This is a genomic window from Streptomyces sp. NPDC053431, from assembly GCF_044544925.1.
GTDB lineage: Bacteria > Actinomycetota > Actinomycetes > Streptomycetales > Streptomycetaceae > Streptomyces.
On record NZ_JBITXX010000025.1, the window covers coordinates 1 to 45,476 of the forward strand.

Below are 45,476 nucleotides of genomic sequence, written 5' to 3' on the forward strand. Positions count from 1 at the left end.
GGCTCAAGCCGGGCCCACTGGCCATTCGTCAGATCTCCACGTCCCACGAGACGTGATCATGAACGAACAAGATCCACTTTCGCAACAGACCCTAGTGGCGACTCGTCCAAGTCGGCTGTCAATGCCGCCACAGCGGACTGATTGCGCGTGACAATCATCCCGGTCCCGCGCTGGCCGGTCTCCTCACGGACCCAGTCTTGTACGAGAGTGAACTTCGGCCGTTCCTGGGCGGCTTCGTAGATGTCGGCGAACCCGTCGGCGACCATCGCCCAGGCATCCCGTATGGGCCCCGCACTCTGGCTGGATACTGCCCGCGCGTGGCTGGTGGCATCCCCTAGCAAGACGGAGAACGGTCCTCGTCGGACATGCGCGTCGTATGAGGCGGGAGAGGTGACTGACAGACTGAATGTGGACAGCACACCCCACGCCCAGCGAACCGCATGCGTCATCGCGAGGTTCGGCGACCCTCCGGTCACGGCGGCGAGCCGCCCTAGAGCCTTCCACGTGCCGCTCAACGCTTGATCCAGTGACGTCGCGGCCTCTGGTGCTCGCACGACACGCTCGGCCATAGCGGCGGCACGTAGCAACTTAGAGGAAGCAGCGAACTCGCCTGTCGCCTCACCAGGACTGAAGGGTGCCGCCAGGACCCCGAGCGATGGCGAGTCGAATGCCCATACGACGCCGCCCGCCTTGTGGATGGCGTCCAGATTCGAATCGAACGGCGTGTCGGTGATGTAGACCAAGGCATGGTCCTGTTCCCGGTGCAGACGCGGCCCTAGATCGCCTACATCAGTAGCCGTCCCGTCGATTACCAGCGCGCCACGACCGCTCACCCGTCCCAGTTCCGACGTGAGAATCAGCCGGCCGGACCGGTCGCGAACGGGGCCGCCGATCACCTCGACCTTGTCGTCCGTCGTAAGGCGCGCCCGAGGGATGAAATCGGCCAGCCTCTGGCTCTCGATGTACAGATGGTCATAGGCGGCACGTTGCGACAGCCGCTTGGAGACCACTGTGGCGGTCACGTCGAGACTGCCGGTTCGGATGATCTGTGCCACCAGGCTGGCGGCACCAAGCGCGATTGGGGTGTCGGCGGCTGGAAGGGGAATGACCAAGGCCAGCGGCACCTTTCGAGCACTGGCGGCGTCGACGGCCTCTAGCAGTTCCATGTCGAATCGGGTGGCCCCGAACTTGCGGACACCCACGCCGGAGACCCTGCGCCGCAGCTTGCCGCGCCGGACCACATCCGAAAGGCCACTCCAGCCCCTCGTGGCCATCTACGCCCCAACCTTCCCCCGTTGCGGAATCTTCACTTATTACCATAGAGGTGCGCACTGACAAGAGTCGGAGGCCCTGCGGGCCAGCGGGCGAAGACCAGCCGCGATGTTCCTCGCTCCGACTGCCCGGAGGGGCTCCGATGGCGAGGTTGCGCCAGGTGCTCATCGCGCCGGGCGCGTTGCCGGTGCGCGGCCGTGAGGCGTCCTCGGTGAGGGCGGTGACGTGGTTCCACCATCTGGTGCCGGGTGACCACCGTTGGGAGTGTGGAGGCGCTGAGACCGTTGCCTCGCTTTGTCCGACGCCGACAAAAAATGCCGCAGGCAGAGTCGGGGCCCGCTGTCCGGGATTGGAGCGTTACGGGCGGCGAGCAGGGGAAGCGGGGACGCCTTTGGGGCGGTGTGTCACCGGGCATGAGCAGTGGGATGACATAGGTCTGACCTGCGAAACGGGATATCGCGTGATGGCGTGACACCGGGCGTCATGATCCCTAGTGAGCTCGCAATGCCCAGGTCTCACTACCCGACCACGTGCACCGACTGCACTCCATAGTCTGAGTCATCTTCCAGGGGCTGTCCCGGGGGGATTCCGGGGACTTTCCGCCGTGCAAGCAGGGAAGGTCCTGACAGTGCTGAAAGAAGGAAAAGTGCTGCTCAGGGCCTAGAACCTCAGCCCTCGCCTCAGCGCTCGATGCTTTCATCGCGCGACTGCCGCGCGCGGTCTCCATGGGCTCCAGGTTCATGCGGCCATTCGGCATCGCTCTTCCAGCCATTGTCGAATCTCCGGCGGAGAGAATCGAAGCTGCTGCTGGCCTACGCGGAAGCTTGGTAGTTCCTCCTTGAGGAGGTTGTCGCACACCCAAGAAGTGGGCTTCCCTAGAAAGGCGGCAAGCGCCTTGACGTCCCACATTGGCTCACTCACAGACGATTCCTCTACGCTTGCTTCAGCTGCTCGCGAGGACGGCAGTGAGGAATGGCGGCCGCACCAAGCGGGTGGAGGTCTGGCGGGCGACGGGGGCTCTGAAGCCAGCACCGATCCAGCACGACGGACCCGGACGGGCCGGAACGGACGCCAGCGGAAGTCAGCACCAGGTCAGCACCAGCGCGTCCGCGCTCGGTTTGCCTCGCGCGGCCCGTGCCTCTGACCTGCATGTTTGTGCGGGAGGGTGCCGCGTGGTAAGCGGCGCCCTCCCATTTGGAGAACATCTGGCTGCGCACCAAGCGCTACAACGCGAGCGGGAAGGTGGTCTCCGGCACGGGAGGGGTCTGCTACCTCTACTTCCCGGACCGCCCGACTCCCGCACAGCGCAAGGCGCTGGAGGCGGTGGGGGTTCTCTGAGCGGGGCCGAGCAGGGCCGATCCGGACTGCCCGCTCATCCTGCCCTGATACGCGCTGCTCCGGGCCGGCCAACCCGGAGCGGAGCAGCGGGGGCCCGTCCCGACCGGTCCCTCCCGGGCCGGGGCCCCGGGGAACGTGACCTGCGTCGCTGACCCCGGACCCGGCCCCTGGCACCCTGAGCCGCATGAGCGCGACCTCTCACGCCGCCGCCCGCGTCCGCGCGCGTACCGGCGGACCGAAGCACGACGGACCGAAGCTCCTGGAGCACCTGCTGGGCTGGACCCTGGTGGTGCTCCTCGCGGTGCTCGTCACCCGGGCCGGCCTGATGTGAGCCCGGCGACCACGCCGAGGACACCCAGCACCACGCCGGCCGAACAGCTCCCGAGCACGGTTGCGAGAGCCGAAAGCCCGGCGAGCACACCGGCCTGTCCGGGTGAGGGCGGCCGGCGCCACAGCACTCCCGCGGCGACGAGCAGCACGACCCCGACCGCGACGGAGCCGATCCCCGCGATCCCGACCGCCACCAGCCCGGCCGGCGGCGCGACGGCCGCGAGCACCATCGCCCCGCCCACGCCCCCGAGCGGCACGACGACCCACCGAGGTGCGCAGGACCTCATCGACGGCCTCCCCGAGGAGCGACGGCGGAGCGGGGAGCATAGGGGCGGCACCCGCGGGAGTCAAGGGCGGCAGGGCCCGAAGCCTTCCAGTGGATTCCGCGTATCGCGGGCGTATCGGGAAACGCATACGCCGCCGCAACGGTCCTCCGGCTCTCATGGGGGCATGAAGCACAACGCATCCCTCCCGGCACCGCGCGGCCGTACGCGCAGGTTCGTGTTCCTCGGCCTGGCGATCCTGGGGTTGGCGGGTGCCCTGTTCGTGGTGCGGAGGCCGCTGATGATGTCCGCCCCGACGTGCATGGCCGGGCGGTGGCACGGCTGCTTCGACACCTTCAACGGCGTGGTCCTGATGACGTTCGTGACGATGCCGCTGTCCGCGCTGGTGGTGTGGGCGCTGGCCCGCCGCCGGCGGGCCGCCGGGGTCCCGGCGGCGTGGCGGGTGTCGTTGGCCGAGGTGGGCATGGTCCACGGGACGGTTCCGTTCCTCTGGATGACCATGATGCCGGGCGGCGGAGCCGGCGTCGTCCCCGCCCGGGTGAGCCTGGTGCCGCTGCGGGACCTGGTCACGATGGGACCGCTCGGGATCGCCGGCAACCTGCTGGTCCTCGCGGCGGTGGGGTTCTTCGCCCCGATGCGGTTCGCGGCGGTGGCGTCCGTACCGCGGATCCTGGCGCTCGGGGCGGGCTGCTCGGCCTTGGTGGAGACCGCGCAGTACGTCCTGCGGCTGGACCGGGTGTCCTCCGTGGACGACGTACTGGTCAACACGGCCGGCGCCGTCCTGGCCGCGCTGGCGTCGCGCCGCTGGTGGCGCACCACGGCCGTGGCGCGGGAGGAGAGCCCGCGTCCGCTGCCGGCAGAGGTGGGCTGAGCCCAGGCCGGCGGTGGTCGGCTCCGCGTACGTCGGATCGCATACGACGCCGATAGGTCGCCTTGCCTAGGCTTCGGGCATGCGCGTACTGATCGTGGAGGACGAGCCCTACCTGGCCGAGGCCGTCCGTGACGGTCTGCGGCTGGAGGCGATCGCCGCCGACATCGCCGGCGACGGCGACGCCGCCCTGGAGCTGCTGAGCGTCCACTCCTACGACCTCGCGGTCCTCGACCGCGACATCCCCGGCCCCTCCGGCGACGAGGTCGCCCGCAGCATCGTCGCCTCCGGCAGCGGCATCCCGATCCTCATGCTCACCGCCGCCGACCGGATCGACGACAAGGCGTCCGGTTTCGAACTCGGTGCGGACGACTACCTCACCAAGCCGTTCGAGCTGCGGGAGCTCGTCCTTCGGCTGCGGGCGCTCGACCGCAGGCGCGCGTACGCCCGGCCCCCGGTCCGCGAGATCGCGGGGCTGCGCCTCGACCCCTTCCGCCGGGAGGTCTTCCGCGACGGGCGACACGTCCCGCTCACCCGCAAGCAGTTCGCCGTCCTCGAAGTCCTCGTCGCGGCCGAAGGCGGGGTCGTCAGCGCCGAAGAGCTGCTGGAGCGGGCGTGGGACGGGAACGCCGACCCCTTCACCAACGCCGTCCGGATCACCGTCTCCGCCCTGCGGAAACGGCTCGGCGAACCGTGGATCATCGCCACGGTCCCAGGCGTGGGCTACCGCATCGACGCCGGCCCCGACACCGTCCGCCCCGGCGGTGCGCATGCCTAGACGCCCCGGGCTCAGTGCCCGGCTGAGACTCACCCTCAGCTATGCGGGATTCCTGCTCGTGGCCGGCGCCCTGCTGCTCGCCGTGGTGTGGACGTACCTGCTGCGCTACGTGCCCGACAACGACCAGGGACTGCTCGGCGTCTCGCCCAACCGCTACCTCCTGGTGCACACCTTCGCCCCCGCCGCGGCCGCGGCCATGGCCTTTCTGCTCGTGTTCGGCCTGGCCGGGGGATGGGTCCTCGCCGGCCGGATGCTCGCACCCCTCAGACAGCTCACGGCCACGGCACGGACGGTCGGGGACGGGGCGCTGTCCCACCGAATCCGCATGAAGGGCCGCCGGGACGAGTTCCGTGAGCTCTCCGACGCGTTCGACTCGATGCTCGAACGACTCGAGTCGCACGTCGCCGCACAGGAGAGGTTCGCCGCGAACGCCTCCCACGAACTGCGCACCCCGCTGGCCGTCTCGCAGGCGCTGCTCGACGTCGCTCGCCGGGACCCCACACGGGACCGGAACGAGCTCCTCGGACGCCTGCGGGCCGTCAACGTGCGCGCGATCGATCTCACCGAGGCGCTGCTGCTGCTCAGCCGCAGCGACCGCGGGAACTTCGACCGGGAGACCGTCGACCTCGGCCTCGTCGCCGAGGAGGCCGCCGAGAACCTCCTCCCCTTCGCCGAACGGCGCGGGATCACGCTCGACGTCACCGGCGGCGCGGCGCGGACCAGCGGCTCCGCGGAGCTCCTGCTGCGGATGGTGACGAACCTCGTCCAGAACGCCGTCGTCCACAACCTCCCGGCCGGAGGCGGCGTGACGGTCCACACGGAGGACCGGGGCACCGCGTGCGTGCTGCGGGTCGAGAACACCGGGCAGCCCGTGCCGTCGGCCCTGGTACCGACCCTCACCGAACCCTTCCGGCGCGGCACGGATCGCGTACGCACCGAGGAGCACGCGGGGGTCGGGCTCGGCCTCGCGCTCGTGCACAGCATCGTCCGCGCCCACGACGGGACCCTCGACCTCGTTCCCCGCCCCGCCGGCGGCCTCGTCGTGACGGTCCGGCTTCCCGGGGCGGCAGAGGACGTCCTCGCGGCCACGGCGTCCTAGGGACGCGCGCGGCGGCGGGGGCGGCCCTGCCGTGGGCGGGCGGGTGCGCCCCTGCCGTGCGCGGGCGGCGGCGCTCCCTGCCGTGCGCCCCCGCCGCCGCGCGCGGACGCCCGTGTGAGGGGGTGCCGCCGAACGGGCATACTCCCCGCGCCACGCCCGCCCGCCGCCCCCACTCCGAGGCGGCATCGGCGCAGTGTCGAAGCCCGAGAGGGAGGAGTGCGCCGCCATGCCCGTGGAACGCCGGCTGCCCACCGAGGAGGCCAGGGAGCTGTTCGCCCTCGTCCGGGAGATCACGGCGCGCGAGATCGCGCCACGCGCCGCCGAGGAGGAGGCCGCCGGGCGGTTCCCCAGGGAGCTCTTCACGCTGCTCTCCGGCTCCGGGCTGCTCGGGCTCCCGTACGACTCCGCGTACGGCGGCGGCGACCAGCCGTACACCGTCTACCTCCAGGTCCTGGAGGAACTGGCCGCCGCCCGCCTCACCGTGGCCCTCGGGGTGAGCGTGCACAGCCTCTCCTGCCACGCCCTGGCCGCCTTCGGCACCGACGAGCAGCGGGCCGCCCACCTGCCCGGGATGCTCGGCGGCGGTCTCCTCGGCGCGTACTGCCTCTCCGAGCCGTCCTCGGGCTCCGACGCGGCCGCCCTGCGCACCCGCGCGGTCAGGGAGGGCGGCGACTGGGTCCTGGACGGTACGAAGGCGTGGATCACGCACGGGGGGATCGCCGACTTCTACACCGTCATGGCCCGCACCGGAGGCGAGGGGCCGAAGGGGATCACGGCGTTCCTGGTGCCCGGCGACGCGCCGGGGCTCGGCGCCGCCGCGCCCGAGCGCAAGATGGGGATGAAGGGCTCGCCCACGGCCCAGGTGCACCTCGACGGCGTGCGCGTGCCGGACGCGCGGCGGATCGGCGCGGAGGGCCAGGGCTTCACGATCGCCCTCGCCGCCCTGGACTCGGGGCGGCTCGGCATCGCGGCCTGTGCGGTGGGCCTGGCGCAGGCCGCACTGGACACCGCCCTCGGGTACGCGCGGGAGCGACGCCAGTTCGGTCGGCCCATCGCGGACTTCCAGGGCCTGCGCTTCCTGCTCGCCGACATGGCCACGCAGGTGGAGGCCGGCCGGGCCCTGTACCTGGAGGCGGCGCGGCTGCGCGACGAGGGCCGGCCGTTCGGCCGGCAGGCGGCGATGGCGAAGCTGTTCTGCTCGGACGCGGCGATGCGGGTGACGACGGACGCCGTGCAGGTGCTCGGCGGCTACGGCTACACCGCGGACTTCCCCGTCGAACGGTTTCTGCGCGAGGCGAAGATGCTGCAGATCGTCGAGGGCACCAATCAGATCCAGCGGGTGGTCATCGCACGTCACCTTGCCGGACCAGAGTCCCGCTGACCCGTACGGTCCGGTCGGCCCAGACCGGGCCGGCCGCGAGCCGGCTCCACTCCTGGTCGCGGTGGCCCGGCAGGGTCTTGCCGCGGCTGGCCCAGAGCCGGAGCACCGCCGAGTAGATGGGCGGGTCCGCCGGGTGGTGCGGCGCGGGAGCGGGCGTCGGCGTCGACACGGGGGACGGTACCGACGCGGGCGCCGGTACCGGGGCGGGGGTCGGAACCGCGGCCGGGACGGGGGTCGGCGCGGGGGACCGGACGCCCTGCTGAACCGATTCTTCAAAGTACGGCCCGGACTGCCTGTGCCGGCCGTATCCGCTGGGTGACGTATACAGCGTGGTCATGCCCGGCCCAACGCTCCGGCCCCGCCCCCGGTCACCGCCGAAGGGCGTCGAGCGGCAGTTCGACGCGTCCCCGGGGGCCGGCGACCGCCCCGGACCACTGCCTGTCCGCACCCCCCGTACTGCACGACTCTGGCCCCCGGCGCGGTTTCTGACGTACCGTCAACTCTCGCTCGCCGACCAGGAGGTCACACGTGTCAGACGACCGGCCCGTCCCGCTCGACGAATACCCGGTGCACCAGGCGCCGTTGTCCATGAAGCACCACGTCAGCGGCGACCGGAACGCCTACGACCGGTGCATCTTCCACGTCTTCGACCACCACGGGCGCGCCCTGCTCATCGCCGGACTCGGCGTCTATCCCAACGCCGGGGTGATCGACGCCTACGCGACCCTGCGCACCGGCGACCGGCTGCACGCCGTCCGCGCCTCCGACGCCCTCGGCGACGACCGCATGAACCTCTCCGTCGGCCCCCTGCGCATCACCGTCGACGAGCCCCTCCGACGGCTCGGCCTGCACTGCGCGCCCGACCCGGACGACCCCGACGGGCTGTCCTTCGACCTCGTCTGGACCGGGGACTTCCCCGCCGTCTGGGAGCCGCACCACACCCAGCGCCGCGGCGACCGGCTCACCCTGGAGGGCCGCCGCTTCGTGCAGGCCGGCCACGCCACCGGCACCATCCGGGCCGGCGGCGAGGAGTTCGCCGTCACCGCGGGGGAGTGGACCGGCACCCGCGACCGCAGCTGGGGAGTACGCCCGCTCCCGGGCGAAGAGCCGGGCCGTGCCGAGGAGTTCCGCCCCGAGGGCTTCCACTGGCTCTGGATCCCCATGCGCTTCGAGGACCGCTTCCTCATGGTGATCGCCCAGGAGGACGCCGACGGCTACCGCACCCTCAACGAGGCCCTGCTCGTACGGAACGGGCGGCGCGACACCCAGCTCGGCTGGCCCCGTACCGACATCACCTACCGCTCGGGCACCCGCGACCCCGAACGAGCCGTCGTGCACGTCACCGACCCGGCCGGCAAGCCCCTGGAGATCGGCGTCGAGATCCTCGCCTCCTCCCCGCTCGCCGTCGGCGCCGGATACCCGCCCGCCCCCGACTGGCAGCACGGCAGCTGGCAGGGCCGGAACTGGACCGACCGTCGCGTCCACGAGCTCTCCGACCCGGCCGCCCACCCCATGGTCGCCTACGGCGTCACCGACCACGCCGCCCGCTTCACCCTCGAAGGCCGCACCGGCTACGGCATCTTCGAGCACGGCTCCTTCGGCCGGCACGACCCCAGCGGCTTCGCCGACTACGCCGCCACCGCCCCCTGACCCGTCCCGAAGGCCAGGGCTCGGCCCGTCCGAGGAACCGAGTCCCGAGTGAAGAGGAGCGCCTCCATGGCCACCGCGCCCAGACCCCGCACCACCACCCGGGATCCCGAGGAGCTGGGCCGCCGGCTCACCGCCTGGCTCGACCGGCGGCTTCCCGGCGCCCGCGTCACCGGTCTCTCCGTCCCCGGCTCCAACGGCATGTCCAGCGAGACGCTGCTCTTCGACCTGGAGCACCCCGACGCCCCGGTCCGTGGCTGCGCGCTCCGGCTCGCCGCCGACCCCGCCGCGTACACCGTCTTCCCCGACTACGACATGGCGCGCCAGCACCGGGTGATGCGCCTGGTCGGCGAGCACACCGACGTCCCCGTGCCCCGGGTGCTCTGGCTGGAAGAGGACCCCGGGCCGCTCGGAGCGCCGTTCTTCGTGATGGCCCGGGCCGAGGGCCGGGTCCCGCCGGACGTCATGCCCTACACGTACGAGGGGAACTGGCTGCACGCCGCCGGCGACGCGGAACGGGCCGAACTGGAGGCCGCGTCCGTGGCCGTGCTCGCCCGGCTGCACGACCAGTTCCCCGCGAAGGAGGCGGAGTTCCTGATGCCGGCCGGCGTGGGCAGCCCGCTGCGCCGCCACGTCGACGCCCAACGCGCCTACTACGCCTGGGTGGTGGACGGGCTCGCCCCGTCACCGCTCATCGAGTCGGCCTTCGACTGGCTGGAGGCGCACTGGCCCGACGACGAGGGCCCGGCCGTCCTCAGCTGGGGCGACGCCCGAATCGGAAACATCGTCTACGAGGGATTCCGTCCCGTGGCCGTCCTCGACTGGGAGATGGCGTCCTTCGCCCCGCGCGAGGTCGACCTCGGCTGGACGGTCTATCTGCACCGCTTCTTCCAGGACCTCACGGTCGGCTTCGGCCAGCCCGGCCTGCCGGACTTCCTGCGCCGGGACGCCGTCGAGCGGCGCTACGCCGAACTCACCGGGCACACGCCCCGCGCCATGGAGTTCCACACCCTGTACGCGGCGCTGCGGCACGCGATCGTGATGCTCAGGATCGCGTACCGCCAGGCGTACTTCGGAGAGGTCCGGGTGCCGGCGAACGCCGAGGACGTCGACAGCCTGATCCTGCACCACGCCAGCCTCGCGGCGATGGTGCGCGGACGCTACTGGTGAACGGAGCCGGGTCGCGCGGCCCGAGGCCGCGCGACCTCAGGCCGCGCGGCGCAGCTGGGCCGGCTTGATGGGCCGCGAACCCGGGCCGCCCACGTGCGAGAAGGGCTGCGTACGCCAGTCCAGGCCCTGCGGGAGCGTCAGGAGCAGGGCCGTGTCCTGCTCCTGGGCCGCCAGGGTCTCGTCCGCCGGACGGGTCTCGGCGGCGGACCGGCCGGTGCCGGTGCAGACCGTCAGGACGAAGGGGTTCCACGGCGTCGGGCAGAGCGCGTGCTCCGGCAGGACGTCCTCGTCCGCCAGCAGTGCGATCGGCTGCTCGCAGTCCGGGCAGATCACCCGGTACATCTCAAAGGTGTCGTACGCGTCGAGCTCGTCGGACGTGTCGACGGAATCAACAGGCTCCTGCATGGAGATCTCCCCCTCGGACGGGTCGGCCGGATCTGAGTGGCCTCGACCACAGCAAGCAATTCCCATACGGCCCCCCGCATAACCGTGAGGTCCGGCCCGAGGCCTCGCAAAACCTGTGGCGTTCGTCACATGCCCGGCGCAGGTGCCCCGCAACTGCCCAAAGAGTGGGATAGGAGCCGGTCCTGACTGTGCCGCGGCCCCTCCGGGGCAATAGGGTCACCGCATGGAGGAGCTGGATCGTCAGATCGTCGAGTTGCTCGTCAAGGACGGGCGCATGAGCTACACCGACCTGGGCAAGGCCACCGGCCTGTCCACCTCGGCCGTGCATCAGCGCGTCCGCCGGCTCGAGCAGCGCGGCGTCATCCGCGGCTATGCCGCCGTCGTCGACCCGGAAGCCGTGGGCCTGCCGCTCACCGCCTTCATCTCGGTCAAACCCTTCGATCCCAGCGCCCCCGACGACACCCCCGACCGGCTCGCCGACATCCCCGAGATCGAGGCCTGCCACAGCGTCGCGGGCGAGGAGAACTACATCCTCAAGGTGCGCGTCGCCACCCCGCTCGAGCTGGAGCACCTGCTCAGCCGCATCCGCTCGCAGGCCCACGTCTCCAGCCGCACCACCGTCGTCCTGTCCACCCCGTACGAGGCCAGGCCCCCGCGCATCTAGGGGCGCGTCTTTCGGATCATGCCCCGCCCCGGCGCACGTCTCCGGTCCCACCACGCCCTAGCCTGGTGGGATGAGCGCGTACGAACACCGCACCGTGCTGCTGCGCGGTGGAGAAGTCCACAGCCCCGCCGACCCCTTCGCCACCGCCATGGTGGTGGAGCGCGGGCACGTCGCCTGGGTGGGCTCCGAGGGCGCGGCCGACGCCTTCGCCTCCGGCGTGGACGAGGTGGTGGACCTGGAGGGTGCGCTCGTCACCCCCGCGTTCGTCGACGCCCATGTGCACACCACCGCGACCGGGCTCGCACTGACCGGCCTCGACCTGTCGGCCGCCGCCTCGCTCGCCGAGGCGGCGGACCGGATCCGCGCGTACGCCGCCGCCCGGCCCGCCGACCGGATCCTCGTCGGTCACGGCTGGGACGCCGCCCGCTGGCCCGAGCGCCGCCCGCTGACCCGCGCCGAGCTCGACGAACTCACCGGCGGCCGCCCTCTCTACCTCACCCGGATCGACGTCCACTCGGCCGTCGTCACCACCGCGATGCTCGACCTCGTGCCGGGCATCCGCGAGCGCGACGGTTTCCACGACGGACAGCAGCCGCTCACCGGCGACGCCCACCACGCCGTCCGCGCCGCCGCCTACGCCGCGCTCTCCCCGCAGCAGCGCACCGAGGCCCAGCGCGCCGCCCGGCAGCACGCCGCCTCCCTCGGCATCGGCACCCTGCACGAGTGCGGCGGCCCCGAGATCTCCTCGGAGGACGACTTCACCGGTCTGCTGGACCTGGCCCGCAGCGAGCCCGGGCCCCGCGTCGTCGGCTACTGGGCCGATCTCGACATCGAACGGGCCCGCGCGCTCGGCGCCCTCGGCGCGGCCGGTGACCTGTTCGCCGACGGCTCGCTCGGCTCGCACACCGCCTGCCTCCACGAGCCGTACGCCGACCACTCCGGCGCAGGGGTCGCCCACCTCGACGCGGACGCCGTCGCCGCGCACGTGGTGGCCTGTACCGAGGCGGGCCTCCAGGCCGGTTTCCACGCCATCGGCGACGCCGCCGTCGACGCGGTCGTCGAGGGTGTCAGGACCGCCGCCGACAAGCTGGGCCTGGCCCGGATCCGGGCCGCCCGGCACCGGGTCGAGCACGCCGAGATGCTCAGCCCCGAGTCGATCGCCGCCTTCGCCGAGCTGGGCCTCACCGCCTCCGTGCAGCCGGCCTTCGACGCGTACTGGGGCGGCGAGGACGGCATGTACGCCGACCGCCTCGGTGCCGAGCGGGCGCGCGCCCTCAACCCGTACGCCGCCCTGCTGCGCGCGGGTGTGCCGCTCGCCTTCGGCTCCGACAGCCCCGTCACCCCCCTCGACCCCTGGGGGACCGTCCGCGCCGCCGCCTTCCACCGGACGCCCGAGCACCGGATCTCGGTCCGCGCCGCCTTCACCGCGCACACCCGGGGCGGCTGGCGCGCGGTCGGCCGCGACGACGCCGGCACCCTCGTGCCCGGCGCGCCGGCCGACTACGCGATCTGGCGCACCGGCGAACTGGTGGTCCAGGCGCCGGACGACCGGGTGGCCCGCTGGTCGACCGACCCCCGCTCCGGGACGCCCGGTCTGCCCGATCTGTCCCCCGGTAGCGAGCTTCCCGTATGCCTGCGGACCGTCGTCTTCGGACAAACGGTCTTCGTACGGCCGAACGAGTGACGTAGGACATTTCGCACCATCGCTTGATCCCGGTCCGGTTCCCCCGCGACCTGCGGATCTTCCCGGGTGACCTGGTGGAACGGTTCATCGCCGCAGGTCAAACGGGTGTTGACAGCGGACCGTCGGCGGCCGGTAGGTTCGGCGCGTCCACCAAGGACGTCCGACCGGTCGCAAACCTCCACGCAGGCACCGAACGCCGCCCGCGCCTCGGGGGCGAGGGAAGGTTTTTCCGGCGGAGGGTGCGACCCGGGTGGGGTCCCGGCGTTCAGTAGACAACGGCCTCGGTCGATCCGCAGCCAGCGGATCCCGGGTCGGCCCGAAGGACGCCGGGCCCCGATCCCGCACCTCGTGCGCGGGGCTCGCTATGGTGGGGGCTCGCGTATGTATCCGAAGGGGCAGTAGTGAACGACGGTGGCCAGAGGCGTTACGGCCCGCTCGGCAAGGCCTTGGTGATCATCCCGACCTACAACGAGGCGGAGAACATCAAGCCGATCGTCTCGCGCGTACGGGAGGCGGTGCCCGAGGCGCACGTTCTCGTCGCCGACGACAACAGCCCCGACGGCACGGGGAAGTTCGCCGACGAGATCGCCGCAGAGGACGATCACGTCCACGTGCTGCATCGCAAGGGCAAGGAAGGGCTCGGCGCCGCCTACCTGGCCGGCTTCCGATGGGGCATGGACCACGGCTACGGCGTCCTCGTCGAGATGGACGCCGACGGCTCCCACCAGCCCGAGGAGCTGCCCCGGCTGCTCACCGCCCTCAAGGGCGCGGACCTGGTGCTCGGCTCCCGCTGGGTGCCCGGCGGCCGGATCGTGAACTGGCCCAAGTCCCGCGAGTTCATCTCCCGCGGCGGCAGCCTGTACTCGCGCCTCATGCTCGACGTCCCGATCCGTGACGTCACCGGCGGCTACCGGGCCTTCCGCAAGGAGACCCTGGAGGGGCTCGGCCTCGACGAGGTCGCCTCCGCCGGCTACTGCTTCCAGGTCGACCTGGCCCGTCGGGCCGTCGCCGCCGGCTTCCACGTCGTCGAGGTGCCCATCACCTTCGTCGAGCGCGAGATCGGCGACTCCAAGATGAGCCGCGACATCCTCGTCGAGGCGCTGTGGCGGGTCACCGGCTGGGGCCTCTCCGCGCGTGCCCGGAAGGTCGGCAAGCTGCTCGGCCGCACGTCCGCCTGACCCCCCGCGCACGTCCGCCTGACCCCCGGCCCGCGGGCCCGTCGTACTGATGTCTCCTTTACGACGTTCCTGCGGGCCGCCAGGCACACTGGGGTGCATGACGACCGGCGCATCGCCCTCCCTCGCCCCTCGGCGCTCCCGCGCGCGAACGCTTCTGCCGCTGGGCCTCGCCGCCTGGCTGGTCCTAGAGATCTGGCTGCTCACCGTCGTGGCGAACGCGGTGGGCGGTTTCACCGTGTTCCTGCTGCTGCTCGCCGGCGCCGTGCTCGGCGCCGGCGTGATCAAGCGCGCCGGCCGCCGGGCCTTCGCCAACCTCACCGGAACGTTCCAGCGCGCCCAGGAGGCCGCCCGGCGCGGCGAGGCGCCCACGGCGGCCGACCGGGCCGGCGCGGAGGACCGCAACGGCTTTCTGATGCTCGGCGGCCTCCTCCTGATGCTCCCCGGTCTGCTCTCCGACGCGGCCGGTCTCCTGCTGCTGATCCCGCGGGTCCGCACGCTCGCCGGGACGTACGCGGAGCGGGCGATGGAGCGCCGGATGAACGCCGCGCGGCCCGGAAGCCTCCAGGACGCCTTCCAGCAGGCCCGCATCTACCGCCCGGACGGGAAGGTCGTCCAGGGCGAGGTCATCCGCGAGGACGCCCCCCAGGGCCCGCGACACCCCGACGCGCCCCGCCCGCCCCTGACCCCCTGAACCACCACCGCCCCGAAAACGCCCTCCGGCGCGGCCGCCATGGCCGCGCCGGAGGGCGTTTTCGGGGCGGCTGCCGTGCCGGGAGGGAGTGACCTGGGGAGCCGTCGAAGCCGCGCGGGAACGGCACGCGTGACCGCCGGGGCGGCCGGGTGCAGTCCGTCCGTCCCGCCCGTCCCGTCCGGCGGGGCGCCGGCATCGCGGACGCCTCGGCCCCCGGCCGCGCGCGACCGCGGGGTCGCCGAGCACGTGCGAACGCCGCGGGGCCCGGTACACGACGTCGTGTACCGGGCCCCGCGGCGTTGCTCGCTCAGGCCGTGCGGCCGTCCGTCAGGCGGACTTGCGGCTGTCGCGCGGATGCACGGCGATGTTCATGGCGCCGGAGCGCAGGACGGCCAGCCGCTCGGCCAGCACCTCCTCCAGCTCCTCGCGGGTACGCCGCTCCATGAGCATGTCCCAGTGCGTACGCGCAGGCTTGCCCTTCTTCTCCTCGGGGCCGTCCCCGTCCACCAGGAGTGCCTGGCTTCCGCAGACCTTGCACTCCCACTCCGGCGGAATCTCCGCCTCGACCGAGAAGGGCATCTCGAAACGATGCCCCTTCTCGCATGCGTACTCCACCGCCTGGCGCGGGGCCAGATCGATGCCGCGGTCGGTCTCGTAGCTGGTCACCACGAGGCGCGTGCCGCGAAGAGCTCGCTCACTCATGAATCGTGCCTCCCGGGCTTGTCGCCCACAGGACAGGTGTCGCTGTCGTCGTCATCCGGTCAACGTCCGGTCGGCGGTAAAGATTCCCGTTCCGGGTCATGCGTCGCCCGTCGTGCCGCCCCTTGTTCTACCCACCAGTGCCCGTTTTGTCACATCTGGCAGTAGATGTCACTCAACGTTTTCACCAAGTCAGCACGCAGTAACGGTCCGCCTGGCAGGCCAAACGCGTACACTACCGCCCTTTCACTCCCGCGTCTAAATTCGGTCGGGCACGGGGTTGCCCGCCGCGGCCACGGCCCGGCGTACCGGGACCCTGGCGAGCAGGACGAATCCGACAGCGAAGAAGATCACCAGAGAGATGATGGCATCTCGATAGCTCCCGGTCAGCTGATACGCGAGACCGAACACCAACGGCCCCAGCCAGCTCAGCCCCCGGTCGCTCATCTCGTAGGCGGAGAAGTACTCCGCCTCCTTGCCGCGCGGCACCAGATGTGAGAAAAGCGACCGCGACAGCGCCTGGCTGCCGCCCAGGACCAGACCGATCGCCGCCGCCAGACAGTAGAAGAAGACGGGCGCGTCGGCCGGCAGGAAGTAGCCGGCCAGCAGGATCCCCGTCCATACGGCGAGGGAGCCCAGGATCGTTCGCTTGGCGCCGTACGACCGTGCCATCCGGCCCATGCCCAGCGCGCCGGCGACGGCCAGGACCTGCACCAGGAGCACCGCCGTGATCAGCGTCGTCTGGTCGAGGCCCAGTTCCTCGGAGCCGAACACCGAGGCCTGCGAGATCACCGTCTGCACGCCGTCGTTGTAGATGAGGTACGCGAGCAGGAAGGACAGCGTCAGCGGATGGCGGCGCATGTCCCGCAGCGTGGCGACCAGCTGCTTCCAGCCGCTGCCCACCGCGCCCTCGCCGTGCGCGCGGTCGATCCGCCGGTCCCGCAGCCGCCGCAGCGGCACCAGCGTGAAGGCGCCCCACCACAGGCCGGCCGAGGCGAGGCAGATCCGGACCGCCATGCCCTCCGAGAGGCCGAAGGAGTCGTGGCCCGAGTACAGGACCAGGTTGAGGACAAGCACCAGCGCACCCGAGGTGTATCCGAAGGCCCAGCCGCGCGAGGAGACCGTGTCCCGCTCCTCGGGCTCGGAGATCTGCGGCAGGTACGCGTTGTAGAGCACCATCGACACCGACAGCGACGCGTTCGCCACGATCAGCAGGAACGCCCCGAGGAGATAGCGCTCCCCGCCCAGGAAGAACATCGCGGCCGTCGCCGTCGCGCCCACGTACGCCGCGGCCGCGAGGAGCGGCTTCTTCCGGCCCGTGCGGTCCGCCGCCGCGCCCACCAGGGGCATCGCGAGCACCGCGACGACGATCGAGACCGATACGGCGTACGCGAAGAGGGAGCCGGCCCGTACCGGTATGCCCAGCGGGTGCACGAAGCCCTCGGCGTCCGCCGCCGCCTTCGCGACCGAGGTCAGGTACGGCCCCAGGAACACGGTCAGGACGCTCGTCGAGTAGACCGAGCACGCGAAGTCGTAGAAGTACCAGCCTCGCTGTTCGCGCCGGCGTTCGGCCGGGTCGGCGGTCCGGCCGTGCGGATCGGTGGTCTCGGCAGTCACGCGCGCGCCCCCTCGTTCGTCCCCGATGACGGGACGCGCGCGCGGGTTCCGGCCCTTCAGGACCAGACTCCCCGCTCGGTCATGACCTCGCGCAGCGTCTCCAGATGATCGGTCATGATGCCATCCACCCCCAGGTCGAGGAGAGAGTTCATCCGTGCCCGGTCGTTCACGGTCCACACGTGGACCTGGAGGCCACGGGCGTGCGCCTCGCGCACGAAGCGCCGGTCCACCACGGTGATGCCGCCCTGGCGCTCCGGGACCTGGGCGGCGACCGCGCCGGCGCGCAGCGCCGCCGGTATGCCGAGCGAGCGCAGCCGCAGCCCCAGGACGCCGGTCACCCCGTACGAGGTGGCCAGCCGCAGCCCGGCGATCTTCTGGGCGCGGGCGATCCGGGACTCGGTGAAGGAGCTCACGCACACCCGGTCCCAGGCGCGGGCCTTGCGGATCAGGTCGAGCAGCGGCATCAGCGCCGACTCGGTCTTGAGGTCCACGTTCCAGCGGGCCTCCGGGAACTCCTCCAGGAGGTCGTGGAAGAGCGGCAGCGGCTCCTTGCCGGCCACCCGGGCCTCCCGGACCGCCGCCCACGGCAGGTCCCGGATCCGGCCCACGGTGTCCGTGACCCGGTCCAGCGTCGCGTCGTGGAAGGCGACGAGCCGGCCGTCCGCCGTCGTGTGGACATCGGTCTCGAAGTACCGGTAGCCGGCCGCGGCGGCCTGCCGGAAGGCGGCCGCGGTGTTCTCCAGGCCGTCCGCCGTGCCGCCGCGGTGGGCGAAGGGGATGGGGGCCGGGTGGTCGAGATAGGGGTGGGGTACGCGCGTCACGGCCGCAGTATGGCCTGATCAGGTGTCGGGAAGGCAACGGGTCCGGATCCAGGATCCGGAATCCGGCGGATCCTGCAGAGGGGCCCGCGGACCGTGGGGAGGGGCCCGCGGATTCTGGGGAAGGGGCACGCGGATCCTGGATCCTGGATCCGATCCGCGTACGTGCGGGACGCCCCGCGATCCCCCTACGGCACCTGCGCCCCCGGGCTACGGGCACCTGCTTCCCCGGGCTACGGCACCTGCGCCCCCGGGACCGCAGCCTCCGCCCCCGGGACCGCAGCCTCCGCCACCGGGCCCGCAGCCTCCGCCACCGCCACCGCCTCCGCCTCCGGCATCTCCGTCCGCGGCATCTCCGTCCCCGGCGCCTCGGCCTCCCGCTCCTCCCGCTCCGGCACCGCGAACCACCGCAGGAAGAACTGCGCCAGCGGTCCGATCGCCAGGGCGTAGAGCACCGTGCCGACGCCCACCGAGCCGCCGAGCAGGAAGCCGGTGGCGACCACGGCGATCTCGATCGCCGTGCGGACCAGCCGGATCGAGCGGCCGGTGAGCCGGTGCAGACCGGTCATCAGGCCGTCGCGCGGGCCCGGCCCGAAGCGGGCCGCGATGTAGAGGCCGGTCGCGACGCCGTTGAGCACGATCCCGAGCACCAGCAGCGCGATCCCGGCCGGGAGGCCGTCCGTCTCCGGGACGAGGGCCAGGGTGCCGTCCATGGCGAGGCCGATGACGAAGACGTTGGAGACGGTGCCGAGGCCCGGTCGCTGCCGGATGGGGATCCACAGCAGGAGCACGATCGCCCCCACGACGATCGACACCACGCCGATGCTCAGCCCGGTCCGCTCGGCGAGCCCCTGGTGCAGCACGCCCCAGGGCTCCAGACCGAGCCCGCCGCGCACGAGCAGCGCCGAGCTGGTCCCGTACAGCGCGAGACCGACGTAGAGCTGGACGAGTCGGCGGGTCAGATGCCGGCCGCGGAGACCGGAGGCGATGGACAAAGGACTGCCCCCCTGGGAGACGACCCGGTGTGTGACGACCGGAGTGGTGGTGGTGGACTGGCTCATGACACTCTGTGGCGGGGGGCAACATGCCAACCATGGCCAATTCGCGGAAGGTGGACTGATTTCCATGGCCCAGTGGACCTCGGCCGTGGGGCCTGCTCAGCTCGCCCGGCAGCTCAAGGCGCAGCAGCCCCGGCCCGCCGCGCCCGGCGCCCGCAAGCCGCCCGCGTACCGCGCCCTCGCGGACGGCATCCGGCTGCTCGTCCTGGAGGGCCGGGTCCCGGTCGCCGCCCGGCTGCCCGCCGAGCGCGAACTGGCCCTCGCCCTCACCGTGAGCCGTACCACCGTCGCCGCCGCCTACGAGGCGCTGCGCACCGAGGGCTTCCTCGAGTCCCGGCGCGGCGCCGGCAGCTGGACCGCCGTCCCGGCCGGCAACCCGCTGCCCGCGCGCGGTCTCGAACCGCTGCCCCCCGAGTCGCTCGGCTCGATGATCGACCTGGGCTGCGCGGCGCTGCCCGCGCCCGAGCCCTGGCTCACCCGGTCCATCCAGGGCGCCCTGGAGGAGCTGCCGCCGTACGCCCACACCCACGGCGACTACCCGGCCGGCCTGCCCGCGCTGCGGCAGATGCTCGCCGACCGCTACACCGAGCGCGGCATCCCCACCATGCCCGAGCAGATCATGGTCACCACCGGGGCCATGGGCGCGATCGACGCGATCTGCCACCTCTTCGCGGGCCGCGGCGAGCGGATCGCCGTCGAGTCCCCCTCGTACGCCAACATCCTCCAGCTCATGCGGGAGGCCGGCGCCCGGCTCGTCCCCGTCGCCATGGCCGAGGGGCTCCGCGGCTGGGACGTCGCCCGCTGGCGCCAGGTGCTGCGCGACGCCGCCCCCCGCCTCGCGTACGTCGTCGCCGACTTCCACAACCCCACCGGCGCCCTCGCCGACGAGGACCAGCGGCGGCAGCTCGTGGAGGCGGCCCGCTCGGCCGGCACGGTGCTCGTCGTCGACGAGACGATGACCGAGCTGTTCCTCGACGACGACCTGGAGATGCCCCGGCGGGTCTGCGCCTTCGACCCGGCCGGCGCCACCGTCATCACGGTCGGTTCGGCGAGCAAGGCGTTCTGGGCGGGCATGCGGATCGGCTGGGTTCGGGCCGCGCCCGACGTGATCCGCTCCCTGGTGGCCGCCCGCGCCTACGCGGACCTCGGCACCCCCGTCCTGGAGCAGCTCGGCGTGAACTGGCTGATGCGCACCGGCGGCTGGGAGGAGGCCGTCGGTCTGCGCCGCGGCCAGGCCCGCGAGAACCGTGACGCCATCGTGGCCGCCGTCCGCAGGGAGCTGCCCGACTGGGAGTTCGAGGTGCCGCGCGGCGGTCTCACCCTCTGGGTGCGCACCGGCGGCCTGTCCGGCTCGCGCCTGGCCGAGGTCGGCGAGCGGGTCGGCGTCCGCGTCCCCTCCGGCCCCCGCTTCGGCGTGGACGGCGCCTTCGAGGGATATGTCCGGCTGCCCTTCACCGTCGGCGGCCCGGTCGCCGACGAGGCCGCCGCCCGGCTGGCCGCCGCCGCCCGCCTGGTGGAGTCGGGCGCGGGCTCCGGGGGGGCGCCCCCCCGCCCGTGCGGGCCCCACCCGCGGGGTCCCGCGGGCAGTTCCGCGGGGGGTCCCGCAGCCCGCGCCCCGGGGCGGGGGCGCCCCCCCGGGGGGGGGGGGGCCCCCCTCTCCTGTACGAGCGGCGCCTGCTCGGTCGTGCGTACGGCGCGGACTCAGCCCTCCGCCGGGACGGGGGAGGGGAACGCGGAGGCGCCCGGCTCCTTGCGCAGGGTCGGGGCCGTGTCCGTCTCCAGGTCCGGCTCGGGGGCGGAGCCGGGCACTGTCTCGATGGCCGCGGCCGTCGCCGTACGGCGCTCCGGCAGCAGCTCCAGGACCGCCTGGCGGTGTGCCTCGGTGGTCGCGTCGTCGTACGGGTCGGGGGTCGCCGGCACCTGCAGGCGGAGCACCGGTCCGCCGCCGAGCCGCGCGTAGCCCCGGCCGGGCGGGACGTCGGGCACCGGGGTGGTGTGCGGTCCGGCGCCCAGGACGGCGGCGATGTGCTCCGGCGCGGCGGGCCCGAGCACGACCCGGGCGCGGGTGTGGCTCCGTACCGTCTCGCCGAGCGCCTCCAGGCTGTCGAACTGCTCCGCCACCACGACCGTCACCTGGGCGGCGCGCCCGTGCCGCAGCGGCACCTGGAGCAGGTCCTGGGGGTCGGGCCGGCCCGCGGCGGCGGCCAGGTGCCCGAGGACGCTCGGCCGGTCGAGCAGGATCCACAGCGGGCGGCGGGTGTCCTCGGGCGCCGCGTGACCGGCCTGGCGGGCTCGGTTCGCGGCGATCAGGCGTCGCTCGGTCTCGTGCGTGGCCCATTCCAGGCTGGCGAGCGCGCCCGACAGCCCGGACTCGACGGCGAGCACGCCGGCCCGGCCGACGAGGCACGCGTACTCGCCGGTGCCGCTGCCCTCGACCACGAGGACGTCGCCGTGAGGCAGCGCCTGGAGCGCGATGGAGCGCAGCAGGGAGGTGGTGCCGCTGCCGGGCTGGCCGACGGCGAGCAGGTGCGGCTCGGTCGAGCGGGGGCCGGTGCGCCAGACGACGGCCGGGGCGTCCTCGGTGCCGTCGGAGGCCTGCACCGGCACGGTCCGCTGCACCGCATCGGCGTCGGTGAAGCCGAGCACGGTCTCCCCGGGCACGGTGACGAAGCGCTGGGCGGCGATGGTGGTGGGCAGCGCCGGCAGCACACGCAGGGTGAGCTGGTTGCCCTCCTCGTCCCAGTCGAAGAGGTATTCGCGGCCGCGGCCCGACTTGGCGTGCAGCAGCTGCTCGATCCGGGCCCGGGCGGCCGGTTCGCCGTCGGTGAAGTACGGGGGATAGGAGATCCGCAGCCGGGTCAGCCGGCCGTCCTCGTCGAAGGCGTAGTCCGAGAAGGCCGTGCCCCAGTCGCCGCCGTGGGCGAAGAGCGGCTCGGGGTCCTCCGGGAGCGACAGATACGGCACGAGCGCCTCGTAGAGGCCCTTGAGCCGGGCGATCTCCGCGTCGTCGGGCCCGGTCTTGACGACCGGGCGCTCCCGCCCCTGCCAGGCGGCCGCGCCCATCACCGCGACGAGCGCGAGGAGCGGGCCGTACGGCACGAGGGCGACGACCAGGACGCAGGCCGCGACCAGGAACAGCGTGGGACCACGCCGTTCCTTGGGGGTCGCGGCCCACCTGGCACGCGCGATCGCGGCCAGTCTCCGCAGACCACGGGAGATGGTGATCAGCGGATGGAGCACGTCGGTGGCGCTGTCGGCGGCCGTGCGCGCGATCTCTCGGCTGCGAGCGATCTGGGCGCTGCCGCTGCTCAGAATGCGGGGGAGTGGTCGCCGGGCCACGTCGTACTCCTGGAGTGGTGGAAGGGGTGGAGAGAGGTCAGAACTTGATCCCGCCCAAGAGGCTGGCGAGGCTCTGGCCTCCGGCGGTGATGCTGGGGGCGATCGCGGTGCCCGCCAGGTAGAAGCCGAAGAGCGCCGAGACGAGCGCGTGCGAGACCTTGAGTCCGTCCTTCTTGAAGAACAAGAAGCAGACGATGCCGAGAAGGACGACCACAGAGAAGGACAGGATCATGAGGTGTTCTCCTGGTTGAGGGGACAGTCACCTTGAGTCCTTCCAGGTTCACAGCAAGTATCTATGTGACTAAAGGTGCATATGGGTGAATCGCTGGCGATTTCACTTGACCGGCGGACGTCGACCCGTTCTCCGGGTGGCGAAACCCGCCGGGTGCGGTAGTGCACCGGCTCCCCGGCGCGAGCTGCGGTGATCCTTGCCGCGGACGCGCCCCCTCATGTCGCCCGACGGGCAGTACCCTGTCGATTCACTCGTACGGCCGCGCTCGGCGTGCGGGGACGAGCACGAAGGGTGGTTGTGAACGATGAGCGAGAACGAGACCCCGGACCCCGAGGTCGTCGAGCTGGCCTCCAAGGTCTTCGACCTGGCGCGCGCCGGCGACGCGGCGACCCTGGCCGCCTACCTCGACGCCGGTGTCCCGGCGAACCTCTGCAACGAGAAGGGCGACTCGCTCGTCATGCTCGCCGCCTACCACGGCCACGCCGCGGCGGTCACCGCCCTGCTGACCCACGGCGCCGACGCCGACCGCGCCAACGACCGCGGCCAGACCCCGCTCGCCGGTGCCGTCTTCAAGGGCGAGGACGCCGTGGTCCGCGCCCTCCTCGCCGGCGGGGCGAATCCGGAAGCCGGAACTCCGTCCGCCGTGGATACCGCGCGGATGTTTGGGAAGACGGAACTCCTGGACCTGTTCGGAGTTCGGTGAACGAGGCCGGTGAACACCGGCTGAACCCCAGGTGAGACGGCGCCGTAAATGTGGTCGCGGTGGCGAAATGGGTGGGTCATCATGACGTCGGGCCCGCAGGGGGCCACCGACGAGAGGCAGAGGAAGATGGTCACTGGCAAGCGCAGGACGACGACGGGCGGCCCGACATGTTGCCGCACGGCCTAGGCAAACAGCCTGACCCGGTTCATCCCGGACTCCCCCCGGTCGTGTCGACAGCTTGATGTGAGGCGTCTTCCCATGTTCGATCCAGTCATAGCGCCGAGCGGCACCCTGCTCGGTCTGCTGCAGAGGGGCCGCGGCGACGGCACCCTCCACGCGCTCGCCGCGCCACGTGCCGAGGCCCTCGCGGCCCTCAACCACTGCGTTCTCGACGACCCCCGCCACGACTGGCAGGTCGAGAACCGCTCCCTTTACTACGCACGGCTCTACCTGGACCTCCACGGAGGTCTGGAGGAGATCGAGGCGCACCTCTTCGGAGCCGAGGACCACCTCGACACCGAGGAGTCCAGGACCGGGCTCGCGCTCGCCGTCCTCGGTCACCTCGCCTCCTACGGACGCCAGGACGCCCTGTTGCTCCTGCGGCGCTACGCCGCCACCGGGGCCAACTGGGCCTGGGCCCTCGACGAGCTCGCCCTCCGCGACGACGACGCGGGCCTGCGCGCCCTCGCCGGTCCGGTCCTCGCCCGCTTCCCGGCCACCGCCGAGGGCGAGGCCGAGCTCGCCGCCGCCGTCCGGGACGCCTTCGAGCCGCGACCCTGGCGCCTGTGGGCCGAGGACCCCAGGGAGTCCGTCGGCGCCCGGATCAAGGCCGCCGGCGAACAGGGCTCCTTCGACCGCTGGCAGCGTCAGCTCCGCCCCACCGGTCCCCGGCCCGGCTGGAGCGTCCAGGCCGTCCTCGACTGGGCCCAGGAGGGCCACGAGCGCGGCGCCGAACTGCACGGGCCCGCCGCCCGCTGCCTGGTCGCCGTCGCCGGACCCGACGACCGCGACACCATCCTCGGCGCCGCCCGCGGCGGCCCCGACGGCGCCCGCTGCGCCGCCCTGCACTACCTCGCCGAGGCACAGGACCCCGCCGTCCTCGACCTCGTCGAACTCGCCGTCGGCGACGGCTCCCGCACGGTCGCCGACGCCGCCGTGGCCGCCTACCAGCGCATGAGCGGCGAAGCCGCCGTCGACCGCGCCCGCGGCTGGATCCACCGCCCGGACGCGCTCGGCGCGGCCGCGGCCGGCACGCTCGCCTTCCGCGGCGGCCCCCAGGACTCCCCCCTCGTCCTCGGTGCCCTCCGCGAGACGGTCCGGGCCCAGGGCCCCGACGCCCCCGCCCTCTACCCCCTCGTCGACGGCGCCGGACGCCTCGGCATCGTCTGCGCCGCCCCGGTGCTGCGCCACGTCTACCGCGAGACCGCCTCCTCCCAGCTCCGCGGCCGCACCGCCCGCGCCCTCGCCGCCACCGACGCCGGCTTCGCGACCGGATTCGCCGTCGAGTGCCTGTGGGACTGCGAGGAGACCACCCGCGAGCTCGCCGCGCTGCACGCCGAGACGGGTGACGTGCGCGTCGCGGAGCGCCTGCGCCGGCTCGCCGCCGACCCCGCCGAGGAGGCGGAGGTCCAGACGGCCGTGCGCAATCGGATAGGGCCGGACCTCGACCTGCAGGTGTGAGGCCGGACGCGTGACGGGCGATCGCCCGGATCGCGAGATCGGGTGAGTGGTCGACCGGGTGAGTGGGTGAGTGCGGGCGGCCGACCTGGCCGCCCGCGCCCCCGCCCCCGCTCTCTTGCCTAAGCGCGGGGCAGGCCGCCCGGGGGAAGTGCTCATGGGACGTTCCCCGGGTGTCCAGATCCACTTTGACGGGGACACGCCGGGTCCGAGGACAACACGGGTATGCGTGTCGTCATCGTCACCGAGTCCTTCCCGCCCGACGTCAACGGTGTGGCGCACTGCGCCCTGCAGACCGCCCGCCACCTCGTCCGCCGCGGCCACCACCCCCTCGTCGTGGCCCCCGCGGTCCCCGCCGCCGCCCTGAGCCCGGACGCCGACGCGCCCTGCCCCGTCGTCCGCGTCCCCTCCCTGCCGCTCCCCGGCTACCCCCAGGTGCGGGTCGCCCTGCCCAGCCGGCGGGTCGCCGCCGCCATCGCCGCGCACCGGGCCGACATCGTCCACCTGGCGAGCCCCTTCGTCCTCGGCGTGCGCGGCATGACCGCCGCCACCCGGCTCGGGCTCCCCGCCGTCGCGGTCTACCAGACCGACCTCGCCGGATACGCCCGCACCTACCTCAACGCCGGCGAGTCCGCGGCCTGGCGCCGGCTGCGCGCCGTGCACGGCGCCGCCGACCGCACCCTCGCGCCGTCCACCGCGGCCGTCCGCGACCTGGAGGCGCACGGGATCGGACGCGTACGGCTCTGGCGGCGCGGCGTCGACACCGACCGCTTCCGCCCGGAGCTCCGCGACGAGCGCCTGCGCCGCGAACTCGCGCCCGGCGGCGAGACGATCGTCGGCTACGTGGGCCGGCTCGCCCCCGAGAAGCGCGTCGACCTGCTCGCCCGGGCGTGCCGGCTGCCCGGCGTACGGGTCGTGGTCGTCGGCGACGGACCCAGCGGGCCGGGCCTGCGGGACGCGCTGCCCGGGGCCGTCTTCCTCGGCCGCCGTACCGGGACCGACCTCGCCCGGATCTTCGCCTCGCTCGACGTGTTCGCCCACACCGGGCCGTACGAGACCTTCTGCCAGACCGTCCAGGAGGCCATGGCGAGCGGCGTCCCCGTGATCGCCCCCGCCGCCGGCGGGCCGCTCGACCTGGTCACGCACCGCCGCAGCGGGCTCCTCGTGCCGCCCGAGGACCCGGAGGCGCTGTGCGACGCCGTCGCCTCCCTGGCGGCCGCGCCCGCCCTGCGGGCCGCTTACGGCGCGGCGGGACGGGCGGCCGTCGAACGCCGCACCTGGCAGGCCGTCGGGGACGAACTCGTCGGCCACTACCGCGAGGTGCTGCGCGAGCGGACGGCGGTGGCCGCGTGACAGGGACCGAAGGCACCGCCGGGAACGCCGGAGTCGGAGGCGCCGCCGGCACCGCCGGGACCGGAGGCACCATCGGCACCGCTGGCACCGCCGGGACGGCTGGCACTGTCGGCGCCGCTGGCACCGCCGGGACCGCTGGCACCCTCGGCACCGCCGGCACCGCCGGCCCCACGGGCCCCCTGCGGATCGTCCGGCTCGCCAACTTCGTCACCCCGACCTCCGGCGGACTGCGCACCGCCCTCGACCAGCTGGGCCGCGGCTACCGCGCCGCCGGCCACGAACCGGTCCTCGTCGTCCCCGGCGCCGCGGCGAGCGACCGGGAGACCGAGCAGGGCCGGGTGATCACCCTGCCCGGCCCCGAACTCCCCGGCACCGGGGGCTACCGCGTCCTCGCCGACCGGCGCGGCCTGCGCCGCCTCCTGGAGGAGCTCGCCCCCGACCGCCTGGAGGTCTCCGACCGCACCACACTGCGCTGGACAGGGGAGTGGGCGCGCCGGGCCCGGGTGCCGTCCGTGATGGTCTCCCACGAGACCGCCGACGGGGTGCTGCGCACCTGGGGGGTGCCGGGCGCGTTCGCCGGACGGGCCGCCGACCGGCTCAACCGCCGCACCGCGTGGGCCTATTCGAGGATCGTGTGTACGACGGAATGGGCCGAGCGGGAGTTCGTACGGATCGGGGCGCGCAATGTCGTACGGGCCCCGCTGGGCGTCGACCTGAGCCGCTGCCGGCCCGGGCGGCGCAGCACCGTGCTGCGGGCCCGGTACGCGGCCGGCGAGCGGGTGCTGCTCGTCATGTGCTCCCGGCTCTCCGTCGAGAAGCGCCCCGGCACCGCCCTCGACGCCCTCGCGGTGCTGCGCGCCCACGGGGTGCGGGCCGCGCTCGTCGTGGCCGGGGACGGGCCGCTGCGGGGCGCCCTGGAGCGGCGCGCGCGGGACCAGCGGCTCCCGGTGCGCTTCCTCGGTCATGTGGCCGACCGTGAGGCGCTCGCCGACCTCCAGGCGGCGGCCGACGCGTGCCTGGCGCCGGGGCCCGCGGAGACCTTCGGCCTCGCGGCCCTCGAAGCGCTCGCCTGCGGCACGCCCGTCGTGTGCAGCGCCTCTTCCGCGCTCCCCGAGGTCGTCGCGGACGCGGGCGCCTGCGCCGCCGACGACCCCGGCTCCTTCGCCCGGGCCGTACGCACCCTCCTCGACCGGGACGAGGCCCAGCGCCGTGCCACCGCCCGCGCCCGCGCCGAGCTCTTCTCCTGGTCCCGCGCGACCGCCGCCTTCCTCGCGGCCCACGACGCCACGCCGTCGGCCGCCGACGCCGGCACACTCCTGGAGGCCCGCCGATGACCCCCGGCCGGCCCCGACTCGCCGCCCCGTCGCCCACCAGGACGCCCGCCGCGACCGCTGCCGCGACCGCGAGGGCGTCCGCCGCCGCGAGGGCTGCCGGAACCGCGACGGCTTCCGCCGCCGTTCCGGCTTCCGCCCCTGACACCCCGGCCCCGACCACCGCTGCCCCGATCACCGCCGCCCCGGCCACTGTCGCGCCTGCCGCCGTCACCACAGCTGCCGCCGTCACCACAGCTGCCGGCGGCGCCCCGGCTGCCGGTCGCGCCCCGGCCGTCGCCTCCGCCCCGGCCACCGAGCCGGCCCCGGCCACCGACCCCGCCCTTGCCGCCGCGCCCGGCCCGGTCGCCATGCCGGCCTCGGCCGCCCCACCCGCCCCGCCCGCCACCCCCGCCCCAGCCATGCGTCCCGCCTCCGTGTCCCCCTCGTCCGTCGTTCGGTTCGTCGTGCTCGGCGACTCGCTGAGTGAGGGGGTCGGGGACCGGGTCGGGGAGGGGTGGCGGGGGTGGGCCGCGTTGCTCGCCGAGGGGCTGCGACCCGGTGGCGAAGGGCTCGCGTTCACCAATCTCGCCGTCAGCGGCGCGCAGAGCCGGGACGTGGCCGAGACCCAGCTGCCCGCGGCGCTGGCGCTGCGGCCCCAGCTCGCCTCCGTCGTCGTCGGCGTCAACGACACGCTGCGCCGCACCTTCGCCATCGGGCCGTTCGCCCGCCGCCTGGACCGGGTCTGCGCGGAACTCACCGCCGCCGGGTCCGTGCTGCTCACCGCCTGTCTGCCCGACCCGGGGCGGATGCTCGGGCTGCCCGCGCCGCTCGCGCGGCCGCTGGCCCGGCGGCAGCGGGCCGTCAACGCCGTCGTGCACGCCCTGTCCACCCGTTACGGCGCCGTCCACCTCCACCTCGCCGACCCCGCCTGGACGGCCGACCGGTCCCTGTGGAGCGCCGACCGGCTGCACCCCGGAGAACGCGGCCACCGCGCCCTCGCGGTCGCCTTCCACCGGCTCCTCCGGGACCGGGGCCTCGCCCACGGCACGCCCCCTTCCCCGGACCCCGAGCAGCCGGCGCCGACCCGCGCCGACGCCCTGCTGTGGCTCGCCACCGCCGGGACCGCCTGGGTGGTGCGCCGCTGTGGCGACCTGCTGCCCCAGCTGCTCCTGCTCGCCGCCGCCGAGGTCCGCCACTCGGCCGCCGGCAGCCGCGCCCGGCTCGACGCACGCGCCGAACACGCCCTGACCCGGGCCCTCGCGGCCACAATGAGGGAATGACCGGACGCTGGGAGTTCTGGATCGACCGGGGCGGCACCTTCACGGACGTCGTGGGCCGGCGCCCGGACGGGCGGCTCGTCACGCGCAAGCTGCTCTCGCACGACCCCGCCCGTCCGCACGACGCCGCCGTCGCCGGTATCCGGCTCCTCCTGGGGCTCGGCCCGGACGATCCCGTACCCGCCGACCGGATCGCCGTCGTCAAGATGGGCACCACCGTCGCCACCAACGCCCTCCTGGAACGGCGCGGCGAACCCACCGTCCTGCTGATCACCACCGGCTTCCGCGACGCCCTGCGGATCGCGTACCAGAACCGGCCGCGCATCTTCGACCGGCGGATCGTGCTGCCCGAAGCGGTCTACGCGCGCGTGATCGAGGTTCCCGAGCGGCTCGACGCCCACGGCGAGGTCCTCACCCCGCTCGACGAGGACGCCGTCGCCACCGCCCTCGCCGACGCCCACCGCGAGGGGCTCCGCTCCGCCGCCGTCGTCCTCCTGCACGGCTACCGCAACCCCGCCCACGAGAGCCGGGTCGCCGAGCTCGCGCGGGCGGCCGGATTCACACAGGTCAGCTGCTCCCACGAGGTCAGCCCGCTGATCAAGCTGGTCCCGCGGGGGGACACCACCGTCGTGGACGCCTACCTCTCGCCGATCCTGCGCCGGTACGTCGACGAGGTGGCGCGTGAACTCGCCGGAATCCGCCTCATGTTCATGCAGTCCAACGGCGGTCTGCGCGAGGCGGCCCACTTCCGCGGCAAGGACGCCGTCCTGTCCGGGCCCGCGGGCGGCGTCGTCGGCATGGCCCGTACGTCGGAACAGGCCGGCCACGACCGGGTCGTCGGCTTCGACATGGGCGGCACCTCCACCGACGTGTCGCACTACGCGGGCTCCTTCGAGCGGGAGCTCGGCACCCAGGTCGCCGGGGTCCGGATGCGCGCCCCCATGATGAACATCCACACCGTCGCCGCGGGCGGCGGCTCGGTCCTCCACTACGACGGGCAGCGCTACCGCGTCGGCCCCGACTCCGCCGGCGCCGTCCCCGGACCGGCCTGCTACCGCCGCGGCGGCCCGCTGACCGTCACCGACGCCAACGTGATGCTCGGGCGCATCCAGCCGGACCACTTCCCCGCCGTGTTCGGCGAGCACGGCGACCAGCCCCTCGACGCGGACGTCGTCCGCGAGCGCTTCACCGCCCTCGCGGCCGAGATCGGCGGCGACCGCACGCCCGAGCAGGTCGCCGCCGGGTTCCTGGAGATCGCCGTCCTCAACATGGCGAACGCCGTCAAGAAGATCTCCGTCCAGCGCGGCCACGACGTCACCCGTTACGCCCTGACCTGCTTCGGCGGCGCCGGCGGCCAGCACGCGTGCGCCGTCGCCGACGCCCTCGGCGTCGACACCGTGCTCGTACCGCCGCTGGCCGGCGTCCTCTCCGCGTACGGCATCGGCCTGGCCGATGCCACCGCCATGCGCGAGCAGTCCGTCGAGGCCGGGCTCGACGCCCCCGGCGCCGCCGGGCGCGTCACCGGACTCTGCGCCGAACTCGCCGACCGCACCCGCGAGGAGCTGCGCGCCGACGGCCTCCCGGACGACGCGATCACCACCCACGCGCGCGTGCTGCTGCGGTACGCCGGTACCGACGCGAGCCTTCCGGTGCCGCTCGCGGCGCCCGAAGCGATGAGGACCGCGTTCACGGACGCGCACCGGACGCGGTACGGCTTCACCATGGACGCTCCGGTCGTCGTGGAAGCCGTCTCCGTCGAGGCCGTCGGCACCGCGGGAGCGCACGGCCCCGTCACCGTCCCCCATGGTGCTCGGGAAGGCGACCTCGCGCCCCGGGCCACCGTCACGACGTACAGCGGGGGAGAGCCCGTCCCGACCCCGCTGCACCGCCGCGAGGACCTGCGCCCCGGCGACACCGTCACCGGTCCCGCGATCCTCGCCGAGGCCGACGCCACCACCGTCGTCGACCCCGGCTGGGCCGCCACCGCCACCGAGGAGGGACACCTCCGGCTCCACCGGGTCACCCCGCGCCCCGCGCGGACCGCGGCCGGCACCGACGTCGACCCGGTCCTCCTGGAGGTCTTCAACAACCTCTTCATGGCGATCGCCGAACAGATGGGCGTCCGCCTGGAGAACACCGCCCACTCCGTCAACATCAAGGAGCGGCTCGACTTCTCCTGCGCCCTGTTCGACCCCGACGGCAACCTCATCGCCAACGCCCCCCACATCCCCGTCCACCTCGGCTCCATGGGCGAGTCCATCAAGGAGGTGCTCCGCCGCAACGAGGGCGAGCTGCGCCCCGGGGACGTGTACGCCATCAACGACCCGTACCACGGCGGCACCCACCTGCCCGACGTCACCGTCGTCACGCCCGTCTTCGACGACACCGGCACCGACCTGCGCTTCCTCGTCGCCTCCCGCGGCCACCACGCCGAGATCGGCGGCATCACCCCCGGCTCCATGCCCGCCTTCAGCGCCACCGTCCACGAGGAGGGCGTCCTCTTCGACAACTGGCTGCTCGTCCGCGACGGCCGGCTCCGCGAGGCGGAGACCCGGGCCCTGCTCACCGGAGCCCCCCACCCCTCGCGCGACCCCGACACCAACCTCGCCGACCTGCGCGCCCAGATCGCCGCCAACGAGAAGGGCATCGAGGAACTCCGCAGGACCGTGGCCGAGTTCGGCCTCGACGTCGTCCACGCCTACATGCGGCACGTCCGCGCCAACGCCGAGGAGTCCGTGCGCCGGATCGTCGCCCGGCTGCGCGACGGCTCCTACCGCTACGAGACGGACGACGGCGCCGTCGTCCAGGTGGCCGTCCGGGTCGACCGCGAACGGCGCTCCGCCGTCCTCGACTTCACCGGCACCTCGCCGCAGCGGCCCGGCAACACCAACGCGCCCACCTCCGTCGTCATGGCCGCCGTCCTCTACGTCTTCCGCACCCTCGTCGACGACGACATCCCGCTCAACAGCGGCTGCCTGGAACCGCTCGACGTCCGCGTCCCGGCCGGCTCGATGCTCGCCCCGACGTATCCGGCCGCCACCGTCGCCGGCAACGTCGAGACCTCCCAGGCCGTCACCGGCGCCCTCTACGCGGCGCTCGGCGTCCAGGCGGAGGGCTCCGGCACCATGAACAACGTGACCTTCGGCAACGACCGCGTGCAGTACTACGAGACCGTCGCCAGCGGCTCCGGCGCGGGCGAGGGCTTCGCCGGCGCCGACGCCGTCCAGACCCACATGACCAACTCCCGGCTCACCGACCCCGAGATCCTGGAGTGGCGCCACCCGGTCCGCGTCGACTCCTTCGCCGTCCGCGAGGACAGCCGAGGCCGCGGCCGCTGGCCCGGCGGCGGCGGGGTCGAGCGCCGGATCCGCTTCCTGGAGCCCATGACGGTCGCCCTGCTCACCGGCCACCGCCGGGTCCCGCCGTACGGCATGGCGGGCGGCGCCCCGGGCGCGCTCGGCGCCAACTCCGTCGAACGCGCCGACGGCACCGTCGACCACCTGCAGGGTGTCGACAGCACCGACGTCGGCCCCGGTGACGTGCTCGTCGTCCGCACGCCCGGCGGCGGGGGCTACGGCCCGCCGGCCGAGGAGGCCCCGGAGCGGTGAGGCGTCCGGGACTGTCCCGGACAGCGTGACGCCGTTGACCTGCGATTCCGGCGGCAGCAGCGTGGTTCCCGCACCGACCGAGCACCACGACGACGCCCCACGGAGGAGCAGTCCCATGAACCTGCGTCGCACCGCCACCACCGCCGGCACCCTCGCCGCCGCCCTCGCCCTCGGCCTCGCCACGGCCGGCAGCGCCCACGCCGCCTCGGTCAGCCTGAGGTCCGGCAACTCGGCCCGCGGCGGCTACGGCATCGGAACGGTCTCCCTCGACACCGGCACCCACGACGTGACCTTCCTCGCGGTGTGCGACTACGGGACTCCGGACAGCCGGCGCGCCACCGCCGAGATCTGGCGGACCTCGGACCGGGCCTACTACTCCTACGTGGACGCCGAGCACGGCTCCGGCACCTGCAACGACGACGACACCTGGCTCCCGGGCGTGATCCCGGCCGGCACCTACACCCTCCGGGTCTGCGTACGCAACGGCGCCACCGGACCCTTCGAGGCGTGCGCCAGCCGCCAGTTCACCGTCTGACGGACGCCGTGCGCGGTGCCGCGTCAGCGGTACGGCACGAAGCGCACCACCGTCCCCGGCACCGCCTGCGCCGCGGCCGCCAGGTCGGCCTCCCGCACGACGGCCACCACCGGATAGCCGCCGGTCGTCGGATGGTCGGCGAGGAACACCACCGGACGCCCGTCCGGCGGCACCTGCACCGCGCCCAAGGGCATGCCCTCGCTGGGCAGTTCGCCGCCGACGGCCCGCTCGAGGGCCGGTCCCTCGGTGCGCAGGCCGATGCGGTTGGCCGCCGGGGACACCCGCCACGCGCGCGTGCCGAGCGCCCGCAGCGCGGCGGGCGTGAACCAGTCGTCACGCGGCCCGAGCCGGACCCGCAGGACGAGTTCGTCCGGCGGGCCCGGCCACGGGGGAGCGTCGACCGACCCCCGTACGGCCGCGGCCGCTCCCAGCGGCAGCACCGCCCCGTCCACCAGCGGTGCCGGGCCGAGCCCGGACAGCAGGTCGGTGGAACGGCTGCCGAGCACCGGGTCGACGGCGACGCCGCCGCCGAACCCGACGTACGAGCGCAGGCCGCGCACCGCCGCCCCCACCTCCAGGAGTTGCCCCGCCCCGACCCGGACGGGCGTGCCCCAGGCGGCGGGCCGGCCGTCGACCAGGACCGGGCACGGCGCTCCGCCCACGACGACGGTCACCGCGCACCGCGGCCGCACCGCGCATCCGTCGAGCGTGGTCTCCAGGACGGCCGCGCCCTCCGCGTTGCCGAGCAGCCGGTTGACGAGCCGTACGGCGACCGGGTCGAGCGCCCCCGAGCGCGGCACCCCCAGGTGCGCGTGCCCCGCGCGCCCCTGGTCCTGCACGGTCGTGAGCGCCCCGGCCCGTACGACGGCGAAGGCACGGTCGGTCATCGGCCCGCCACCGTGAAACGCACGCGGGTGCCGGGGGAGAGCAGTGCGGCGGGTTCCCGGGCGGTGTCCCAGAGCACCGCGTCCGTCGACCCGATCAGCTGCCAACCGCCCGGCGAGGAGCGCGGATACACCCCCGTGTAAGGCCCGGCGAGCGCGACGGACCCGGCCGGGACCGCCGTGCGCGGAGTGGCCCGGCGCGGCACCTCGTGACGCGGGCCGAGGCCGGTGAGATAGCCGAAGCCCGGCGCAAATCCGCAGAAGGCGACGTGGAACTCGGTCTCCGCGTGGATCCGCACCGCCGCCTCGACCGACACCCCCCACAGGGCGGCGACCTCGGCCAGGTCCGGTCCGTCGTAGCGCACCGGCACCGTCACGGACGCCGCCACGCGCGCGTGGCGCGCGGGCACGTCCCAGGAACGCAGCTCGGACGCCAGCCGGTCCGGAGCGGCCACCCCCTCCAGGAGCACGGTCCGCGCCGCCGGCACGATCTCCCGTAGGGCGGGCAGCGCGCCCTCCGCGCGGCGGCGCAGCAGCTCGGCGTGGAAGGCCTCCGTGGCCTCCCCGCTCTCCAGCTCGACGAGCAGGCCGCGTTCGCCGACCCGGAGCACCCTGCGCGCCCTCATGCGAAGGCCTCCACCCGGACCCCGGTGGACTCCAGCTCGGCCCGCACCCGCCGGGCCAGGTCCACGGCGCCGGGCGTGTCCCCGTGCAGGCACAGCGAGCGGGCCCGCACCGCGACCGACCGTCCGCAGTGGGCGGCGACCACCCCGAACCGGGCCAGGGACACCGAACGCTCCACCACCTCGGCCGGCTCGGTCACCACGGCACCCTCCTCCCCCCGTGGCAGCAGGGTGCCGTCGGCCCGGTAGGCGCGGTCGCCGAACGCCTCGCCGACGACGGGCAGTCCGGCCTTCGCGGCGGCCTCGTGCAGCCGGGAGCCGGGCAGCCCGAGCACGGGCAGCCCCGCCCCCGGCCCGCCGGACGAGGCGAGGAGCACCCCGTCCACGACCGCCGCCGCCTGTTCCTCGTCGCGCACCACGCGGTTGTAGAGCGCGCCGTGCGGCTTCACGTACGCCACCCGGGCCCCGGCCGCCCGGGCGAACACCTCAAGGGCGCCGATCTGGTACGCGACCTCCGCCGCCAGCTCGGCCGCCGGCACGTCCATGGCGCGCCGGCCGAAGCCGGCCAGGTCGCGGTAGGAGACCTGGGCCCCGATCCGTACCCCGCGCTCCGCCGCCAGCTCGCAGACGCGACGCATGGTCGCCGCGTCCCCGGCGTGGAAGCCGCAGGCCACGTTGGCGCTGGTGACCACCGAGAGCAGCTGCTCGTCGTCGGTCAGCGTCCAGCGGCCGAAGCCCTCGCCGAGATCGGCGTTGAGGTCGATCGAGACCCTGGTCATGAGAGGTTTTCCTTCCTTCGTGCGCGAGAGAGGGGCCCGATCGCGGTCAGGCCGGGACGCGGCGGGTGTCGGGAGCGGAGGCCGGGTCCGTCGCGCGGTTCATACGAGCTCCCTCCCGCGGGTCTCGGGCAGGCCGAGCAGGGCGAGGACGGCGAGGCCGTAACCGACCGCGCCGAAGACGAGGGCCCCGCCGACGCCCCAGCCGTCCGCGAGGTAGCCGACCAGGGTCGGGAAGAGCGCTCCCACGGCGCGCCCGGTGTTGTAGGTGAGGCCCTGCCCGGTGCCGCGGACGGCCGTCGGATACAGCTCGGCGAGGAAGGAGCCGAAGCCGCTGAAGATGGCCGACATGCAGAAGCCGAGCGGGAAGCCGAGGACGAGGAGCAGGTCGTTCGCCCCGTCCGGGATGTGGGTGTACGCGAGGACGGCGACGGCGGACAGGACCGCGAAGAGCGCGATGTTCTTCTTCCGGCCGAGCCGGTCGGTGAGGTAGCCGCCGGTCAGGTAGCCGAGGAAGGCGCCGGAGATCAGGAAGGTGAGGTAGCCGCCGGTGCCGACGACGGTCAGCCCGCGCTCGGTCTTCAGATAGGTCGGCACCCAGGTGGCGAGGGTGTAGTAGCCGCCCTGGACGCCCGTCGAGAGCAGCACCGCGAAGAGCGTGGTGCGGAGCAGCGGGCCCTTGAAGACGGCGGTGAACGAGCCGCGGTCGGCGCTCGCGCGCCGTACCTCGCTGGCCCGCGGCGCGTCCTCGACGTTGCGGCGCACGTAGACGACGAGCAGGGCGGGCAGGGCGCCGGTCCAGAACATGACCCGCCACGCCGTGTCGGCGTCGACGAACTGGAAGACGAGCGTGTAGACGATCACGGCGAGCGCCCAGCCGGCGGCCCACGCGCTCTGGATCCCGCCGAGGGTACGGCCCCGGTGCCGGGCCGAGGCGTACTCGGCGACCAGGATCGCCCCGACCGCCCACTCGCCGCCGAAGCCCAGGCCCTGGAGGGCGCGGAACAGCATCAGCGTCTCGTAGTTCGGCGCGAAGCCGCACAGCACGGTGAACAGCGCGTAGGTGACGACCGTGATCATCAGGGCCCGTACCCGCCCGATGCGGTCGGCCAGGATGCCGGCGAGCGCGCCGCCGACGGCGGAGACGACCAGCGTGACGGTGGTCAGGAGGCCGGTCTGTCCCTTGTCGAGACCGAAGAAGGCGGCGATGGCCACCATCGACAGCGGCAGCGTGAAGAAATCGTATGAATCCAGGGCATAGCCGCCGAAGGCGCCGCCGAAGGCGCGCCTGCCACGCGGTCCGAGGGCGCGCAACCAGGCGAACGCGCCGGTGTCGTCCGGACGTTCGCCGAGGGACTGCCGCGGAGTCTGGGTCGTGCTCATCTGCACCTCGCAGAGGGGAGGGGAGGGTGCCGGAGAGACGTGCTGACGGGCTGTGCGGTGTCGTTCAATGTAGGGATCGTTCAACGATCCGACAAGCCTCGCGGAGGCTCGTCCTTGTCTCGGCGGGGGTCCTGCGATTGACTCGGCCGCGAACGACGGAGGGAACGAGGCACGATGGACGCAATCGGCGGACTCGCGGACGACCGCGCCCTGCTGGGCCGCACGAGCACGGCGGAACGGGTCGCCGACATCCTGCGCACCCGGATCGCCGAGGGCTTCTTCCCGCCCGGGACCCGCCTCTCCGAGGACAGCATCGGCGGCGCGCTCGGGGTGTCCCGCAACACCCTCCGCGAGGCTTTCCGGCTGCTCACCCACGAGCGGCTGCTCGTCCACCGGCTCAACCGGGGCGTGTTCGTGCGCGTCCTCGCCGTCGACGACGTGCTCGACCTCTACCGCACCCGCCGGCTCGTCGAATGCGCCGTCGTCCGGGGGCTGGGCGAGCCGCCGTTCCCCGTCGACGGGCTCGCCGCCGCCGTCGCCGAGGGCGAGCGGGCCGCGGCGGGCGAGGACTGGAAGGGCGTCTCGACCGCCAACATCCACTTCCACCGCGAGCTGGTCGCCCTGGCCGGCAGCGCCCGCACCGACGAGCTCATGCGCGGCGTGCTCGCCGAACTCCGCCTCGCCTTCCACATCGTGGACGACCCGCGCGGTCTCCATGAGCCTTATCTCCTGCGAAACCGGGAGATTCTGGACGCCCTGCGCGCGGGCGACCGGGACCGGGCCGAGCACCTCCTCGGCCGCTACCTCGACGACTCCCGCTCCCGCATCGGCGAGGCGTACGCGAAGGCGGTCGACGGGGGCGAATAGGCGGGGGCGCATAAGCGCCGTTTCGACCGTTGTCTGTGCGAGGACCTAATCTGTGCACCGTGACTTCGCCTGCCTCGACGGACCTCGCTCCGCCCCAGCTCAGCGCGGGGCCGCGCCCCGCGCAGGGCCCGGCCGCCGACGAAGGGCTCGCGCGGCGGCTCCGCGCGCTCGCGTGCACCGCCCCGCTGCACGACCTGGACACGCGCAAGGCGAACCTGGCGGGCGAGTACTCGGTCTACGCGATGGCCGAGGTGGCGCTCGCCGCGATCGACCTGGTCACCCTCAACATGGACTTCGACACCGGAGCCGACAGCGAGCAGATAATCGCCCGCCTGCTGCCCCGCGTCGCCGCCCAGGCCCCGGAGCGCCCCGCCGCCGAGCACGAGCGGGTGGCCCGCTGGGTCCTGGAGAACCTGATCAACGTCGGCAGCGTCGACCGCGGCTTCCGCGCCGTCTACGGCACGTTCGGCGCCGACGGCGTCTACACGCGGCGCGACTACGACTTCAAACTCATCGAAGAGGTCCCCGGCTACGGCGGCGGGGTCTATCTGCGCACCACCGACGAGGCCGTCAACGTGCTGGTCGGCGCGCTCGACACCGACGTCACCAGCGCCCAGATCGCCGCCGAGGTGAAGCTGGAGGTCCTGATCAGCCGGGGCCGCCTGGCCGACGCGCAGCTCGCGGCCGAGCAGGCCCGCTACCGGACCGTGCAGTACGCCGAGACCCTGCGCAGGACCCTGGAGGCCACCCGGCGCAACGTCCGGGCGGTCGACTGGCTCAACGCCGTGCCGGACATGATCGCCGAAGCGCTCGACCACGTGGCCGACCGCTACCGCCACGAGAACGCGATCCTCACCAACATCCGCAAGGCCCGCGACGAGGCCGAGGACCACGAGCACAAGCGCCGGGCCGCCGAGCTCGTGGACATCGTCAAGGACTGCATCCGGCGGCACACCCAGCTTCAGTCCCGCCTCCTGGAGGCCGGCCCGCTGTTCCGCGCCGAGCAGGACCGACAGGCCTTCGCGGCCCCCACCGCGTACACGGGTCTCGACCTGTACGGGCAGCTGGTCGCGCCCATCCTGCCGCTCCCCGTCGAGCAGGCCGGCAAGGTCACCGACGCCTTCTTCGCCCACGGCACCGGACTGCGCACCCCCGCCTCCGTCCGCGTCGGCGACCTCGTCGACCTGCTGCTCACCCCGCCCGTGGAGCGCCAGCACCTCGGCGCGGAGATGCCCGAGCCGGACCTGATCGCCACTCCCGACGACAGCCGCTTCAGCGAGGAGCAGCTGGCGAGCGCCATGGAGCTGCTAGACCTGGAGCACGACGCCCCGCGCCGCCTCTCCGGCCTCCTCGCCGACGCCCGCCGCCGCGACCCGGACCTGCCGTACCTGGTCGCCCTCCTCGCGGTCCACGCCGCGAGCCCGCCGGTCGGCACCGCGTACCGCCAGGGCGAGGAGCGCCTGCTCTTCGCCGTCGACGACGGCACGACCCTCGACGACCCGGAGTTCGGCGGCGCCGACCTCATCGTCGGTACGGCCCTCCTGGACGCCGTGGGCATGGCCGCCGACCGTACGGAGGCCACGTGACCGCCCCGTCCACGGAAGACGAGGCCTCGCTCGAGGCTTCCACCGAGGCCTCGATCGAGGTCTTCATCGAGACCGCCACCGGTGCCTCCACCGAGGTCTCCATCGAGGCGTCGATCGAGGCATTCGTCGATACCGCCACCGCGACCTCCGACAAGGCAGCCCCCGAGGCCGACACCGTGCCGGCCCCCGCACCCGCCACCGCCCCCCACAGCGGCGGCGAGCGGGCCCCCGGTCCCCGCGTCGCGCACGTCGTCGTCGCGCGCCCGGTGGTGGAGGGGCGGGAGTCCGGACCCGACGGGCCTCGGGTGCGGGCGGTGCCCCTGGCCGGCGGACCCGTGGCGGAGCCCGCACCGCGGCCGTTCGTCCGGCCCGTGCCCCTGCCGCGCGGGAAGCGGCGGGGCGCCCCGGAGCCCGCGCCCGTGCCGCCGCCCGTCACCGTCACGCCCGTCCGCCTCCCCCTGCCCCGACCCGCGTCACCGAACCGCCGTACCGAGGAGCCCCAGCCGTGAGCGAACACCACGTCGAGCACACCGACGCGTGGAGCGAGCCGGAGGCCCCGCAGACGCCGGCCGCGAGCGGCGCCGTGACGCCCGCCGACGCGGCCGACGCCGCCCGGCTGGTCTCCTTCGGGCTCCAGCCCAAGCTGCTGCCCGCCCGTGACGCCGAGTACGCCGAGCTGCTCCGCCGCTACCGCGAGGACCCCGCCTTCGCGCGCCTCGCCGACGCCGTCGCCACCGGCCTCGGCCTCGTCGTCCTGGAGGTCTCCCCGCGCGCCGGCATGGCCGTCACCGCCGGCGAGGACTCCGTCTTCGCCGTCCGGATGGGCGACTACGCCCGCCGGGCCTCCACCGACTCCGCCGACCGCTTCCTGCACGGCCTGGCCCACCTGGCCGTGGCCGCGATGGCCTTCCCCCGCCCCGAGGACCTCGCCGACGACGGCTACATCGGCCGGCTCACGGTCAACGGCGTCGACGCCTTCGTCCGCCAGGCCTGCCGCCGCCTGGAAGAGCGCGCCGAGCAGCAGGGCGAGAACACCGACCCGGCCACCGACGCCCCCGGCCTGGAGGCCGCCTGGCGGATCTACGCCCGCCGCAGCGCCACCGGCGCCACCAAGGACGCCCGCCGCCTGGCCGGCTCCACCACCGGCATCGTCGGCAAGGCCGTCGCCTTCCTCACCGACTCCGGCTTCCTGCAGCGCACCGGCGACGAGTCCGGCGGCTCCTACCGCACCACCGCCCGCTACCAGCTCCAGGTCCGCGACATGGCCGGCAGCGCGGCCCTGGCCGAGCTCCTCGAACTGGGCGTCGTACCCGTCAGCGACGGCTCCGCGACCCTCCTGCCGCCGCCCGAGGGCGACGACCTGGAGATCGCCGCCGACGCCGGCCTGCCCTTCCACGCCTGATCACGACGCCCGCTCCACGCCGCCCGATCCACGAACGACACGACGAGAGTCCGCCGCATGTACGAGCTGTCCCGGGTCCGCCTCTACTCCATCGGTCCGGCCGGTGCCCGCTACGCCGACACCGTCCTGGACCTGCGCGGAGTCGGCGCGCCCGTGCCGCACCCCGCTCCCACCCAGGCGGAGTTCTTCGAGGAGGAGCCGGTCGGTCCGCCGCGCCGCCCCGCCCCCGCCGGCGTGCTCTTCCTGGAGAACGGCGGCGGCAAGTCCGTCCTGCTCAAGCTGATCTTCTCGGTCATGCTCCCGGGCCACCGCAACACCCTCGGCGGCGCCAGCTCCGGCGTGCTCCGCAAGTTCCTGCTCGCCGACGACTGCGGCCACGTCGCCCTGGAGTGGCAGCACACCCTCACCGGTGAACTCGTCGTCGTCGGCAAGGCCAGCGAGTGGCGCGGCCGCCAGGTCTCCAACGACCCCCGGAAGTTCGCCGAGGCCTGGTACTCCTTCCGGCCCGGCCCCGGGCTCAGCCTCGACAACCTGCCGGTCGCCGAGGCCACCTCCGTCCGCCCGCCCGTCGAGGGCGCCTCCGGCGCCACCGGCCGCCGCCGCACGATGAAGGGCTTCCGCGACGCCCTGACCGAGGCCGGCAAGGCCTACCCGCACCTGGAGGTCTACTGGGAGGAGATCCACGACCGCTGGAACGAGCACCTCGGCGACCTCGGGCTCGACCCCGAACTCTTCCGGTACCAGCGGGAGATGAACGCCGACGAGGGCGAGGCCGCCGGTCTCTTCGCGGTCAAGAAGGACTCCGACTTCACCGACCTGCTGCTGCGTGCCGTCACCGACACCCGCGACACCGACGGCCTCGCCGACCTGGTCAGCGGCTTCGGCAACAAGCTCGGCCGCCGCGCCGAGCTCACCGCCGAACGCGACTTCACCGCCGGCTCCGTCGACCTGCTCACCCGCATCGTCGAGGCCGCCGACACCCGCGCCCGGGCCCGGGACGTGCACGCCGGAGCCGAGCGCCGCACCCGCACCCTCGCCCGCCGGCTCTCCGCCCGCGCCGCCGAGGAGCGCGGCCGCGCCGCCGAGCTGGCCCAGCAGGTCACCCACGCCTCCCACGCCGTCGCCGACGCCGAGACCGCCCGCGGCCGCAGCGCCCTCATCGCCGCCGAACTCGCCTTCCGGCACGCCTCGCTGGCCCTGACCGCGGCCGAGAAGGGCGCCGCCGCCCAGCGGCGTGAGCTCACCGACGCCCGTACCCTGCACGCCGCCTGGCAGGCCGCCGAGTCCGTGCTCCGCCACCGCGCCGCGAGCGACCGCTCCGCGCGGGTCGCCGCCGCCATCCGCGAGGCCGAGCGGGACGCCGCCCCGGCGCTCGCCGCCCGCGCCAAGGCCGCCGCCGACCTCGTACGGGCCCTGGCCGCCGCCGCCGAGGAGGGCGAACGGCACGCCGCCGAGGAGGAGGAGCGCTCCGCCGCCCTCCAGGAGGTCGGCGAGGCCGCCCACCGCGACGCCACCGCCGCCGCGACCGACGCCCAGCGTGCCCGCAGCGAGGCCGGCCACCTGCGGCAGCGGCTCGCCGAGGTCGAGCAGGAGACGGCCGAGGCCGTCCGGGCCGGCTGGCTCGACGACTCCGCCCCCGACGCCGACCCGGCCCGCGCCGCGCTCGCCGCGGCGGACGCCGAGAAGACCACGGTCGCCGCCTGGGACGCGGCCCGCGAAGTGGCCCGTACGGCCACCGAGCGCGCCCGCGAGGCCGCCGCCGCCGAGTCCCGCGCCGAACTGGCCGCCGCCCGCGCCTCCGACGCCGCCGACGCCGCCGAGCACGCCTACGAGGCCGAGCGCCGCGCCGCCGAGTCGCTCGCCGCCGATCCGCGCCTGGCCGAACTGCTCTCGCTGCCCAGCGCCCCGACCGCCCCGCTGCCCGGTCAGCGCTCCGGCGCCTCGGGCGACGCCGCCGGCACCGGCCGCCGCCCCGGCGCCGCCGACGGAGTGGAGGCGGACGCCCCCGGCGCCGCCTTCGGTCCCGGCTCCGACCCGGCCGGCACCGGCACCCCCCAGGGCCCCCTCACCGTCACCGACTTCGACCGCTACGCCGACGAACTGCGCGGGCTGCTCGACCGGTCCATCGCCTCCGCCGAACGCCAGCTCTTCGACCTGCGCACCGCGGCGGCCGACGACAACCGGATCCTCGGCGCCCTCGGCGACGGCGGCCTGCTGCCGCCGGGACCCGACGTGCTCGCCACCGTCGAGTACCTGGGCGAGCACGGCATCCCGGCCCTCCCCGGCTGGCGCTACCTCGCCCAGGCCGTCGACCCGGCCGACCACGCCGCCGTCCTCGCCGCCCGCCCCGAGCTGGTCGACGGCGTCGTGATCACCGACCCCGTCTCGTACACCCGCGCCCGCGAGGTGCTCGGCGGCGCCGCCCTGCTGCCCCGCTCCACCGTGGCCGTCGGCACCGCCGCCGCCCTGCTCGCGCCGGTGCCCGCGGCCGGGACCGGCCAGGACACGGACGTCTTCCTCGTCCCGCCGAACCCGGCCATGCACGACGAGCACGCCGCCGACGAGGAGCGTCAGGCGCTGCGCGCCCGCGCCGCCGTCCGCGACGAGGAGATCCGCACCCTCGCCGCCCGGCTCACCGGCGACCGCTCCCTCGCCGCCCGGATCGGCGCCTGGCGCGCCGACTGCCCGCCCGGCATGCTCACCGAACTCGCCGCCGTCGCCGCCTCCGCGCGCACCGCCGCCGAGGCCGCGGTCACCGCCCTCACCGAGGCCCGTACGGTACGGGCCGAGGCCGACGAGGCCGCCGCCGACGCCGTCCGGGTGCGCGACGAGCGCCAGGAGGCCGCCCAGCGCGCCCGCCGCGCCGCCGACGCCCTCGCAGGCCTCGCCTTCCGGCTGCGCGAGCGCTCCGCCTGGCAGGCCAAGCTGCGCGAACTCGCCGACGACGCCGCCGAGTCCGAGGCCCGCGCCCAGACCTGCCTGGAGCGCGCCCGGGCCGCCGACGAGGACCGCCGCGCCGCCCAGCGCGCCGCCGACGACGCCCACCGCACCGCCCGCGCGCTGCGCGCGGAGCGCGCCGAGATCGCCGGCGCCCCCGAGAACCTCCCGGAGGAGGACCCCGACGCGCCGCGCGCCGCGCTTCCCACCCTCCGCGAGGCCTACCGGGCCGCCTCCCAGGTGTACGAGAAGGTCGGCGTCGGCGCCGACCTGCGCGCCGAGCAGGCCCGGGCCGAGAGCGACGAGTCCGCCGCGCTCGCCGAGCTCGACCGGCTCACCAACAAGGTCCGCACCCGCGCCGAGCAGCTCCTGGAGTCCACCGACGGCGCCGACGGCCCGTCCCGCCAGGCCGCCGCCGCCCGTGCCGAGGCCCTGGTCCAGAAGCTGGAGTCGCGCGCCTCCGAGGCGAGCGAGAAGCTGGGCCGGCTCCGCGGCGAGGCCGAGCGGCTCGCCCCCGAGGACGGCGAGGAGCACACCGAGCTCCCCGAGGAGCTGATCCCGGCCGACGCCGAGCACGCGCAGGCCCTGCTCCGTACCGCCACCGGCGAACTCGCCTCCCGCACCGACGCCCTGGAGGCGGCGCGGGCCGCCCACGCCGGGCTGCTGCAGGCCCACCGGGCCGCCGAGGACGCCGCCGGCGGCTTCGAGGAGGCCGCGGCCCTCCTGCGCGACCTGCTCCGGGACCACGCGGACGAGGAGCAGGAGCAGCCCGAGCCGTACCCCGGCCCGCTGGCCGAGGCCCGGAACTCGGCCGCGGAGGCCCGGCGTTCGCTGCGCGCCTGCGCCGCCGAACTGTCGGCCGCCGACGCAGCCGTACGCGAGGCCGGCGACATCCTCGTACGGCACGCCAACGCGACCCGCTTCGAGCAGGTGCGCACCCCGGCCCGGCAGCAGATCCGAGAACTGCCCGCCGCGGCCCTGCCGGAGCACGCCGCCAAGTGGGCCGAGGCGTTCGCGCCGCGGCTGCGCGTGCTCACCGACGAGCTGGCGCAGCTGGAGCGCAACCGCGACTCGATCGTGGACCGGCTGCGCGGCCTCGTGGAGTCCGCGCTCGCCACCCTGCGCTCGGCCCAGCGGCTCTCGCGGCTGCCCGAGGACCTGGGGGAGTGGTCCGGTCAGGAGTTCCTGCGCATCCGCTTCGAGGAGCCGGACCAGGCCACGCTGACCGAGCGGCTCGGCGAGGTCATCGACGAGGCGACCCGCGCAGCCGTGCGGAAGAACTCCGACCTGCGCCGGGACGGCATGTCCCTGCTGCTCCGCGGTGTCCAGGCCGCCCTCGAACCGAAGGGCGTCGCCGTGGAGATCCTCAAGCCGGACGCGGTGCTGCGCGCCGAGCGGGTCCCGGTCGGACAGATGGGCGACGTCTTCTCCGGCGGCCAGCTGCTCACCGCCGCCATCGCCCTCTACTGCACGATGGCCGCGCTGCGCTCCAACGACCGGGGCCGCGACAAGCACCGCCACGCGGGCACGCTGTTCCTCGACAACCCGATCGGCCGCGCCAACGCCACCTACCTGCTGGAGCTCCAGCGGGCCGTCTCGGACGCGCTGGGCGTCCAGCTGCTGTACACCACGGGTCTGTTCGACACGACCGCGCTCGCCGAGTTCCCGCTGGTCATCCGGCTGCGCAACGACGCCGACCTCCGGGCGGGTCTGAAGTACATCAGCGTGGAGGAGCACCTGCGCCCGGGCCTGCCGCAGCCGAGCGCGGAGGGCGAGACGATCCACGGGGAGATCACGGCGACGCGCATGTTCCGCCGCACGCCCGTCGAGGCGGCGGCGGGGGCGACCGCCGCGGAGTGACGGCGGCGGAGACGTCCGCCGAGGAACGAGGCATGACGAAGGGCGTGGGCCCGGTCCCCCCGGGGGGACCGGGCCCCCCCCCATAGGGACGAACGCGCCGGCCGCCTCCCGGGCCGGCCACCCGTGCACCCCGGGCTTCT

Annotated in this window: 37 protein-coding genes and 2 pseudogenes; 25 read left to right on the forward strand and 14 right to left on the reverse strand. The window is 74.2% G+C overall.

What is annotated here, in order from left to right; genetic code table 11:
- Positions 1-56 precede the first annotated feature (56 nt).
- The gene (locus ACIGXE_RS34250; RefSeq protein ID WP_399753777.1) at positions 57-1,202 is read right to left on the reverse strand and encodes a hypothetical protein; all 1,146 of its coding nucleotides are present in this window, start codon (positions 1,200-1,202) and stop codon (positions 57-59) included.
- 1,267 nt (positions 1,203-2,469) lie between these two features.
- Here ACIGXE_RS34250 and ACIGXE_RS34255 point away from each other — a divergent pair.
- Both ACIGXE_RS34255 and ACIGXE_RS34260 read left to right on the forward strand, forming a co-directional pair.
- Positions 2,470-2,610, forward strand: a pseudogene (locus ACIGXE_RS34255) (peptidase C39 family protein); the annotation flags it as partial.
- Between the two features lie 184 nt (positions 2,611-2,794).
- On the forward strand, positions 2,795-2,941 hold the full coding sequence (locus tag ACIGXE_RS34260) for an SCO1431 family membrane protein (RefSeq protein WP_399753780.1): 147 nt from the start codon (positions 2,795-2,797) through the stop codon (positions 2,939-2,941).
- Here ACIGXE_RS34260 and ACIGXE_RS34265 read toward each other — a convergent pair.
- Positions 2,919-3,227: a hypothetical protein gene (locus ACIGXE_RS34265; RefSeq protein ID WP_399753782.1), complete on the reverse strand. Its 309-nt coding sequence runs from the start codon at positions 3,225-3,227 to the stop codon at positions 2,919-2,921. The two genes, ACIGXE_RS34260 and ACIGXE_RS34265, sit on opposite strands and share 23 nt — an antisense overlap.
- 163 nt (positions 3,228-3,390) lie before the next feature.
- Between ACIGXE_RS34265 and ACIGXE_RS34270 the strand changes: the two genes are divergently transcribed.
- From ACIGXE_RS34270 to ACIGXE_RS34285, 4 genes are all read left to right on the forward strand, one after another.
- Positions 3,391-4,095 (forward strand): VanZ family protein, encoded by a 705-nt coding sequence (locus ACIGXE_RS34270; protein WP_399753784.1) that lies wholly within the window; start codon positions 3,391-3,393, stop codon positions 4,093-4,095.
- A 79-nt stretch (positions 4,096-4,174) separates the two neighbouring features.
- The gene (locus tag ACIGXE_RS34275; protein ID WP_399753787.1) at positions 4,175-4,870 is read left to right on the forward strand and encodes a response regulator transcription factor; all 696 of its coding nucleotides are present in this window, start codon (positions 4,175-4,177) and stop codon (positions 4,868-4,870) included.
- Positions 4,863-5,969: a sensor histidine kinase gene (locus ACIGXE_RS34280; RefSeq protein WP_399753790.1), complete on the forward strand. Its 1,107-nt coding sequence runs from the start codon at positions 4,863-4,865 to the stop codon at positions 5,967-5,969. Before ACIGXE_RS34275 ends, ACIGXE_RS34280 begins: the two co-directional genes overlap by 8 nt.
- Before the next feature lie 226 nt (positions 5,970-6,195).
- Positions 6,196-7,350, forward strand: coding sequence for an acyl-CoA dehydrogenase family protein (locus tag ACIGXE_RS34285; protein ID WP_399753792.1), 1,155 nt, complete (start codon positions 6,196-6,198; stop codon positions 7,348-7,350).
- Here the strand turns inward: ACIGXE_RS34285 and ACIGXE_RS34290 are convergent.
- The gene (locus ACIGXE_RS34290) at positions 7,313-7,519 is read right to left on the reverse strand and encodes a hypothetical protein (protein WP_399753795.1); all 207 of its coding nucleotides are present in this window, start codon (positions 7,517-7,519) and stop codon (positions 7,313-7,315) included. The genes ACIGXE_RS34285 and ACIGXE_RS34290 overlap by 38 nt on opposite strands.
- A 359-nt stretch (positions 7,520-7,878) precedes the next feature.
- On the opposite strand from ACIGXE_RS34290, the gene ACIGXE_RS34295 reads away from it, so the two are divergent.
- Positions 7,879-9,000, forward strand: a complete 1,122-nt coding sequence (locus ACIGXE_RS34295; RefSeq protein ID WP_399753797.1) for a hypothetical protein — start codon at positions 7,879-7,881, stop codon at positions 8,998-9,000.
- 66 nt (positions 9,001-9,066) lie between these two features.
- The gene (locus ACIGXE_RS34300; RefSeq protein ID WP_399753799.1) at positions 9,067-10,167 is read left to right on the forward strand and encodes a phosphotransferase family protein; all 1,101 of its coding nucleotides are present in this window, start codon (positions 9,067-9,069) and stop codon (positions 10,165-10,167) included.
- Positions 10,168-10,203: 36 nt separating this feature from the next.
- Here the strand turns inward: ACIGXE_RS34300 and ACIGXE_RS34305 are convergent, their stop codons facing one another.
- Entirely contained in the window at positions 10,204-10,572 is a 369-nt protein-coding gene (locus ACIGXE_RS34305) for a hypothetical protein (RefSeq protein ID WP_399753800.1), read from the reverse strand.
- 223 nt (positions 10,573-10,795) lie between these two features.
- Between ACIGXE_RS34305 and ACIGXE_RS34310 the strand changes: the two genes are divergently transcribed.
- From ACIGXE_RS34310 to fxsA, 4 genes are all read left to right on the forward strand, one after another.
- A complete protein-coding gene (locus tag ACIGXE_RS34310) occupies positions 10,796-11,236 on the forward strand; it encodes an Lrp/AsnC family transcriptional regulator (protein WP_189976755.1) in 441 nt (146 codons plus the stop codon).
- A 70-nt stretch (positions 11,237-11,306) separates the two neighbouring features.
- Positions 11,307-12,920, forward strand: a complete 1,614-nt coding sequence (locus ACIGXE_RS34315) for an amidohydrolase (RefSeq protein WP_399753802.1) — start codon at positions 11,307-11,309, stop codon at positions 12,918-12,920.
- Between the two features lie 401 nt (positions 12,921-13,321).
- Positions 13,322-14,098 (forward strand): polyprenol monophosphomannose synthase, encoded by a 777-nt coding sequence (locus ACIGXE_RS34320; RefSeq protein WP_399753804.1) that lies wholly within the window; start codon positions 13,322-13,324, stop codon positions 14,096-14,098.
- Positions 14,099-14,195: 97 nt separating this feature from the next.
- Entirely contained in the window at positions 14,196-14,789 is a 594-nt protein-coding gene (gene fxsA, locus ACIGXE_RS34325; RefSeq protein WP_399753807.1) for an FxsA family membrane protein, read from the forward strand.
- A gap of 327 nt (positions 14,790-15,116) precedes the next feature.
- On the opposite strand, the gene ACIGXE_RS34330 is transcribed toward fxsA, so the two are convergent.
- The 4 genes from ACIGXE_RS34330 to ACIGXE_RS34345 all read right to left on the reverse strand — a co-directional run bounded on the left by ACIGXE_RS34330 (position 15,117) and on the right by ACIGXE_RS34345 (position 18,918).
- Positions 15,117-15,491 carry an RNA polymerase-binding protein RbpA gene (locus ACIGXE_RS34330; RefSeq protein ID WP_026278069.1) on the reverse strand — a complete coding sequence of 125 codons (375 nt, stop codon included), beginning with the start codon at positions 15,489-15,491 and terminating at the stop codon, positions 15,117-15,119.
- A gap of 255 nt (positions 15,492-15,746) precedes the next feature.
- Positions 15,747-17,105, reverse strand: a complete 1,359-nt coding sequence (locus ACIGXE_RS34335; protein WP_399753809.1) for an MFS transporter — start codon at positions 17,103-17,105, stop codon at positions 15,747-15,749.
- 56 nt (positions 17,106-17,161) lie between these two features.
- A complete protein-coding gene (locus ACIGXE_RS34340) occupies positions 17,162-17,926 on the reverse strand; it encodes a glycerophosphodiester phosphodiesterase (RefSeq protein WP_399753811.1) in 765 nt (254 codons plus the stop codon).
- A 230-nt stretch (positions 17,927-18,156) separates the two neighbouring features.
- Positions 18,157-18,918, reverse strand: coding sequence for a YitT family protein (locus tag ACIGXE_RS34345; protein WP_399753871.1), 762 nt, complete (start codon positions 18,916-18,918; stop codon positions 18,157-18,159).
- A gap of 130 nt (positions 18,919-19,048) precedes the next feature.
- Between ACIGXE_RS34345 and ACIGXE_RS34350 the strand changes: the two are divergent.
- Positions 19,049-20,533 (forward strand): annotated as a pseudogene (locus ACIGXE_RS34350) (PLP-dependent aminotransferase family protein); the annotation flags it as partial.
- A gap of 149 nt (positions 20,534-20,682) precedes the next feature.
- On the opposite strand, the gene ACIGXE_RS34355 reads toward ACIGXE_RS34350, so the two are convergent.
- Positions 20,683-22,320: a hypothetical protein gene (locus ACIGXE_RS34355; RefSeq protein ID WP_399753813.1), complete on the reverse strand. Its 1,638-nt coding sequence runs from the start codon at positions 22,318-22,320 to the stop codon at positions 20,683-20,685.
- A gap of 37 nt (positions 22,321-22,357) precedes the next feature.
- Positions 22,358-22,552 (reverse strand): hypothetical protein, encoded by a 195-nt coding sequence (locus ACIGXE_RS34360; RefSeq protein ID WP_362537449.1) that lies wholly within the window; start codon positions 22,550-22,552, stop codon positions 22,358-22,360.
- A gap of 304 nt (positions 22,553-22,856) precedes the next feature.
- On the opposite strand from ACIGXE_RS34360, the gene ACIGXE_RS34365 reads away from it, so the two are divergent.
- The 7 genes from ACIGXE_RS34365 (at position 22,857) to ACIGXE_RS34395 (ending at position 33,018) form a co-directional block, all read left to right on the forward strand.
- Positions 22,857-23,255, forward strand: a complete 399-nt coding sequence (locus ACIGXE_RS34365; protein WP_399753816.1) for an ankyrin repeat domain-containing protein — start codon at positions 22,857-22,859, stop codon at positions 23,253-23,255.
- A gap of 258 nt (positions 23,256-23,513) precedes the next feature.
- Positions 23,514-24,935: a HEAT repeat domain-containing protein gene (locus tag ACIGXE_RS34370; protein WP_399753818.1), complete on the forward strand. Its 1,422-nt coding sequence runs from the start codon at positions 23,514-23,516 to the stop codon at positions 24,933-24,935.
- 222 nt (positions 24,936-25,157) lie between these two features.
- Positions 25,158-26,285, forward strand: a complete 1,128-nt coding sequence (locus ACIGXE_RS34375) for a glycosyltransferase family 4 protein (protein WP_399753820.1) — start codon at positions 25,158-25,160, stop codon at positions 26,283-26,285.
- Positions 26,286-26,464: 179 nt separating this feature from the next.
- A complete protein-coding gene (locus ACIGXE_RS34380) occupies positions 26,465-27,619 on the forward strand; it encodes a glycosyltransferase (RefSeq protein WP_399753874.1) in 1,155 nt (384 codons plus the stop codon).
- 398 nt (positions 27,620-28,017) lie between these two features.
- Positions 28,018-28,878: an SGNH/GDSL hydrolase family protein gene (locus tag ACIGXE_RS34385; protein WP_399753875.1), complete on the forward strand. Its 861-nt coding sequence runs from the start codon at positions 28,018-28,020 to the stop codon at positions 28,876-28,878.
- Positions 28,875-32,483, forward strand: a complete 3,609-nt coding sequence (locus ACIGXE_RS34390) for a hydantoinase B/oxoprolinase family protein (RefSeq protein ID WP_399753822.1) — start codon at positions 28,875-28,877, stop codon at positions 32,481-32,483. The genes ACIGXE_RS34385 and ACIGXE_RS34390 overlap by 4 nt, the downstream gene beginning before the upstream one ends.
- 115 nt (positions 32,484-32,598) lie before the next feature.
- Positions 32,599-33,018, forward strand: a complete 420-nt coding sequence (locus ACIGXE_RS34395) for a hypothetical protein (protein WP_399753824.1) — start codon at positions 32,599-32,601, stop codon at positions 33,016-33,018.
- 23 nt (positions 33,019-33,041) lie between these two features.
- Here ACIGXE_RS34395 and ACIGXE_RS34400 read toward each other — a convergent pair whose 3' ends face one another.
- The 4 genes from ACIGXE_RS34400 to ACIGXE_RS34415 all read right to left on the reverse strand — a co-directional run bounded on the left by ACIGXE_RS34400 (position 33,042) and on the right by ACIGXE_RS34415 (position 36,684).
- A complete protein-coding gene (locus tag ACIGXE_RS34400) occupies positions 33,042-33,905 on the reverse strand; it encodes a biotin-dependent carboxyltransferase family protein (protein ID WP_399753826.1) in 864 nt (287 codons plus the stop codon).
- Positions 33,902-34,528 carry an allophanate hydrolase subunit 1 gene (locus ACIGXE_RS34405; RefSeq protein ID WP_399753828.1) on the reverse strand — a complete coding sequence of 209 codons (627 nt, stop codon included), beginning with the start codon at positions 34,526-34,528 and terminating at the stop codon, positions 33,902-33,904. The genes ACIGXE_RS34400 and ACIGXE_RS34405 overlap by 4 nt, the downstream gene beginning before the upstream one ends.
- Positions 34,525-35,304 carry a LamB/YcsF family protein gene (locus ACIGXE_RS34410; RefSeq protein ID WP_399753830.1) on the reverse strand — a complete coding sequence of 260 codons (780 nt, stop codon included), beginning with the start codon at positions 35,302-35,304 and terminating at the stop codon, positions 34,525-34,527. Before ACIGXE_RS34410 ends, ACIGXE_RS34405 begins: the two co-directional genes overlap by 4 nt.
- 99 nt (positions 35,305-35,403) lie before the next feature.
- On the reverse strand, positions 35,404-36,684 hold the full coding sequence (locus tag ACIGXE_RS34415; protein ID WP_399753832.1) for an MFS transporter: 1,281 nt from the start codon (positions 36,682-36,684) through the stop codon (positions 35,404-35,406).
- Between the two features lie 174 nt (positions 36,685-36,858).
- Here ACIGXE_RS34415 and ACIGXE_RS34420 point away from each other — a divergent pair, with 174 nt between their 5' ends.
- The 5 genes from ACIGXE_RS34420 to ACIGXE_RS34440 are packed head-to-tail and all read left to right on the forward strand — an operon-like array spanning position 36,859 to position 45,336.
- Positions 36,859-37,551, forward strand: coding sequence for a GntR family transcriptional regulator (locus tag ACIGXE_RS34420; RefSeq protein ID WP_399753834.1), 693 nt, complete (start codon positions 36,859-36,861; stop codon positions 37,549-37,551).
- Positions 37,552-37,610: 59 nt separating this feature from the next.
- Positions 37,611-39,137 carry a hypothetical protein gene (locus tag ACIGXE_RS34425; RefSeq protein ID WP_399753836.1) on the forward strand — a complete coding sequence of 509 codons (1,527 nt, stop codon included), beginning with the start codon at positions 37,611-37,613 and terminating at the stop codon, positions 39,135-39,137.
- Complete coding sequence (locus tag ACIGXE_RS34430; protein ID WP_399753838.1) at positions 39,134-39,646, forward strand: hypothetical protein; 513 nt, start codon at positions 39,134-39,136, stop codon at positions 39,644-39,646. The genes ACIGXE_RS34425 and ACIGXE_RS34430 overlap by 4 nt, the downstream gene beginning before the upstream one ends.
- Entirely contained in the window at positions 39,643-40,539 is an 897-nt protein-coding gene (locus ACIGXE_RS34435; protein ID WP_399753840.1) for a hypothetical protein, read from the forward strand. Before ACIGXE_RS34430 ends, ACIGXE_RS34435 begins: the two co-directional genes overlap by 4 nt.
- 57 nt (positions 40,540-40,596) lie before the next feature.
- A complete protein-coding gene (locus ACIGXE_RS34440; protein WP_399753842.1) occupies positions 40,597-45,336 on the forward strand; it encodes a hypothetical protein in 4,740 nt (1,579 codons plus the stop codon).
- Positions 45,337-45,476: the final 140 nt, after the last annotated feature.

Bases quoted from the DNA above. Each gene is read 5' to 3' on its own strand.
- ACIGXE_RS34260 (WP_399753780.1), top strand. From the start codon at position 2,795: ATGAGCGCGACCTCTCACGCCGCCGCCCGCGTCCGCGCGCGTACCGGC.
- ACIGXE_RS34265 (WP_399753782.1), bottom strand. From the start codon at position 3,227: ATGAGGTCCTGCGCACCTCGGTGGGTCGTCGTGCCGCTCGGGGGCGTG.
- ACIGXE_RS34270 (WP_399753784.1), top strand. From the start codon at position 3,391: ATGAAGCACAACGCATCCCTCCCGGCACCGCGCGGCCGTACGCGCAGG.
- ACIGXE_RS34275 (WP_399753787.1), top strand. From the start codon at position 4,175: ATGCGCGTACTGATCGTGGAGGACGAGCCCTACCTGGCCGAGGCCGTC.
- ACIGXE_RS34280 (WP_399753790.1), top strand. From the start codon at position 4,863: ATGCCTAGACGCCCCGGGCTCAGTGCCCGGCTGAGACTCACCCTCAGC.
- ACIGXE_RS34285 (WP_399753792.1), top strand. From the start codon at position 6,196: ATGCCCGTGGAACGCCGGCTGCCCACCGAGGAGGCCAGGGAGCTGTTC.
- ACIGXE_RS34300 (WP_399753799.1), top strand. From the start codon at position 9,067: ATGGCCACCGCGCCCAGACCCCGCACCACCACCCGGGATCCCGAGGAG.
- ACIGXE_RS34305 (WP_399753800.1), bottom strand. From the start codon at position 10,572: ATGCAGGAGCCTGTTGATTCCGTCGACACGTCCGACGAGCTCGACGCG.
- ACIGXE_RS34310 (WP_189976755.1), top strand. From the start codon at position 10,796: ATGGAGGAGCTGGATCGTCAGATCGTCGAGTTGCTCGTCAAGGACGGG.
- ACIGXE_RS34315 (WP_399753802.1), top strand. From the start codon at position 11,307: ATGAGCGCGTACGAACACCGCACCGTGCTGCTGCGCGGTGGAGAAGTC.
- fxsA (WP_399753807.1), top strand. From the start codon at position 14,196: ATGACGACCGGCGCATCGCCCTCCCTCGCCCCTCGGCGCTCCCGCGCG.
- ACIGXE_RS34330 (WP_026278069.1), bottom strand. From the start codon at position 15,491: ATGAGTGAGCGAGCTCTTCGCGGCACGCGCCTCGTGGTGACCAGCTAC.
- ACIGXE_RS34360 (WP_362537449.1), bottom strand. From the start codon at position 22,552: ATGATCCTGTCCTTCTCTGTGGTCGTCCTTCTCGGCATCGTCTGCTTC.
- ACIGXE_RS34365 (WP_399753816.1), top strand. From the start codon at position 22,857: ATGAGCGAGAACGAGACCCCGGACCCCGAGGTCGTCGAGCTGGCCTCC.
- ACIGXE_RS34370 (WP_399753818.1), top strand. From the start codon at position 23,514: ATGTTCGATCCAGTCATAGCGCCGAGCGGCACCCTGCTCGGTCTGCTG.
- ACIGXE_RS34375 (WP_399753820.1), top strand. From the start codon at position 25,158: ATGCGTGTCGTCATCGTCACCGAGTCCTTCCCGCCCGACGTCAACGGT.
- ACIGXE_RS34385 (WP_399753875.1), top strand. From the start codon at position 28,018: ATGCGTCCCGCCTCCGTGTCCCCCTCGTCCGTCGTTCGGTTCGTCGTG.
- ACIGXE_RS34390 (WP_399753822.1), top strand. From the start codon at position 28,875: ATGACCGGACGCTGGGAGTTCTGGATCGACCGGGGCGGCACCTTCACG.
- ACIGXE_RS34395 (WP_399753824.1), top strand. From the start codon at position 32,599: ATGAACCTGCGTCGCACCGCCACCACCGCCGGCACCCTCGCCGCCGCC.
- ACIGXE_RS34400 (WP_399753826.1), bottom strand. From the start codon at position 33,905: ATGACCGACCGTGCCTTCGCCGTCGTACGGGCCGGGGCGCTCACGACC.
- ACIGXE_RS34405 (WP_399753828.1), bottom strand. From the start codon at position 34,528: ATGAGGGCGCGCAGGGTGCTCCGGGTCGGCGAACGCGGCCTGCTCGTC.
- ACIGXE_RS34410 (WP_399753830.1), bottom strand. From the start codon at position 35,304: ATGACCAGGGTCTCGATCGACCTCAACGCCGATCTCGGCGAGGGCTTC.
- ACIGXE_RS34415 (WP_399753832.1), bottom strand. From the start codon at position 36,684: ATGAGCACGACCCAGACTCCGCGGCAGTCCCTCGGCGAACGTCCGGAC.
- ACIGXE_RS34420 (WP_399753834.1), top strand. From the start codon at position 36,859: ATGGACGCAATCGGCGGACTCGCGGACGACCGCGCCCTGCTGGGCCGC.
- ACIGXE_RS34440 (WP_399753842.1), top strand. From the start codon at position 40,597: ATGTACGAGCTGTCCCGGGTCCGCCTCTACTCCATCGGTCCGGCCGGT.